Annotated in this window: 36 protein-coding genes and 4 pseudogenes; 16 read left to right on the top strand and 24 right to left on the bottom strand. The window is 65.2% G+C overall.

Translation table 11 applies throughout. The features are described from left to right. Positions 1 to 649: 649 nt before the first annotated feature. A complete protein-coding gene (ltrA, locus tag OOZ63_RS27040) occupies positions 650 to 1,891 on the top strand; it encodes a group II intron reverse transcriptase/maturase (RefSeq protein WP_266008781.1) in 1,242 nt (413 codons plus the stop codon). 97 nt (positions 1,892 to 1,988) lie between these two features. On the opposite strand, the gene OOZ63_RS27035 is transcribed toward ltrA, so the two are convergent. Continuing rightward, entirely contained in the window at positions 1,989 to 2,399 is a 411-nt protein-coding gene (locus OOZ63_RS27035) for a hypothetical protein (RefSeq protein WP_266008780.1), read from the bottom strand. A 431-nt stretch (positions 2,400 to 2,830) separates the two neighbouring features. Then, a complete protein-coding gene (locus OOZ63_RS27030) occupies positions 2,831 to 3,232 on the bottom strand; it encodes a hypothetical protein (RefSeq protein WP_266008779.1) in 402 nt (133 codons plus the stop codon). Positions 3,233 to 3,452: 220 nt separating this feature from the next. On the opposite strand from OOZ63_RS27030, the pseudogene OOZ63_RS27025 reads away from it, so the two are divergent. From OOZ63_RS27025 to OOZ63_RS27015, 3 genes and pseudogenes are all read left to right on the top strand, one after another. Then, positions 3,453 to 3,536, top strand: a pseudogene (locus tag OOZ63_RS27025) (integrase); the annotation flags it as partial. Positions 3,537 to 3,689: 153 nt separating this feature from the next. Then, positions 3,690 to 4,349, top strand: coding sequence for an FISUMP domain-containing protein (locus tag OOZ63_RS27020; protein WP_266008778.1), 660 nt, complete (start codon positions 3,690 to 3,692; stop codon positions 4,347 to 4,349). Then, positions 4,346 to 4,924, top strand: a complete 579-nt coding sequence (locus OOZ63_RS27015) for a hypothetical protein (protein WP_266008777.1) — start codon at positions 4,346 to 4,348, stop codon at positions 4,922 to 4,924. The genes OOZ63_RS27020 and OOZ63_RS27015 overlap by 4 nt, the downstream gene beginning before the upstream one ends. Positions 4,925 to 5,055: 131 nt before the next feature. Here the strand turns inward: OOZ63_RS27015 and OOZ63_RS27010 are convergent, their stop codons facing one another. The 6 genes and pseudogenes from OOZ63_RS27010 to OOZ63_RS26985 all read right to left on the bottom strand — a co-directional run bounded on the left by OOZ63_RS27010 (position 5,056) and on the right by OOZ63_RS26985 (position 14,414). Beyond that, on the bottom strand, positions 5,056 to 6,477 hold the full coding sequence (locus OOZ63_RS27010; protein ID WP_266008776.1) for an amidase: 1,422 nt from the start codon (positions 6,475 to 6,477) through the stop codon (positions 5,056 to 5,058). Next, a pseudogene (locus tag OOZ63_RS27005) lies at positions 6,477 to 7,286 on the bottom strand (alpha/beta fold hydrolase); the annotation flags it as partial. The gene OOZ63_RS27010 and the pseudogene OOZ63_RS27005, both read right to left, overlap by 1 nt. 132 nt (positions 7,287 to 7,418) lie before the next feature. Continuing rightward, positions 7,419 to 8,879, bottom strand: a pseudogene (locus OOZ63_RS27000) (M81 family metallopeptidase); the annotation flags it as partial. Between the two features lie 11 nt (positions 8,880 to 8,890). Further along, the gene (locus OOZ63_RS26995) at positions 8,891 to 10,582 is read right to left on the bottom strand and encodes a serine hydrolase domain-containing protein (RefSeq protein WP_266008775.1); all 1,692 of its coding nucleotides are present in this window, start codon (positions 10,580 to 10,582) and stop codon (positions 8,891 to 8,893) included. Between the two features lie 11 nt (positions 10,583 to 10,593). Next, complete coding sequence (locus OOZ63_RS26990) at positions 10,594 to 11,988, bottom strand: MFS transporter (RefSeq protein ID WP_266008774.1); 1,395 nt, start codon at positions 11,986 to 11,988, stop codon at positions 10,594 to 10,596. Between the two features lie 2 nt (positions 11,989 to 11,990). Further along, positions 11,991 to 14,414, bottom strand: a complete 2,424-nt coding sequence (locus OOZ63_RS26985) for a TonB-dependent receptor domain-containing protein (RefSeq protein ID WP_266008773.1) — start codon at positions 14,412 to 14,414, stop codon at positions 11,991 to 11,993. Positions 14,415 to 14,663: 249 nt separating this feature from the next. Between OOZ63_RS26985 and OOZ63_RS26980 the strand changes: the two genes are divergently transcribed. The 4 genes and pseudogenes from OOZ63_RS26980 (at position 14,664) to OOZ63_RS26965 (ending at position 21,060) form a co-directional block, all read left to right on the top strand. Next, positions 14,664 to 16,343, top strand: coding sequence for a serine hydrolase domain-containing protein (locus OOZ63_RS26980; RefSeq protein WP_266008772.1), 1,680 nt, complete (start codon positions 14,664 to 14,666; stop codon positions 16,341 to 16,343). Further along, positions 16,340 to 17,842: a M81 family metallopeptidase gene (locus OOZ63_RS26975; protein WP_266008771.1), complete on the top strand. Its 1,503-nt coding sequence runs from the start codon at positions 16,340 to 16,342 to the stop codon at positions 17,840 to 17,842. Before OOZ63_RS26980 ends, OOZ63_RS26975 begins: the two co-directional genes overlap by 4 nt. Next, positions 17,839 to 18,984: an FAD-dependent oxidoreductase gene (locus OOZ63_RS26970; RefSeq protein ID WP_323055798.1), complete on the top strand. Its 1,146-nt coding sequence runs from the start codon at positions 17,839 to 17,841 to the stop codon at positions 18,982 to 18,984. The genes OOZ63_RS26975 and OOZ63_RS26970 overlap by 4 nt, the downstream gene beginning before the upstream one ends. Before the next feature lie 902 nt (positions 18,985 to 19,886). Continuing rightward, a pseudogene (locus OOZ63_RS26965) lies at positions 19,887 to 21,060 on the top strand (IS3 family transposase). Between the two features lie 650 nt (positions 21,061 to 21,710). Here the strand turns inward: OOZ63_RS26965 and OOZ63_RS26960 are convergent. The 4 genes from OOZ63_RS26960 to OOZ63_RS26945 all read right to left on the bottom strand — a co-directional run bounded on the left by OOZ63_RS26960 (position 21,711) and on the right by OOZ63_RS26945 (position 27,376). Further along, complete coding sequence (locus OOZ63_RS26960) at positions 21,711 to 23,282, bottom strand: hypothetical protein (RefSeq protein ID WP_266008770.1); 1,572 nt, start codon at positions 23,280 to 23,282, stop codon at positions 21,711 to 21,713. Positions 23,283 to 23,654: 372 nt separating this feature from the next. After that, positions 23,655 to 24,641 carry an N-acetyl-D-Glu racemase DgcA gene (gene dgcA, locus OOZ63_RS26955; RefSeq protein WP_266008769.1) on the bottom strand — a complete coding sequence of 329 codons (987 nt, stop codon included), beginning with the start codon at positions 24,639 to 24,641 and terminating at the stop codon, positions 23,655 to 23,657. After that, positions 24,631 to 25,659, bottom strand: coding sequence for a DUF1611 domain-containing protein (locus tag OOZ63_RS26950; protein WP_266008768.1), 1,029 nt, complete (start codon positions 25,657 to 25,659; stop codon positions 24,631 to 24,633). Before OOZ63_RS26950 ends, dgcA begins: the two co-directional genes overlap by 11 nt. 43 nt (positions 25,660 to 25,702) lie before the next feature. After that, entirely contained in the window at positions 25,703 to 27,376 is a 1,674-nt protein-coding gene (locus OOZ63_RS26945; RefSeq protein WP_266008767.1) for a serine hydrolase domain-containing protein, read from the bottom strand. A 207-nt stretch (positions 27,377 to 27,583) separates the two neighbouring features. On the opposite strand from OOZ63_RS26945, the gene OOZ63_RS26940 reads away from it, so the two are divergent. The 5 genes from OOZ63_RS26940 to OOZ63_RS26920 all read left to right on the top strand — a co-directional run bounded on the left by OOZ63_RS26940 (position 27,584) and on the right by OOZ63_RS26920 (position 32,261). Then, complete coding sequence (locus tag OOZ63_RS26940) at positions 27,584 to 28,156, top strand: RNA polymerase sigma factor (RefSeq protein WP_266008766.1); 573 nt, start codon at positions 27,584 to 27,586, stop codon at positions 28,154 to 28,156. Then, the gene (locus OOZ63_RS26935) at positions 28,153 to 29,139 is read left to right on the top strand and encodes a FecR family protein (RefSeq protein WP_266008765.1); all 987 of its coding nucleotides are present in this window, start codon (positions 28,153 to 28,155) and stop codon (positions 29,137 to 29,139) included. The genes OOZ63_RS26940 and OOZ63_RS26935 overlap by 4 nt, the downstream gene beginning before the upstream one ends. A gap of 497 nt (positions 29,140 to 29,636) precedes the next feature. After that, positions 29,637 to 30,575 carry a type IV toxin-antitoxin system AbiEi family antitoxin domain-containing protein gene (locus OOZ63_RS26930; RefSeq protein ID WP_266008764.1) on the top strand — a complete coding sequence of 313 codons (939 nt, stop codon included), beginning with the start codon at positions 29,637 to 29,639 and terminating at the stop codon, positions 30,573 to 30,575. Beyond that, the gene (locus OOZ63_RS26925) at positions 30,562 to 31,416 is read left to right on the top strand and encodes a nucleotidyl transferase AbiEii/AbiGii toxin family protein (RefSeq protein ID WP_266008763.1); all 855 of its coding nucleotides are present in this window, start codon (positions 30,562 to 30,564) and stop codon (positions 31,414 to 31,416) included. Before OOZ63_RS26930 ends, OOZ63_RS26925 begins: the two co-directional genes overlap by 14 nt. 137 nt (positions 31,417 to 31,553) lie before the next feature. Then, a complete protein-coding gene (locus tag OOZ63_RS26920) occupies positions 31,554 to 32,261 on the top strand; it encodes a FecR family protein (RefSeq protein ID WP_323055799.1) in 708 nt (235 codons plus the stop codon). A 97-nt stretch (positions 32,262 to 32,358) separates the two neighbouring features. Here the strand turns inward: OOZ63_RS26920 and OOZ63_RS26915 are convergent, their stop codons facing one another. Beyond that, positions 32,359 to 33,321 carry a sodium-dependent bicarbonate transport family permease gene (locus OOZ63_RS26915; RefSeq protein ID WP_266008762.1) on the bottom strand — a complete coding sequence of 321 codons (963 nt, stop codon included), beginning with the start codon at positions 33,319 to 33,321 and terminating at the stop codon, positions 32,359 to 32,361. Positions 33,322 to 33,450: 129 nt separating this feature from the next. Between OOZ63_RS26915 and OOZ63_RS26910 the strand changes: the two genes are divergently transcribed. Next, positions 33,451 to 34,344, top strand: a complete 894-nt coding sequence (locus OOZ63_RS26910) for a LysR family transcriptional regulator (RefSeq protein ID WP_266008783.1) — start codon at positions 33,451 to 33,453, stop codon at positions 34,342 to 34,344. Between the two features lie 13 nt (positions 34,345 to 34,357). On the opposite strand, the gene OOZ63_RS26905 is transcribed toward OOZ63_RS26910, so the two are convergent. The 5 genes from OOZ63_RS26905 to OOZ63_RS26885 form a co-directional block, all read right to left on the bottom strand. After that, positions 34,358 to 34,939 (bottom strand): GNAT family N-acetyltransferase, encoded by a 582-nt coding sequence (locus OOZ63_RS26905; RefSeq protein WP_266008761.1) that lies wholly within the window; start codon positions 34,937 to 34,939, stop codon positions 34,358 to 34,360. 7 nt (positions 34,940 to 34,946) lie between these two features. Beyond that, positions 34,947 to 36,308, bottom strand: coding sequence for an MFS transporter (locus OOZ63_RS26900; RefSeq protein WP_266008760.1), 1,362 nt, complete (start codon positions 36,306 to 36,308; stop codon positions 34,947 to 34,949). Positions 36,309 to 36,580: 272 nt separating this feature from the next. Continuing rightward, positions 36,581 to 37,423: a GNAT family N-acetyltransferase gene (locus OOZ63_RS26895; protein WP_266008759.1), complete on the bottom strand. Its 843-nt coding sequence runs from the start codon at positions 37,421 to 37,423 to the stop codon at positions 36,581 to 36,583. Between the two features lie 53 nt (positions 37,424 to 37,476). After that, complete coding sequence (locus OOZ63_RS26890) at positions 37,477 to 39,102, bottom strand: gamma-glutamyltransferase family protein (protein WP_266008758.1); 1,626 nt, start codon at positions 39,100 to 39,102, stop codon at positions 37,477 to 37,479. A gap of 5 nt (positions 39,103 to 39,107) precedes the next feature. Next, positions 39,108 to 40,076 carry a Bug family tripartite tricarboxylate transporter substrate binding protein gene (locus OOZ63_RS26885; protein ID WP_266008757.1) on the bottom strand — a complete coding sequence of 323 codons (969 nt, stop codon included), beginning with the start codon at positions 40,074 to 40,076 and terminating at the stop codon, positions 39,108 to 39,110. Positions 40,077 to 40,174: 98 nt separating this feature from the next. On the opposite strand from OOZ63_RS26885, the gene OOZ63_RS26880 reads away from it, so the two are divergent. Continuing rightward, the gene (locus OOZ63_RS26880; RefSeq protein ID WP_266008756.1) at positions 40,175 to 41,083 is read left to right on the top strand and encodes a LysR family transcriptional regulator; all 909 of its coding nucleotides are present in this window, start codon (positions 40,175 to 40,177) and stop codon (positions 41,081 to 41,083) included. A gap of 62 nt (positions 41,084 to 41,145) precedes the next feature. Continuing rightward, on the top strand, positions 41,146 to 41,793 hold the full coding sequence (gene ureG / locus OOZ63_RS26875) for an urease accessory protein UreG (RefSeq protein ID WP_266008755.1): 648 nt from the start codon (positions 41,146 to 41,148) through the stop codon (positions 41,791 to 41,793). A 15-nt stretch (positions 41,794 to 41,808) separates the two neighbouring features. On the opposite strand, the gene OOZ63_RS26870 is transcribed toward ureG, so the two are convergent. The 6 genes from OOZ63_RS26870 to OOZ63_RS26845 all read right to left on the bottom strand — a co-directional run bounded on the left by OOZ63_RS26870 (position 41,809) and on the right by OOZ63_RS26845 (position 46,447). After that, on the bottom strand, positions 41,809 to 42,294 hold the full coding sequence (locus tag OOZ63_RS26870; RefSeq protein ID WP_266008754.1) for a DUF6265 family protein: 486 nt from the start codon (positions 42,292 to 42,294) through the stop codon (positions 41,809 to 41,811). Positions 42,295 to 42,357: 63 nt separating this feature from the next. Then, positions 42,358 to 43,170 carry a helix-turn-helix transcriptional regulator gene (locus OOZ63_RS26865; protein ID WP_266008753.1) on the bottom strand — a complete coding sequence of 271 codons (813 nt, stop codon included), beginning with the start codon at positions 43,168 to 43,170 and terminating at the stop codon, positions 42,358 to 42,360. A gap of 641 nt (positions 43,171 to 43,811) precedes the next feature. Continuing rightward, positions 43,812 to 44,126: a type II toxin-antitoxin system RelE/ParE family toxin gene (locus tag OOZ63_RS26860; RefSeq protein ID WP_266008752.1), complete on the bottom strand. Its 315-nt coding sequence runs from the start codon at positions 44,124 to 44,126 to the stop codon at positions 43,812 to 43,814. Then, complete coding sequence (locus OOZ63_RS26855; RefSeq protein WP_266008751.1) at positions 44,123 to 44,395, bottom strand: YlcI/YnfO family protein; 273 nt, start codon at positions 44,393 to 44,395, stop codon at positions 44,123 to 44,125. The genes OOZ63_RS26860 and OOZ63_RS26855 overlap by 4 nt, the downstream gene beginning before the upstream one ends. Positions 44,396 to 44,744: 349 nt before the next feature. Further along, positions 44,745 to 45,290: a hypothetical protein gene (locus OOZ63_RS26850; protein WP_266008750.1), complete on the bottom strand. Its 546-nt coding sequence runs from the start codon at positions 45,288 to 45,290 to the stop codon at positions 44,745 to 44,747. 152 nt (positions 45,291 to 45,442) lie between these two features. Continuing rightward, entirely contained in the window at positions 45,443 to 46,447 is a 1,005-nt protein-coding gene (locus tag OOZ63_RS26845; RefSeq protein ID WP_266008782.1) for an integron integrase, read from the bottom strand. Positions 46,448 to 47,178 lie beyond the last annotated feature (731 nt).

Here is a 47,178-nt window from a genome sequence, read left to right as displayed (position 1 = left end):
ACCCTCCCGGTGTCCGCGATCAGTTTGGAATGCCGTCCGCCATCAGCGTGGAACGGTGTCCGCCATCACGGCGGAATGCTGTCCGCCATCAGAGCGGAACGGTGTCCGCGATCGCCTGGAATACGCAGTCTGAAGGAAGCCGGAGTGCAAGAGGTGCGAGGCGACGGACAGAAACCGCATAGACAAGGCTGAGGACGGCGAGGCGAGCTGGCACCTGACGGCAAAGCCCAACGGTACGCGGTCCACAGTAAATGCGGCGCTTGTGCACCGACAGTTCGCGTTCTTACCTGGGGAGATCTGCGCCGCCAGCGGTGCGTCGTGATGAGTGGATGACCCGGACGGTTCACCGGGATACCAAGAACCTGGCGCCACGGCGAGCTGCCCGCTGTGAGCGATGAATCGGCAGCGACCCTCATCCGAAAGTACAGCGCGGCGCGCGGCAACGCGCGTCGTGACGATGCAGAAGTCAGCAGACGCCGTAGTAGGCGGCCAGGTGTCGGGCCGCTGAAGGGCTGAACAACGAGACACAAGGAGCAGACGTGCCACCCTCGACCCTAGCAATGACCTCGCTCCGAGGGAGCTGCGGCGGCGGGCGGGCGCGCACCGAGCCTTGAAACAAGACGAAGCCAAGCAAGACCTGCTCACCGCCGTGCTGGACAGCGACAACCTGTCTCGCGCGTGGAAGCGGGTGAAGGCCAACAAGGGTGCGCCGGGCATTGACGGCGTGACCATCGCGGACTTCCCTGCCTACGCGCGCGAACACTGGCCGCGCGTGCGGGAGCAGATCCATGAGGGGCGATACCGCCCACAGCCGGTGCGCAGGGTGGAAATACCCAAGCCCGACGGTGGCAAGCGGATGCTGGGCATTCCGGTCATTCTGGACCGGGTGCTGCAGCAAGCCATCGCCCAGGTGCTCACGCCGATGTTCGATCCGACGTTCTCGGAGTCGAGCTTTGGATTCCGACCGGGCCGCAACGCACACATGGCGATTCGTCGGGTGCAGGCGTACGTGAAGGACGGCTACCGCATCGCGGTGGATCTGGACCTCGCCAAATTCTTCGACACCGTCAATCACGACCTGTTGATGAGCTTGCTGGGGCGGACCATTGGCGACAAGCGGCTGCTGTCCCTGATCGGACGCTACCTGCGCGCCGGGGTGCTGGTCGGTGAGCACGTCGAGCCCAGCGAGGTTGGCACGCCGCAAGGCGGTCCACTCTCGCCGCTACTGGCCAACATTCTGCTGCACCAGCTCGACCAAGAGCTGCAACGCAGAGGCCACCGCTTTGCCCGTTACGCCGACGACCTGGTCATCCTGGTCCGAAGCGAACGCGCGGGAGAGCGGGTGATGCGCAGCATCACGCGATACCTGGAGACGATCCTCAAGCTGAAGGTCAACCTGGCCAAGAGCCGGGTGGCGCCGATGCGCGACTGCAGCTTCCTGAGCTTCACCATCCGCGGCAACAAGGTGCGCTGGGCCGACAAGGCGCTGGCGAGCTTCAAGCACCGGGTGCGTGAACTGACCGGGCGAAGTTGGGGCGTCTCGATGGACTACCGGCTGCAACAGCTGGGGCGATATGCCCGGGGTTGGATGGGGTACTTCGGCATCAGCCAGTACTACCGCCCAGTGCCGGAGTTGGATGAGTGGCTGCGACGACGCGTCCGCATGTGCTACTGGAAACAGTGGCGCTGGGCCCGCACGAAGATTCGCCACTTGCTGGCCTTGGGCGTGAGCCTGAAGTCGGCCATCCAACACGGTGTCAGCAGCCTCGGCTGTTGGCACATGGCCCGAACCCCGGTGACACAGCAAGCCATGTCCAACGCGTGGCTGGCAGCGCAAGGCCTGGTCAGCCTGAAGGCACTGTGGATCAAAGCGCAGGGCTACTCGACATAGCGGCTTCGTCGAGCGCGCCAACTGGTTGAACCGCCCACTGCGGATCCGCACGGTGGGTGGTGTGGGGGCTGGGGGCTAGAAACCCCTGGCTACCCGATTATAGGGCACCACTGCGCACCTCCAACTTTTTCTTCGCGGCATCGCTGACGAACGGCTCTTCGTCCGAAGCAAGCACCGCGAGAACAGTCGCGTCGCACTTCGCATTGCAAGCCAAGGCATGTCGGACTGAAGAATCAGAATCTCGCATGAGCGCGCGCTGCAACTCGTGGCTTAGCTTGCGCTTTCCAGCGACCGTGAACCTGACCGCGGTTGAGGGGTCGTTGGCGAGTCGATCCAACACCTCCAATGGCACCGTCTTGTTGTGAGCCACCCACTCGCGCAGATCGGGGTATTGCTTGATGACGGCGAGCCAAACATCAACCGGAGCATCGTCTGACCCCGCGCGCTCTTGCTCTGCTGGGATTTGACTGGTGCGTAGACGGACGAATTCCTCGGCAGAACGAATCATTCGACTGACCTATAACGTCGAAGCTGAGCCGCGAGCGGCGGCTTGCCGACGCGAGTCGGCTCGAGCGACAGGTTAGGTGTGTGCCGTGGCATAACCTAGCCCTCCTTGGCACTGAGCGCAAGAATGCGCTCGATCTCAGAAGACGAAATCTCAGAAATTGCCTCGCTGAGCATCGCTGGCGTGTACTCGGTGCTGAAATAGAACGAGTTCATTTGGCCGTTTCCTGGCCCAGCGAACGAGACACATATGCACTCAAAGTCGTGTTCAACAAAGAAGTCATCCAAATAGTCGAAGAGCTCGCGATCACCAACCGAAACGATGGTGTGCTCATCGGTCGCTGTGACTGAGATCTTCGCAGAGCAGTTCATGGCTTTGCAGACACCTAACGTGCGCGCTCAGCGGGCGGCGAAGCCGTCCGCTGCAGCAAAGGGTTATGCCTCAGGATCATATTCACCCTCCTCGATTTTTGGATCTTCGCTTGCGAACAGGCTCAGGCAGCCATTTCCAGTTGCTACCAGCCATTCGCAACGACGCAATTTGTGGCCTTGCCTCAGGTCTTCTTCTGCGCTCCAGCCGCCCGAAGTAACGGCCAGCACGTGGTGGCCTCTCACAAAACCCGGAGCGGCCCAGTACGCGGCCAAGTCAGATTCATCGAGAAGGCGAAAGCCATGAACTCGCTGAAACGTAATCCGGAGACCGAGGAACCGATTTCCGTCCAATGGCGTTCGGGCGACCACGACAGAGAGTCCACTACCGTCGTAGCGCACTGAGGCGATGTCCGACTCATTAGAGACAGACAATGCGGGGCCGATGGCTGTTACTTCAAGAGGCATAACTACTAGTTTAGGCAGCACGCCCTGCCGGATAACTCCGGCGGGTGCCGCATAACTACTGGCACGGCGACACCTGCAAGGCCTTGTGGGGGCGGCGATATTTGGCTATTGACTGTTGTTTCATACAGAAATAAATTAATGCACAAAGCGGCAGCGGGTGCCCGCACTGTGCCAGCCCGGTCTGTGCCGCGCAAGCAGGGGCTAGCGCCGGCCACTTCAGGTGCCCCGGCTGCTGGATCAGGTGCGTGAGCGGGTTCGGTACTTGCACTACAGCCGGCGCACCGAGCAGGCCTGTGTGCATTGGTGAAAATCCTTCACGGATGCTGGATCGTATCTACAACCAAGTGGTGTCCAAGTGGCGCGCAGCACGATTGCGGTCCCGCCGAGGCATCACCTTTCGCTGCAGCGGACCGCTTCGCCGCCCGCTGAGCTTTCACTTTGGGCTGACGCAAAAACCATGAAGCGCACAGCAATCCTGCCCATCCTCTGCTCTTTCCTCGGAGGGTGCGCCCAGATCAGCGATCCGAAGATTCTGGAAGTCCAGAAGGAACAGTTTATTGACACTCGCGATGGACGCGTCTATCGCACAACAAACATTGGCGGGCTTGTATGGATTGCAGAGAACCTCGCATACATGCCACATGTCAGTCCGGGCTCAGAAAAGGGCGGCATCTGGGTTTACGGGTACGAGGGAACTGATCCAGCCGAAGCGAGAGAGACAGCGGAGTACCGAGCGTCCGGCAATCTTTACGACTGGAATACGGCACTAATCTCCTGCCCGCAAGGATGGCATGTACCGACCGATGAGGAATGGAAGTTAGCCGAGATCGCCCTCGGGATGACGCCACACGAAGCAAGCGGCCAGTCTTGGCGCGGCTCCACTCAGGGAACTCGTATGAAGAAGCACGGCGACTCGGGATTCAATGCCCTGCTTGCGGGCTGGAGGTCGGGCCCCGGCAAGTTTGCGTTCCGAGACGAGCATGCGAACTTCTGGACGGCAACCTCTGTGGACCATCGAGCATACGAACGACTGTTCAACATCAGGCGGCCAACCGTAGGTCGAGATCTGGGAGATAAGACTGCCGGATTCAGCGTACGCTGTGTTCAGACCAAGTGAAAGGCGCCGCCCCTAACCCCAAGCCGCCCGTCTCCAAGGCCGCTGCTGCGCTTCTTCTCTTCGCGCTGGCATTCGTGCTTGCAGGGTTCGTGCTTGAGTTGGGTATTGGCTCGAACTTCGTCTTCTTATTCAGCGCAGAGTATCAAGCTGCCGGCAAGTGGGCCTTTGCACTACTCCTGCCGATCATCGGAGTCGGATTTCGCAACAGGCATATGGCCCGTCAGCTGCGGCAGAACTACCCCACGTGGTGGGTTCGTCGGTTATTGGTCTATCCGTTGTCCGTTGCGCTCGTCGCGGGCATGGTCGTACTTGCTCCGCTCGGCTGGATTGCAGCGTTTGCATGGGCCACAGGCTCGCCTACAGGACCTACCACCGGCCGCCTTGTATCGGTCGATGAGTACCGCACTTCATCGAAGGGCTGTGGCCAACGCGGACAGCTTTCCGTGCGCGGCCACACTGCCCAAGTGTGTCTTGAGGGGCTCGCGGTGCTCCCAATGAAAGCCGGCACGCCGATCATGGTAGAGGGCGAACTCTCGTCTATGGGCTTGCTGGTCACAGAGCTTCATCCTCCTTGAGCAACACGACGACGCCTACCGCGCTGCTGCTCAGCTTGCGCCGATCCATGTGGGTAGCAGACCGCGGCGCGCAGTGGTTCAGCACCGACGCGAGTAAACCCAAAATACCCGGCATCCACCAGCGTCTGACCCTAACGCGACCAGACCTGCGGATGACGCAGCTGCCAGGCAAACACCTCCTCCAGCGCACCGGCCAGACCCAGCAGCAGCTCATCCTGGCCGGGCATGGCCATCAGTTGCACGCCGACCGGCAGGCCCGACGCGGTCTGATGAACCGGCAGACTGATGGCCGGCGCGCCGCTGAGATTGGCCCACGGTGTGAAAGCGCTCCAGCGCAGCATGGCCTCGCTCGATGCGCGGCCGTCATCCAGGCGCAGCGCGCCGCTGGGCAGGGCCGGCGCGCTGCTGGTAGGCGTCAGCAGCACATCGACGCCGGACTGCCATTTCAGCCAAGCGCTGGCCGCAGCAGCCAGGCGCATCATCGACTGGGCATAGCGCTTGCCGGTGGTCGCCTCGGCGTTCTCGATGTACCAGCGCGTGTAAGGCATCAGCGCCGCGCGGCGTTCCTCGCTCACCTGGGTCTGCACATGCAGGCTCAGGCTCACGCCGATCACATCGCACAGCGGCTCCACCAAGGCCCAGATGCGCAGCGCCGGCGGCAGCACCATCGTTACGATCTCGTGCCCCAGCGCCTGCAGTGCCTGGGCGGCCTCGGCGCAGGCCTGCAGACACTCGCCATGGACTGTCGTCTCGTCGCTGCCGGGGTCCGTCAGCAAGCCGATGCGCAGGCCGCCTCGCGGCGGCGTGCGGGCGGCCACCCGGTGGGCGTCAGTTGCCCAGGGCGGCTGACGCCACAGCTCGCCGGGGCCGATAGCGCCGACGGCATCGAGGAACAAGGCCGCATCGCCGACCGTGCGGGCCAGCGGCCCTTCGGTGCCGAGCTGGTACCAGCTCGGCAGCACCGATGGGATGCGGCCGCGGCTGGGCTTGATGCCGACAAGGCCGCAGTTCGAGGCCGGCGTGCGGGTCGAGCCCAGGCCGTCGCTGGCATGAGCCAGCGGCGCCAGCCCGGCGGCCACCGCTGCGGCCGCCCCGCCACTCGATCCGCTGGCCGACAGCCCCTGGCCATAGGGACTCAGCGCCGGTGAGGCCAGCTGCGTCTCGGTATAGCAGCAGGGGCCGAACTCGGGGGCATGGGTCTTGCCGATCACGATGATGCCGGCCTGGCGCAGCCGGCCGACAACGCCGCCGTCCTGCTCGGGCACCCAGCCGGCGATCGCCGCGCTACCGAGCGAGGTCGGCAGGCCGGCTGTCGGATGCAGGTCTTTGAGCGGCAGCGGCAGGCCGTGCAGCAGGCCCGAGGGGGCTTGCGAATCGGCCCGCCGCGCCGCGTCCATCGCCTGCTCGGCGAAGACACTCACGAAGGCGCCGAGTGCCGGGCCGTGGCGCTCGATGCGCGCCAGGTAGTGCGCGACCAGCTCGGTGGATGAAATCTCGCGACGCTGCAGCGCCGTGCACTGCGCCTGGGCGCTCAGTTCATGCAGCGCGGCCATCAGGACTCCAGCCGGCGCAGCGGGGTCGTCGCGATCTGCGCCATCAGCGCGTCGATCTCCTCGGCGACCTGGGCGACAAAGGGCGGCAGCACCGCGATGCTCATGTGCTCGGAGCCGACCAGCTCGCGAACGCGGCCGCGCGTGGACAAGTCCGCATGCGCCTGCTGATAAGCCGGCCAGCGCTGATAGACCGCGTCCAGCCCTTCGACGCCGGTCGGCGACGGGGGCTTGGGCGCCCACAACACCACCAGCGGGCGCTCGCCCAGATCCGGCGCGGCCGCGGCCTGGCGCCCCACCTGCTGCAAACCGAGCACCTCATAGAGCATCGCGTCCACCGCCTCGGGCGTGAAAGTGGACTTCACCTGCTGCGCGACCTCGGGCATGTCGGCACACACCGCATCGATCATCGCGAACTCCGGCGGCGGCGCTCCGCCGGCGCGCAGCTTGACGCGTTTGGCACGCTCGGCGGCCATCTGCTCGGTGGGCGCCTCGTTGTAGAGCACGAACTGCTCCGGGTGGCTGGCATCCAGCATCATCAGACCGGCCACCTGCTCGGGGTAGAGGCCGGTGTACACGCGCATCAAGAGGCCGCCCAGCGAGTGGCCGATGAAGACCAGCGGACCGCGCACGCCGGCCACTTGCAGCAGCGAATGCAGGCGGTGCGCATTGCGCTGGGCGTCCAGCGGCTGCGCATCGGGCTGGCTCCAGCCCAGGCCCGGTCGGTCATAGCTGCAGACCGGGTACTTTCGGGCCAAGGTCCGCTGCAGCCGCGCGTAGACCGGCGAGACGGTACCTGCGCCCGATTCGATCACGATGGTGGGCTGCTGCGGGTCGGTCGGCGCGGGGCCGCTCAGATGCAGATGCAAGCGCAGACCGTCGACCTCGTAGAGCCGGCCAGGCGGCTGCGCCGCCGGCGCGACCCAGTGCGGATCGGCCACCCGCGGCCAGTAGTCCAGGCTGCGCACGCGGTAGGGCAGGCTGGAAAAGTCGGTATTCACCGTGCCGGGCGAGCTGACATAGAAGACCGCCTTGGCCAGCGGTGCGAACCGGGCATGGAAGTGCTGGGCCGACTTGACGACGATCAGCTTCTTGTTGCCCAGCGTGATGCCCAGGCCGGTGAAAAGATGGGGGTCGAGCACCTGGCTGCGCTTGCTGATCAGCGCGATGTCGATGCCGCCGGCCAGGCGCACCCAGACGCTGCGGCCCAGGGCCATGCGGTCGCCACCGTCGCTGCTGCCGTTGAGTCCAGGCTGGTAGAAATCCTCGACCACCGCCATCACCGTCGCGCTCAGGTCGAGCGGAGCGCCCGAAGCCGGACCGCCCTTGCCCCCCAGGCGCAGATCGACTCGCGCACCCACGCCGGCATCGCTGCAGATCTGCACTGCGCCCAGATCCCAGAAGCCGCCGATCGCGACATCGCCGATACCCTGCGCCAGCACTTCGCGCAGGATGAAGGTGCTATCGCTCATCGCCCCGCCGCCGGCGTTGTCGGCCACATCGGCCAGCACCACGGGGCCGCCCTGCACCGCCAGCGCCTGCGTCAGCGCGTCGCTGATGGTCAGGTTCGGTGTGCGGGTCTGCTCGCGCAGCGACCAGAACTCGCGGCCCAGCTCCTCGGCCAGGGCGGCCGCCAGCGTCGGATCGTTGTCGGTGGTCACCCAGAGCTTGGCGCCGCCCTCGGCCACATCGGCCCAGGGGAAGCCGTGTCCCAGCGAGACCGAGAGCACACCGGGCTGCTGCTCGACGGCCTGCATGCGCCGGACGAAGCCGGACATGGGCTCGCGCGTCGTGTGCCACAGACCCACCATCTTGCAATCGAACACGGCCGTGCTCGGTTTGACACGGCCCTGCGCCGCCTTGAGCACGATATCGAGAACCTCCCGCAGACGCGGCAGCGCATCGGTGTGCGGGTACTCCTTGTAGGCCACGATGACGTCGGCCGAGCGCTGCATCAGCGCGGTGTAATGGCAGTGAAGGTCCAGCTCCACGCCGATGGGCACGGTCGGCCCGACAATGGCCCGAGCCCGCTCGATCAGATCGCCCTCGCAGTCGTCATAGCCGTCGGCAACCATCGCGCCGTGCAGCACCAGTATCACGCCGTCCAGCGGCTGGGCCGCATGGGCCACCTGCAGATCGGCCAAGATCTCGTCGCGCAGGCGCTCGTAGACCTCGCGTACCGTGCGGCCCAACGGCATCGCGAAGGCGGTTGTGCTCTCGACCAGCTCATGGCCGTCCTCGGCCAGCCAGCGACGCAGCATCAGCGGGTAGAGACCGAAGCCCTGCGGGTCGCGGGTGCTGGCATCGCCGCGATAGATGCCGTACTGCTGGAAGCAGCCCCAGCCGGTCGGCGCGGCGGCAAAGGTATTGGTCTCGGTGGCGAGAAAGGCGGTGAAGAACTTCATCGATGATTTCCTTAGTCCACACGCACGAAGCGCAGGTGGCGCGTGCGCACACTGTCCAGGCGCAGGCCCAAGACCTGGCCGGACTGGCCGTCGCGGCGATCGAGATTGAGGACGACGCTGCGCGTCAGCGCGGCCAGCATCGGGTCGATCGGAATCAGGGTCACGACATCGGGCGAGGCGGGCTGGACGCGGGCCTGCATCTGGCCGTGGCGGCCCTGGATGGTCAGCATCAGCGTCTGGCCTTCAAGCGCTATCACCGCGTCCGCATCGAGGTCCGCGCTGCGATAGCGGCCGATCAGCTGCGGCGCGATCGCAGCCGCCGCCGGGGCCTCATCGGACAGTCGCTGGAAGTGCTGCATCTGACCACCTTCACGCACCGCCAGCGTCTGGGGCGCCTGTGCGGGGTCGACACCGGCGAGCTCAACCTCGAAGGCGCTGGTGGCCATGTCGAGCATGCCCAGCCACACGGCGTCGCCGCGCCGGCGCAGCGGCAGCGCATGAAAACCGTGCAGTGACAGACCCAGAAACTGCGCCACCTCGCCGAACTGCATCAGACGGCCGCTTTGCGGCTCGTAGTAGCGCTTGCCGATCAAGCCGGGGAAGTCGCTGGCGGCGGCGCGCGGCTCCGAGGCCTCGACCGTCTCGGGCAGGTGTTCGGCCAGCAGCAGGTCGATCAGCTTGAGGGCGATTGCGGCGGGCGCTGCAGCGCAGCCATTGGTCATGATCACGATGTCCAGGGCGTGCGCGGGCACGGTAATCATCTGCGAGCCGCCGCCGGTGACGGCACCGTTGTGGTGGATCACCTCGACGCCGCGGTAAGGCTGGCGGCACAGGCCGAAGCCATAGGGCAGCACCTCGCCCGAGCTCAGCGTGTTCAGTGTCAGCATCTGCTGCCAGCTCTGCGCACTGCCGACGATCTTGTGCTCGCTGCGCAGATGGCTCAGCCAGATCAGCATGTCGCCCAGCGATGAGACCAGGGAGCCGCTGCCCTCAAACTCGGTCGGGTAGAGCGCGCGCCGCCACGGCGCCCGAGCGGGCGCCGGGGTGCCCGGCGGCTGGACGTACAGCCCCGCCAGGCCCTCGCGCACATCGAGCACGCTGGGCACCGATTCGCTGTCCAGCATGCCCAGCGGCTCAAAGATGCGACTGCGCAGGAACTCCGCAAAGCTCAGGCCGCTGACCCGCGCAATCGTCAGCGCCAAGAGGTGGTAGCCGCCATTGCTGTAGATCATTCGTGTGCCGGGCTCGAAGTTCAGCTCGGATTGCCTGGCCATCATCGCCAGGCTGCTGCCGGCAGGCTGCACGTTCAGCCCGTTCGCCATCGACCACAGCTCGTCATGGCCGCGCCAGCCGGCGGTGTGCGCCATCAGCTGGCGCAGTGTGGGCCCTTGGGCGCTCAGCCGGGGCAGCTCGGGCAGATAGGTCTGCACAGGCTCGTCGATCTGCAGCTTGCCGTCCTCGGCCAGCAGCAAGATGGCCAGCGCGGTGAAGTGCTTGCTGGTCGAAGCCAGACGCATGCGGGTATGCGGCGTGTTCGCCACGCCTTGCTCGAGGCTGGCCAGCCCCAAGCCGCGGCGGTACAGCGGGCGGCCATGCTGGTTGATGCCGACAATCATGCCGGGCGCGTCGCTGCGGCACAGCGGCTGGAGCAGGGCCTCGATCGCTGCGATCGCGGCGACTGGATCGGTAGTGAGGGTAGACATGGGGGAAAGGCTCAGGCGGCGGGGTTGACGGTCTTGATCAGGCGCACGAATGCGGGCTCGGTCGCGCGCAACAGGGCAGCACCCAGCAGGCAGCCGGTCATCGTGGCGGCGACGATGGCCATCGCCAGGCCATTGGGGATGTGCTTGACGGCATCCGAGACCATGCCGATGGCCAGCGGCCCCAGCACCGCAAACGGCAGTCCGCCTATCGACAGCAGGCCGATCACGCGGGCGCGCAGATGGGCCGGTGCGACCTCCTGGAGCACGTTCGGCAGCACCACCGCGCCGCAGATCAGCGGCACCAGCAGCATGGTCAGCAGCACGAACACATCGTTGGCCGAGCGCACGAACAGCAGCGCGATCGAGATCAGCCCGGCGGCGCAGTAGCCCAGCATCATCACGCGCACCGGTGCGGCCAGGCCGACGCGACGCCGCGCCACCCGCATCGCATTGACGCCCAGCACGCCGCCCAGCAAGGTGCCGACCATCACCGCCACGCCGATGCCCTGCCCCAGCTGCGCCGGCTGCACGCCGAACTGGCGCGCCGCGACGATGGGGATCCAGCTGCCGATCGAGCTCAGGCCCACCGAAGCCAGGCCGGCCGCGGTCACCAAGCAGGCCAGCGTGCGCCAATGGGTGCGCAGATAGTCCCCAAAGCCGATGCCGGCGGCCTCGCCGGCGCCCTCGATGCCGGGCGGCGGCGGCTCGTAACCGACCGCGGCGGCGCCGCGCGCGCTGCGTATCGTCAGCACCAGCAGCATCACCGGCGCACCGACGATTGCCATCGCAAAAAAGGTCAGGCGCCAGGTCTCATAGGCCTGCAGCGCGACGGGCAGCAGGTGGTGCGATTTTTCGATCGCCTGCACGATGCTGCCGCCCAGTATCGCGCCGAGCGCGCCGCCAAAAAGCGCCGCGATGCCGAAGATCGCGTTGGCCAGCACGCGCTGGGCGCGCGGGAACAGATCGGGGATCAGGCTGTTGGTCAGAGGCCCGAGCCCGGCCTCGCCAACGCCCAGGCCGATGGACGCGATGAACAGCATGCCGTAATCCATCGCGGTGCCGCGCAGGCCGGTCGCCGCGCTCCAGACCAGCACGCAGGCGGCCAGCACGATGCGGCGGTCGAAGCGGTCGCCGAGCCAGCCCAGCGGCAAGGTTGCCAGACCGGAGAACAGGACCAGGCCGGCGCCCTTGAGCATGCCGATCTGGGTGTCCGACAGCGACAGGCTCACGCGCATCGGCTCGGTCAAGAGGGTCACCAGCATGCCGTCGATCGAGCCGAGAATCGTCGCGATCAGCAGCACGGCCAGCGTGTACCAGGAGGCCGCGCCGGCGCGCCGCGCCACCGGCGCAGGGACGTGCGAGGAGGAAGCCGCCGCAGCCGCGGCGGTCTGAGTGAAGAGTGCCATGGTCAGAAGGGGACGTTGACGGCCACGCCGATGGTGCGCGGCTCGGTCACGACGGCCTTGGCCGCGGTCAGCGAGGTGAAGGCGAGCGCGGCGATGCCCCGGCTGTTGTTCAGGTTACGCACATAGGCCGAGAGCTTGTAGCGCTCGAAGTCGATGCCCGTCTGCAGGCCGAGCACGGTGTAGGACGGCATCATGTAGGCCGGCAAGACCGGGCTGCCGGGGAAGCCGGCGTTGCGCTTGCCAACATGGCGGGCGTTCACGCCGAAGTAGGCCGCACGGCCGCCCAGCTCGAAGTTGTGCGTGGCCGACAGCGAGGCGGTGATGCGCGCGGTGCTCGGAATGTCGTCGCCGGCATGGCCGCCGAGGCCTGTGGCATCGGTGCGCAGCTTGGCATCGATCAGGGAGAGCGCGCCGCCAAAGCGCCAGGCGGCGCTGGGCAGCCAGCTCAGGCTCAGCTCGGTGCCGCTGATGCGCGCCTTGCCGGCATTGGTGAAGTAGCTGAAGCCGCCGTCGGTGATCGGCTGCAGGATGTCGCTCCATTCGATGTCGTAGATCGCGGCCTCGACCGTCAGCCTGCGGTCAAGCAGCGAGGCCTTGTAGCCGACCTCGTAGCTCCACAGCGAGTCGGACTCGAACATCGGCTTGACCGCCGGCGAGGTCGTGGGCAGCAAAGCATTGGGCCCGCCGGGTCGGTAGCCGCTGGCAATGCGGGCGTACAGCGAGCTGTCCGGGCTGAGCTTGTAGCCGGCGGCGGCCAGCCAGGTGGTGGCGTTCTCTTTGGATTCGCCGCCATTGGACGAGGGACGGCCGGCCAGAAGGCCCGAGACGGTGCTGTTGTACATCTGCTCCATGCGGGCCACCCGCACACCTGCGGTCAGCGCCAGAGCGGGGGTGGCATGCCAGGTCACATCGCCATAGGCGGCGAGGTCGCGGTACTTGGCAGGCTTGTCCGTCGTGTACAGATTGAGGCTGCTGGGGCCGCTCGCGTTCGAGTAGCGATAGCCACCTTCGACCTTGGAGCGCTCGCGATTGATGTAGAGGCCGGCCAGCCATTCGATGTCACGCGAGGCTCGCGAGGTCAGCCGGAATTCCTGGCTGACGCGGTGCTGTTCGCCGTGGCTGTCCGCCCAGACCGCGTTGGCACCCGGGTCCGCCGTTCTCACCAGCGGCAGCAGCGAGGGGCCATCGGCCTTGCCGCGCAGCGTCACATCCTGCACGGAAGTGATGGCGTTCAGCCGCGCCCAGCCCATGTCGTATTCGACGTCCAGCCCGAGCAGGTGGGTGCGGCTGCCGCTGGGCTCGCTGGCGTTGAGCAAGCGCCGGCGTTCGCCGGACGGAAATTGCCCGGTGGCCGGACTGAAATCTTCGTAGTCGTTGCCGCTGCGCTCTTCCTCCTGGGTGGTGGCCGTCAGGCGCATCGAGAGATTGCGACTCGGCGTCAGCAGGGTCGAGATGCGCGCGCCCGTTGCGACGCTGCGGTTCACGTTCTTCTCGGCGGCCAGCCCGATGGCGTCGTCATAGCCGCCGAAGCGCGTGCGGTAGGCCGCGACGCGCACCGCCGCGACGTCCATCTTGATCGGCACATTGACCACGCCGTTGACGGTATGGCCCATGCCGCCGTACCGGGTAGAGGAGGCTGCGAGCCGCACGCTGCCGGAGAACTCGCCGGTGTCCGGCTCGTTGGTCACGTACTTGATCAGGCCGCCCATCGAGCCGGCGCCATACAGCGTGCCCTGCGGGCCGCGCAGGATTTCGATGTGCTTCAGGTCGAGCAGGCCCATGTCCAGCGGCGTCGTGGCGCCCATGCCATAGGGTGCGCTGGAGCCGGTCGCAACGTCGTCGATGTACACGCCCACCGACGAAGCCCCCACCGAAGCGGTGGCCAGCCCGCGGATGCTCAACGCGCCGGAGAAAGCGCCGCCGCGCGACAGCGTGACGCCGGGCTGGTCAGCCACATAGTCGCGCAGCTCGCGCGCGCCGCCGCGCTCCAGCGCCTCGGTCTGCAGCACATCGACCTTCAGCGGCACCTCGCGTACCGGCTCGCGGCGGCGCGAGGCGCTGACCATGACCGTGTCCAGCGTCGACACATCGGCGCGCGGCTTGGGCTCGTCGGGAGGCGCGCTGTAGAGCACGATCGCGCCGCTGGCGTCGCGGCGCACCTTCAGTCGCGTGCCTTCGAGCAGACGCGTCAGCGCCTCCTCGGGCGAGAGCGCGCCCTTCAGACCCTTGGTCGACAAGCCCTTGATGTCGTCGACCTTGTAGAGCAGCTGCACGCCGGCCTGCGCGATATAGGTATCGAGGGCAGCCTTCAGATCACCGGCGGCGACGTCGAACTCGCGACTCTGCCCATGGGCCGAGGCGGCGATGGCCAGAGTACACACCAGGGCCAGACGACGGAGAGTCCGGCCGCGCACGCTTTTCTTCATTGGAATTCCTTGGTTGGAAACGATGAACTGCTAACCAACGAAGACGGGCCGCTTGTCATATTCCGGTAGTAATTTCGTGAGTCCCAGCGTAAACACCTAGGCCGCAGAAGACAGCATGCCGGAAAGCGCGGCCTCGCTCGTCTGTACAGAAGGCAGCTCGAACGGACTTTTTTTTCTTCCTGCGCTCCCGGCGGATCGAGTGTGCAAGTCGTCCACGCCCGTCCTACCCCACTCCACTGCGATCACGCCATGACCTCTACCGCCCCCTCCTCCCCGACCGGCCTGACGGCCGTCGACGCCCTGCTGCAGCCCTTCAATCGCAGCGATGCACCGGGCCTGATCGTGGGCATTGCGCGCGCGGGCAAGACCCTGTATCGGCGCGGCGTCGGCTTGGCCAGCATCGAGCAGGGCGTGGCGATGTCGCCGCACACGCGTGTGCGCATTGCATCCACCAGCAAGCAATTCACCTGCCTGGGCGTGCTGCTGCTGGCCGAGGACGGCCTGCTCGATATCGACGACCTGGTCTACCGGCACCTGCCCGAGCTGCCGGTGCTGCACCCGGCCGGGCCGACGCTGCGCCAGTTGATGCATCACACGGGCGGCTGGCGCACGGACCTCGCCGCTGTCGCCCAGGGTCTGGCCATCTTGCCCAAGGCGGACTGGTCCCGGCCGCTGCACGATCCCAACCGCGAGCTCAATTTCGAGCCGGGCACGCGCATGATCTATTCGAACACCGGCTATCAGTTGCTGGCTCGCGTGATCGAGCGTCTGAGCGGCCAGCGCTTCGAAGACTTCATGCGCGAGCGCATCTTCACGCCGCTGGGCATGCATGACACCGAGTCGCTGACCAGCGACCTCGAGATCCGCACCGGCATGGCCATGCAGTACCAAGCCCAGCCGGCGGCCGCCGGCGGCGGACTGCAGCGCGGGATCTACCCGGGCGAGCTGCGCGGCAGCGGCTCCCTGATCTCGACCGTCGACGACATGTTGAGCTGGCTGGCCCATCTGCGCGGCCCGGTAAAGACGGTCGGCAGTGCGGCCAGCTGGGCCCAGATGATTGAGCTGCCGCAGCTGTCGACCGGCATGCGCCTGCCCTATGCGCTGGGCCTGATGCGCCACGACTATCGCGGCGTCGAGGTGATCCATCATGCGGGCGCGGTGCTCGGCGCCACCTCACAGATGATCACGGTGCCATCGCATGAGCTGGACATCATGATCATGGTCAATGGTGCCCCCATCTCACCGGTGGCGCTGGGGTTTCAGATCATCGACGCGCTGCTCGGTGAGGCCCTGGGCGCTGCGCCCGATCCTGTGCCGGCCGCAGCCCATGCAGCGCTGCTGGGACAGCGTTATCACGCCGCGGCCACCGGTGCGGTGTTCGGCTTCGAGGACGCCGGCGGCAAGCTCGCGCTCAACTGGCTGGGCAGCCGCGCCATGCCACTGCGCCAAGTCGGCAGCGAGGCCTTGCTGCCCTGCGAGGACAGCGCACTGAACCCGCTGGCCTTCGCGCTCGAGGAACTCACCGGCCAGACGGCGCCCGACGCGCTCACGCTCAGCGACGGCGGCCATCTGCTGCGCTGCAAGCGCCTGCCCGATGTGGCGCCCACCAGCGCCGCGCTGGCGCCGGCGCTGGCTGGCCGCTACCGCGTGCCGGACCTGCAGACCGACGCCCATATCGAGATCGAAGGCGAAGGCGAGGCCTTGCAGATCATCGTGCGTCTGCAAGGGGCCTATGGCCGCAGCGCCTACCGCCTGCTGCCGCTGTCGGCTGACGTGTTGCTGGCGATGCCGGCCGATGCGCTGTTCGCCGGTATGGGCGGCGCCGGCATCATCAATATCGACCGCGAAGCCGGCCGCGTCAGCGGCCTGCGCCTGGATGCGCCGCGGCTGCGGCGCCTGCGCTTTATCCGCGAAGAGACCAGCGCATGAGCACACAGAAGATATTCGGCGCCTTTTTGGCCACCGAGACCAATACCTATGCGGCGGCGCCGACCGGCTGGGGCAGCTTCGAGGAATACGGCATTTTTCATGGCGATGCGAGCCGGCGCGACCCGCAAGGCATTGGTGCTCCGATGGCCGATCTGCGCCGGCTGCTGGCCGACCAGGGGTATCAGCTGGTCGAGAGCCTCAGCGCCTTCGCCCAGCCGCTGGGCCGCACGGTGCGAGCGGTCTACGAGGGCCTGCGCGACGAGATCCTCAGCGATCTCAGGGCGGCGCTGCCGGTCGATGGCGTCATTCTGGTCCTGCACGGCGCGATGGTGGCCGACGGCTATGAGGACTGCGAGGGCGATCTGATCGCGCGGGTGCGCGCCCTCGTCGGGCCTGAGGTGCCCATCGGTGTCGAGCTGGATCTGCACTGCCACACCACCGCGCTGATGCAGCGCTCGGCCGACGCCCTCATTGCCTACAAGGAATATCCGCACATCGATGCGCTGCCGCGGCTTGAGGAGCTGCTGCGCATCGTGCTGGACACGGCTGCCGGCAAGGTCAGGCCCACCACCGCGATGTTCGACTGCAAGATGGTGGGCTTGTGGCACACGACACGCGAACCGATGGCCGACTTTGTGAGCCGCATGCAGGCAGTCGAGCGCCGGCCGGGTGTGCTCTCGGTCTCGCTGGGCCATGGCTTCCCCTGGGGCGATGTGCCCGAGTCGGGCGCGCGGCTGTGGGTCATCACCGACAACGATCCAGGCATGGCCGCCAAGCTGGCCGAGCAGCTCGGGCGCGAGTTCTGGGCGCTGCGCGAGCAGACCGTGACGCCGATGCTGGAGGTGGACGCGGCGCTGGACCGTGCAGCACAGGCTGAGGACGGTCCGGTCGTGTTGGCCGACATCGCCGACAACGCCGGTGGCGGCGCGATGAGCGATAGCACGTTCATCCTGCAGGCCCTGCTGGCGCGCGGCACACAGGACGTGGCGATCGGCGCCTTCTGGGATCTGGGTGCGATCCAGCTCTGCCGCGACGCAGGCGTCGGCGCCCGCCTCGCGCTGCGCATCGGCGGCAAATGCGGCCCGGCCTCGGGTGAGCCGGTGGATTTGGAGATTGTCGTCAAGGCCGTGCTGGATCAGCACGTGCAGATCGGCCTGAACTCGAACGACGAGATTGCGCCGCTGGGCCCCAGCGTCTGGGTGCAGGCGCCGAACGGGCTCGATATCGTGCTGGTCAGCGTGCGCAGCCAGACCTTCTCGCCCATGGTCTTCACCGGCCTGGGCATCGACCTCGCGGGCAAACGGCTGATCGTGGTCAAGTCCACCCAGCACTTCCATGCCCAGTTCGCACCGCTGGCCCGGGATATCCTCTATGTGACGACGCCCGGCGCGATCAGCATGGACTTCGCCGCCCTGCCCTACCGGGTGCGCGACCTTGACTACTGGCCCCGCGTGGCCGACCCGCACGATTTCACCGCCGCCGACCCATCATTCGCATGAGCAACAAGCCCGACATCATTTCAGCCGATTGCCTGGTCATCGGCGGCGGCATCGCCGGCGCCTCGGTGGCGCGCTGGCTGGCGCCGCACGCGCGCACCGTCGTGCTGGAGCGCGAGAGCCAGCCCGGCTATCACGCCACCGGCCGCTCGGCCGCGCTCTTTATGGAGAGCTATGGCAACGCCCAGGTGCGCGCGCTGACCCGTGCCAGCCGCAGTTTCTTCGAGCAGCCGCCGCCCGGCTACTCCGAGCATCCGCTGCTGACGCCGCGCGGCGCACTCTTCGTCGCCACCGAGGCGCAGCGCGAGGCCTACGAGCGCCACTGGGAGGTGCTGCGCTCCATCACCCCGAATGCGCACCAGCTCTCGGCGGACGCGGCCTGCGCGATGGTGCCGGTACTCAGGCGAGAGCAGCTGTTCGGTGCGATCCATGAGCCCGAGGCGGTGGACATGGACGTACATGCGCTGCACCAGGGTTTTTTGCGCGAGCTGCGTCGCGCCGGCGGCAACCTGGTCTGCAATGCCGAGGTCTCGGCAATCGAGCGCCAGGGCGCCGACTGGCGCGTGCATGCCGGCACAGCCGTCTACCAGGCCCCGGTGCTGGTAAACGCGGCCGGCGCCTGGGCCGATGTGATCGCCGGCTTAGCCGGCGTGCGGCCCATAGGCCTGGAACCGCGACGCCGCTCTGCCTTTATGTTCGCGCCGCCGGCCGGGATGGACACTCACGCCTGGCCGCTGGTGTTCGGCGCCGACGAAGACTGGTACTTCAAGCCCGACGCCGGAGCGCTGCTCGGCTCGCCAGCCAATGCCGACCCGGTGGCGCCACAAGATGTGCAGCCCGAAGAGTTCGATATTGCGCTGGCCATCCACCGCATCGAGGAGGCCACCACGCTGACCATACGCCGGCCCAGCCACACCTGGGCCGGCCTGCGCTCCTTCGTCGCCGACGGCGGCCTGGTCGGCGGCTTCGATGCTCAGGCGCCGGGCTTCTTCTGGCTCGCCGGACAAGGCGGCTACGGCATCCAGACCTGCGCCGCAATGGGCGAGGCCTGCGCGGCCCTAGCGCAGGGATTGGCGCTGCCGCAGCGGCTGGCAAACTTTGGGCTCACCGAGGCGATGCTGTCGCCGGGGCGATTGCTGCGGTAAGTGCGGCAGAGGCCACACAAATGCGACTGGGGTCCAAAGTTCGCACTGCGAGCTTGCCTCAGCGAGGACCGACAGGCGCCAGGACACGGCTGTGCGCAATTGCTACGTGCTCGGGCCAGAGGCCCGATCCTTCGCTAGGCACAAACAGTTCTCAGGACTGCTTGTGTCCGGGCTCAGTCCCCCGGGCCGCAAGCGCCCCTCCTCCTTTACTTGCGCAATTGCGCACACCCGCATCCCGGCTTCTCCACCATTGGGTTTTTGCAAGCGGAAACCAATGCAGCGCCAAGCAGGAGGACGGGCAGGGCTGATGCGAAGGTAAAGGAGGAGGCAGCGAAGCGGCCGGGGGATTGAGCCCGGACACCGGAAGTCCGGTGGACTTGCGGTGCCTGGCGAAAGCCAGGGCCGCTGGGCCCAGGCAGGCAGCAGCAGGTCGGCCCGTCCTCCTGCGCTCCGCACATCAGTACTTCAACGGCTCTTGCCGGGCTCGTGCGTCAGTTCGGCGAGAGCTTCAAAGCCAACCGTCGCGCTCCGGAAGTCGCGAAGGATGAGGCGCGCCGCGTCGGGTTCGCCCTCCAGGAATAGCGTAGCCGATTCACGCAAAGCGCCCTCGCAAACGCCGGATCGCGCTCAACAACCGTCTGTTTGAAATCACGGGTCAGGGGCATACCTTCTTTCCCTTCCTGTTTGCGGCGAGAGCCGCATATCCCGATCCTTGTAGTCGGCCGAAGGGCGACTATCAACAGCATCTCAGGCTTCCATCGCAATACCGTTCAGTCAAAAAAAGTTGCCAAAAACGACCGGCTCCATAACAGCTCACTACGTGCCAACGTGTGCCTCTGTCGTGGTCCAATTAAATCGGACAGCTCGATAAGGGCTTGTAGCCCCCTGAGACCAAGACGAGCATGACAGAGAAGAAGCAACGCCGCGAACGCCGGAATATGGAACCCGCGTTCAAGCTGCAAGTAGTGAAGATGATCCGAGAGCAGGGCCTGACGGTTTCGCAGGTTTGCAAGGATCTGGATTTGACCGACAGCGCCGTGCGGGGTTGGTTGAAGCAGTTCAGCGAAGAGGCCGCCGGGCGCCCCGGCATAGGCAAGCCGCTGACCCCGGAGCAGCAACGGATTCGGCAACTGGAAGCCGAGAACCAGCAACTCAAATCGGACAACGCACTGTTAAAAAAAGCCTCGGCCTTCTTCGCCCGGGAGATGAAGTGATTCATCATTTGACTGAGACATTGGTCAACGCGAAAAGGCCTCGGTGAGCCAATGCTGCCGCGTGCTGGGCTTGAGCCGTTCAGGCTTCTACGCAGCCCGCCAGCGGCTACGCCAGCCCGAGCAAGTCGATCCTTTGAGCGTGCATGCCAAGGCGGCGTTTGAGGCGAGCGGACGCAGCTACGGCAGCCGTCGATTGAGTGCGGCATTGAGGGCCAAGGGCTTGAACGTAGGCCGCTACCGGGCGCGTCAGCTGATGCGTAGCAATGCGCTGCAAACGCGCTGGCGTCGCAAGTTCGTCCACACCACGGATAGCCGTCATGAGCTGCATGTGGCCGGCAATGTATTGGCGCGTCAGTTCAAGCCCGCGCGGCCCAACCAAGCCTGGGTGAGCGATATGACCTACATCCGCACACGCAGTGGTTGGCTGTACCTGGCGGTCGTGCTGGATCTGTTCTCGCGCAAGATCGTGGGCTGGGCGATGGCGCCCAGCATGCCGGCGGAGCTGGTGTGTGCGGCGCTGAGCATGGCCATCGCCAGTCGAATGCCGGCGCCTGGTCTGCTGGTGCACTCGGACCGCGGCAGTCAATATGCCAGTGAAGCCCACACGGCGCTGCTTAAGCGCCACGGTTTGGTCTGCAGCATGAGTCGCAAGGGAAATTGCTGGGATAACGCCGTGATGGAACGCTTCTTCCTCAACCTCAAGATGGAGCGAGTCTGGCAAGGCGACTACGCCAATCACGCCGAAGCGCAGCCCGACATCGCTGACTACATCACCAATTTCTACAACCCCGTGCGACTGCATTCGACGCTGGGCTATCGATCCCCCAGCCAGTACGAGCAACAGCGCGCTGCCGCCCATTGACTATCGAAATTCCCTTACTGAACCGTCCGAAAGAACTTGACCACGACACTCCTTCTCAAGGATTGAGGCAGCGACCAAGTTTGCGCCGATTGCCCCATAGCCAAACGCAACTAGATCCTTAGCGTACAAAACAAAAATCTTTAAGCTAAGAAAGAGCGAAATCTCCGCCTTTGGAATTATCTGCTCGGACTTCTGAGCATGGTCACTAATTAGTCCCAGGTTTCCATAAAGGATTGCAGCCATCACTATCAGAGCTATTCCAAAGACAAGACACGAAGTTCGCGTTTTCCCGCCTCGCGTTACATAAAGATATGTAACACAAAAAAATGCAACCAGCATGTTCGCCAGCGAAGACCAGAAGAGATTTCCGCCAAGTCCCCGATTAGTGGCGACTGGCATTAGGAAGGGCGCAGCGACTCCATAAACAATCGCAAGAATTGAGAGAAACGTCAAAAAACTGAGACGGGACGGCTTGGGCATACGCGAGATTTCTCCCAATTAGCTATGGATTACTTTTAGCGGAGTGATTAGGCGCCCGCTGGGAAACAAGGGTCCGGCGGGCAGGTTGAATTCGAAGGATTCCGATTCAAAAATTCGCCTTGCGCGTGACGCGACTATCAATCGCTGCGGGAGGTTTCTACAGACCTTCCTTAGACATCAGCCAGTGCCAAAGCCAAGCGCGCGTGGGAAGCTTCCCAAGCAACGTCAATCAATGATCCGCGATCTTTGACCGCTCGGGCCTCTGCTGACATATGTCCTTCAAGCCAATAGCCAGCCCCACCCGGAACAGCATTTAGTTCAACAGCGTGGGCAAGCAGTTCCGGCAAATTTGCTTCGCCTGCTCGAACTGCCGCAATGATCTGCTCAAAGCCGTCGATGGAAACAAAGAATACGTGCGTCAGGGGCAGCAGTGTCTTCGCAACGTCAGTAGGGTAGGCGATGGCTCCAGCGGAACATATCGCGTCAAGAACCTCGCCGCGCCCCACAAATAGGTCTCGACTCGTCACGACCAAAAGATAGTTCGTTTGCGTCTGAGCGACCTGGTCAAAAATCAGGTCCCCTGAGTCCAACATCTCTGCAACTTTTGCGCCCTGCACCACCGCCTTACACAGATCCCTCAATTTATGTCTAACAATCTCGGGCATCGTTGCTGTGATGACCTCATCGGGATATAGGCCCATCTTGGCCTCAATGAGAACATTGCACTGATCGAATGGTATTACGGCCTCCACCGAAGAGCTTTGCGAACCTCGTGAATTTTTTATATCCGCCTCGGTATATAAATATTGATGAGCATCTCTTGCCAGTTCGACAACATATTTTTCAAACACCTTGCTGAATGGCTCGGAGTATTCTTTGCCCGCATCAGAAAGGCGCAAATGAACAGCGTCCTCCAGCGCCCGCGAAAGAACAGTAGGATGCCAAACAAAGTAGACATCGGGAGAATGCCGATACAATGGAAATCGTTTGAAAAATGGGAACTCAAACAGTTCAGATCTGCGCCGATGAGCAAGCCCCTTGCCTAGACCCATATCTTCAGCACCAAGCAATTCTTCCCGGAGCCCTTGGAGATCACGCGAAAACATTCCCAGCATTCGGTCGATGGCCACCGTACCGTATTCCTTCTCCAGTGGCTTAAAAAAAGATCTATTAAAGCCCGGCTTATTCTCTCCAAACCGCGCGCTGTAAATCACGATGGCCAGATCTACGAATTGCTCCGGCGTAAGTTGCCATTGCGCATGAAAGAGCTTTCGCAGTCCATGGTCGGCTGGGAGTCGCGACAGCAATGCTGGGATTCTGACAAATGCTCGCGTAGCTTTTCGCTGAAATAGAACCTGTACAAAAACCCTTGGCCGAATTAGTGGATGGGCAGTTCCTCCCAGCTTCTGCTTCAGTAAATCACCTTCGAAGTTCCACAATTCATCTATCAAAGCCGCCAATCGCTCCTTGGTCATCGGGGCGCCTACGTCGGCAAACACCATTCGGTCGAGTAACGCCCACTTCACGATGAGCATTGGCAACCAAGGGAAACATCGTAGCGACTCGACAACATCGTCGGGAGGGAGGGACGTCATGCGCAACGCTTCCTCCACCAACGAGCGCAAGCTGAATTTACGGAGTTGGTTTCTAAACGCCTTGAAGCGCACATCGAAGGGCAACCGCTCGGCAGCAGTTTTGGTGACGCTGCCAGCGTCGGGGCGTTGGAACCTAAGGGATGTCATGGTCAGGAGCGTACATTGCTCCGAACCTGCATCAGCCGCTCTCGTGACACCGAGCGAAACGGATGCCAAAAACGTTGGGCGCTAAGGTGAGGTCGGCACCAGTGCCAGCGGCGGCCCTGGTGAGAGGCGTCAGGCTTCACCAGAGCCGCAGTAGGTAGGTCTTGAATCTGAAGGGGGTTAGATTCAAGAATCGCCCCCCGACTATGGCAATTTGTTGCGTTCACGGCGATACCGTTTGTTGCCGCGACCAGGTCTTGTACAGGTCTTGTACATCACCTTAAAGCCGTGCCCTGCGGCTTCGTCATCTGACGCTACATCGCTGTCCAGGGCTAGCGCCCCGCCCACTCGCGCCCTGCTTCGACCCCCTGCCGCTCAGCCCCAGAGCGCCGGCTCGGCAGCGCCGAGCAAAGCACCTTCGTAGTGCATGGCCTGGTTGCGGTCGGACCGCATCAACATCGGGCCGTCGAGGTCCACATAGCTGCAGTCCTGCGCGATCAGATGAGCCGGGGCCATGGCCAGCGAGGTGCCGCCCATATTGCCCACCATCAGCCCGAAACCCAGCGCCTTGGCCTCGCGGGCCAGGGCCAGCGCTTCGGTCAGGCCGCCGGATTTGTCGAGCTTGATATTGACATACTGGTAGCGGCCCACCAGCGCCGGCAGCGAGCTGCGGTCCACGCAGGACTCATCGGCGGCCAGCGGGATGGCGGATACCAGCCCGTCGAGCTGCGCATCCGTGCCGCGCTCAACCGGCTGCTCGATCAGCTCGACGCCCTGTGCCTGCAGCTCGGGCAGGATGCGTTCGAGCAGCTCGCGGCTCCAGGCCTGGTTGGCATCGATGACCAGGCGGGCGGACGGATGCTCTTCGCGGGCGAAGCGCACCATATCGACATGGCGGCTTGCATCGGCCTTCAGCTTGAGCAGAGGCAGGGGCCGGGCCGCGCGGATCTTGCGACGCACATCGGCCTCGCTGCCCAGGCCTATCGTGTAGGCCGTCAGCACCGGTGCGACGCGCTCCAGGCCCGCCAGCTGCCAGGCGCGGCGGCCGGCCTGCTTGGCGCGCAGGTCCCAGAGCGCGCAGTCCAGGGCGTTGCGTGCGCCGCCGGCCGGCAGCAGCTGCATCAGCGCCTCGGTCGACAAGTCCTGATGCAACCGGGGCCGCAGCGCCTCGATCTGCGCGGCCATCGAGAGCGTCGTCTCGCCCTTGTAGGGCACGCCGGTGGCCTCGCCGTAGCCGGTGCGGCCCTCGCGATCGGACAGGCGCACGACCAGCACCTGGATCTCGGTCATCACGCCGCGCGAAATCTCGAACGGCTCCTGCAGGGCCCAGCTCTCGCTGGTGAGCGTGCAATCAAGCAACATGGGAATACTCCTTGGTTGGGTGGATGGCTTGGGCCAGGCGCTCGACACCGCCGCGCATCGGATCGACCACGGGCAGGCCCAGCTCGGCCTCGACGCGGTCGCGGTAGGCCAGCCAGTCCGCATCGCTGAGCGCGGACGAGTTGATGCTGATGCCGACGCAGCGCACCGCCGCATTGGTCAGGCGTGCGGCCTGCAGGTAGGCCTCGATGGCCTGAACCAGCGATGGGGTCGGGAAGTCGGGCAGGCTGGCGATGTGCTGCCGGCCGGCGTGGTGACACAGCACCAACGCGTCGGGCTGAGATCCATGCAGCAGGCCCAAGGTGACGCCCGCATAGGCCGGGTGAAACAGCGAGCCCTGGCCCTCGATGACGTCCCAATGCTCGGGCTCGTTGTCCGGCGAGAGCTGCTCGGCCACGCCGGCGACGAAGTCGGACACCACCGCGTCGATGGCCACGCCGCTGCCCGAGATCATCACCCCGGTCTGGCCGGTCGCCCGAAAGCTGGCCGGCACGCCGCGCGCCTGCAGAGCACGAGCCAGCGCCAGCGCGGTGTACTTCTTGCCGAGCGCGCAGTCGGTGCCCACCGTCAGCACCCGCTGTCCGCTGCGCTTGCGGCCGGTGCCAGTCACACGCGGCCAGGCGCCGTGGCGCACGTCCTGCAGTTGCACGCCGGCGGCCTGAGCGGCGGCAGCCAGCTCGGGGATGTCGCTCAGCCGCGTGTGCAGGCCGCTGACGATATCGAGACCCGCGCGCACCGCCTCCAGCAGGCTGGGCAGCCAGTGCGCCGGCAGCTTACCGCCGACCGGCGCGATGCCGATCAGCAGCGAGCCTGCGCCGGCGGCGGCGGCCGCAGCGATGCTCATCGCCGGCTTGCCGGTGCTGACAGTAGCCTCGGGAAAGGCCAGCTCGCCGAGCACATCCTCGGGGCACCAGTCGGCCACCCCGAAGGCGGTCTTGGCATCGACGGCCGAGCTCACGTCGCCGAGGAAGATCAGATAGGGTTTGCGCAGTACAAGCATGTCGGAAAAATCCGTAGGGGAAAGAGGAAGAGAAGACGGGGAATCAGTCGCCGCAGCGTTCAAACAGCAGCTGGCGGGTACGCGGCGTGTCCAGACGGAAGCTGGCCGGACCACTCAGTGGCCCGACAGCGGGCGTGAGGCGCAGCACCGCATTGCCGCCATGGGCCAGCGGCATGTCGAGCGCCTGGCAGCCGAACACCTCGGCCGAGAGGGCCCGCAGCTCGAAGCGGTTGCCGCCATAGGCGCCACGGATCTGCAGCAACAGGCGCTCGCCGTCGACGGCGATGCGGGCCTCGGCGTCGAGCTCGGCCGAGCGGTAGCGCCCCAGCAGCGGCGCGCCGGCCTCGGCCGGCGGTGTCTCGGGCAACAGCTCGCAGCGCTCCCGGCGGCCATCCGCAATCAGATCGAGGTGCGGCGGTGCCACCGCAGCGGCCAGCGGCGCGGTCGACAACAGGTACTGCCCGATGCCGCCTTCCTCGAAAGGCTTGCTCAGCTGCGCGCCCTCGTCGCGCAAGGGCATGGCCGGCCCCTCCAGCAGGCTCAGGCCCAGCGCGGCGCCGGCTCTGGCGAAGCCAAAGACCAGACCCGTGTCGCGGCCCCGGTAGCGCCGGCCCAGCACAGACGCAAAGCGCTCGGCGGACGCCGGCGCCGCTGAGCGGCCGAGCACTTCGTCACCCAGCATCGCATCAACGATGCGCAGCGCCAGCTCGCGCGGGCTGCACGGCGCACCATTGCCGATGATGATGATGTCCAGCGCCTGGCTCGGCACGGTCAGCATCTGGCTGGCACCGCCGATCACGGCACCCGGATGATGGATCACTTCAATGCCGCGGTAGTCGTGCCGCATCAGGCCCAAGCCGTAGGGTGTGTGGTGGCCGTTGGCCAGCCGCGTTGGCGCCAGCATTTGCTGCCAGCTGTTCGTGCTTCCCACGCGCTTGTGCGGCGCGCGCAGATGGGCCAGCCAGCGCAGCATGTCGTCGATGCTGGAGACCATCGCGCCCTCGCCGCGCAACTCCTCGGTCGGGAAGATGCCGCGCCGCCAGCCGCCGCCTTGCGCTCCCGGCCGTGGCAGGTGCAAGGTGGCCGTGCCGGGATGCAGCTCGAAGTCGCTGGGCACCGAGGCCGTGTCATGCATGCCCAGCGGCGTGAAGATGCGCTCTTGCAGGAACTGCTCGAAGGGCTGGCCGCAGACTTCCTCAATCACTCTTGAGAGCAGCTGGTAGCCGCTATTGCAATAGATCACCTGGCTGCCGGGGGCGAAGTTGGCCTCGCGCTGGCGCCGCTGCACAGCCCAGGCCACGCCGGCCGGCTTGATCGCCATGCCCTCGGCGATGAAGCCCAGGTCCAAGTAGCAACGGTAGCCGCTGGTATGGTTCATCAGCTGGTGCAGGCTCGGCTCGATCCCCTGGGCAGAAATCGAGGGTAGCTCGGGCAGATAGGCGCGCACCGGCGCGTCAATGTCAATCCGGCCCTCCTCGGCCAGCAGCAGCGCGGCCAGGCAGGTGAACTGCTTGCTGGTCGAGCCGATGCGCATGCGGGTCCGGGGGGTGTTGGCCACGCCATGCTCGACGCTGGCCAGGCCGATGCCGCGCCGGTACAGGCTGCGGCCATGCTGGGCCACGCCGACGACCAAGCCCGGCGCATCGCTGCGAACCAGGGGGTCGAACAAAGCGTCGAGGGCGACGACGCGGGGATCGGGTTGCGGGGACGGGGGCATATCGGATCGGCTCAAGGGCTGTGCTGCAAAACCAAGACGAGGCAGCGACCGATATCCGCGAAAACCCTGGGTATCTACCAAGGTCGAACGGGCTTTCAAGATTTCTTTGCATCCCGAGTACCGGATTTCTGCGGGTGCTTCGTCATCAGAAGCAGGCGGACACCGCACGACGGATCGTGGCAAGCTCTGCCGACATGAGGAGCCGTGTTGAACACTGATGAGTTGAACGCCTGGTTCGTGGACCAAGTGCTGCCGCTGGAAGCCATGCTGGAGCGCTTTTTGCGGCGCAACTGGCGCGATATGGATGAGATTCCCGACCTGCGTCAGGAGGTCTATGCACGCGTCTACGACGGCTGTGCACGGGGTAGGCCCGACTCGGCCCAGGCTTTTGTGCTGACCACCGCGCGCAATCTGCTGATCGACCGCGCCCGGCGCGCACAGATCGTCTCGATCGAGACCTACGCCGACATGGACGCGCTGGCACCGACGCTGGACGAGCTGAGCCCGGAGCGACACCTGGCCGCGCGCAGCGAGCTCAAGCTGTTGCAGGTCGCGCTGAACCTGCTGCCGGCGCGCTGCCGCGAAGTGATCGAGCTGCGCAAGATCGAGGGTCTGTCACAACGCGAGGTGGCCTCACGCATGGGCATCACCGAAGACACGGTGGAGCGCCAAGTCTCCAAGGGCGTACGCGCCCTGGCGCTGGCGCTGCAGGCAACGGGGCTGGGCAGCGCTGCACGCAGCGTCGCCGCGCCGTTGAGAAAGGGACGGAAAACACAATGAAGAACAAAGAACTCAATGACATCGAGGCCCGCGCGGCCGACTGGATCGCCGAGCGCGACCGCCAGGATGGCCGCCTGCCGCTCGAGCGCCAGGCCGAGCTGGACGCCTGGCTGCGCGCGGCGACCGCCCACCGCGTTGCCTTTTTGCGCCTGGACCAGGCCTGGCAGCGCGCCGACCGCTTGCGCGCGCTCAAGGGCGCAGCCCCGGCCTTCACCCCGGCGCCGGCACCGCGTCCCAGCGGCTGGGCCTGGGTTGCCCGCTCCCCGGTGCGGCATGCTGCCGCCGGCCTGAGCCTGGCGACGCTGGCCCTGGTGCTGGGTCTGAACTTCGCCAAGCCGGCGCAGACGCAGAACTACGCCACCGAGCGCGGCCAGCGCGAGTCGGTCATGCTGACCGACGGCTCAAAGCTGACCCTGAACACCGCCACGCAGCTGCGCACCGAGGTGACACCCCAGGCGCGCCAGGTCTGGCTGGAACACGGCGAGGCTTTTTTCGACATCGCCCATGATGCCAAGCGCCCCTTTGTCGTCCATGCGGGCAAGCAGACGGTGACGGTGCTGGGCACCAAGTTCTCGCTCTACCGCGACGGCGACAAGCTCCGCGTGGCTGTGCTCGAGGGTCGCGTCCAGGTACAGGCCGATCAGAACCGCCCTGCAGTACTGACCCGTGCTGACACCGCGCTGGCCGACGCCGGCAATTTGCTGCTGACCAAGCTGTCACCCCAGCAACTCACGGCCAGCCTCGGTTGGCTCCAGGGCAAGCTGGTCTTCAACGAAGTCAGCCTGGCCGAGGCCGCGCGTCAGTTCAACCGCTACGGCCGCAAGCAACTCGTCATCAAGGACGACGCCGCCTCGCGCATCCTCATTGGCGGGGTGTTCGATGCCGCCAATGTCGAAGCGTTCGCGCGCCTGCTGCACGCCGGCTTCGGTCTGCAGGTGCAGGTCCACAACGAAGAGATCCAGATTTCCAGCCCGGCCTCGTGAGCAGGGCTTCGCCGCGCCAGTCTTGCAATCTGCCCCTGATGCCCGACTCGTAGCGCATGCATAGCAAGACGTTGATCAGATGCGGCGACACAACGGACATGCAGAAGTTGCGTAACGTTTCGGCCCTGCAGGCCAACAGGGAACCCAGTCACGAATTCAAGGGTCCGACGGGGCATTGAGGACTGCTCGACCAAGTGCAGTGCTCTCTGTTGCCCGGAGAATTTTTTGAGAAGTCATCGAGATATTTCCAGTCCACGTCCTGGCCCATTCTCCACATCTCAACGTGCCCTGTCTGATGCCCACCAAAGATGCGTCTAAGCTACGTCCTGAGGACGTAGCTTAGCATTCTTATGAAAACATGGATTCAGCATGTCGTTTAGAGCCCTGCAAAAGGGAAAAGAGCGATTGACAGGCCAATCTCAAGGTGCTACGATTCGTCCTAAGGACGAATCGTAGCACCTGTATACAGTAGCGCGCATGCTTAATGCAGTCCCGCCATGACCCGAGAAAAAAAACCACGCATCACGATTCCCGCCGCCCTGGGGCAAGCCCTCAGCGAACGTGGCAAACCAACGGTTTCGCTCTACGAACTCGCTCTGGCAGCTTGGGATTTGTGCAAGCACACCGAGCTTCACGGCGTGCCTCTGCGGCCACACAAGTCTCAGTTGGATAGAGGGTCATTCCGACGCTTTCAACAACTGATGTCACTCAACGGCGTCCTGCGCCCTATCCCGGGCATCTCCGGGGCATCCGTCTACTTGCTTATCGGCGCAAGCGTGCGTGATGCCAAGGTACTGGCCTGCGCAGCCGATCCCTTCTGCTACATCTCCCACCTGAGCGCGATGGAATTTCATGGGCTGACGGACCGCATGCCTGAGCAGTTGTATGTCTCCGCCCCCGCTCTAGGCCCCTGGAAGCAATTCGCCACAGAGCAAATGCATAAGGACCTTGGGGAGGACTATCCAGATTACATCGCAGCAGGGCTGCCGCCGCTCCAACGCTCCAAGCCTGAGAAGCTGTTGGGCAGGCCCGTCCACCAATTCACAAGCCTTCACCTAGGCGCCTATCGCAGCATCAAGGATCAGCACATCCGAGTGGCTTCGCTCGGGCGCACGTACCTCGACATGCTACGCGACCCTCAGCTATGCGGCGGTATAAGCCATGTCTTGCAGGTCTACAAGGAACATGGGCAGCAGTCACTGCGCCTAATCCTTGACGAGCTCGATCAGCATGGCAAACCCATCGACAAGGTGCGTGCAGGATGGGTTCTTGAATCCGTCTGCAACCTCCGCGATTCCAGGATCGACGCTTGGACGGTCTTCGCCCAACGCGGCGGTTCCCGAAAGTTGGATGCCTCGGTCGAGTACAGCCCCGAGTTCTCAGAGCGTTGGGCTCTGTCCATCAACGTACCCATCTCTCAGAATGAGCAAGCTTGATCTTCAAGCCTGGGTGGACGCAGAGCCGGAATCGAGCCGCCGCGAGTTCCGACAGGCCGTGCACCTGATTCTTCGAGCCATTGCGCGCTCAGAGAAGCTCGCGCCCATCATGGTCATGAAAGGTGGGATCCTTCTGGGAATCCGCTATCAGAGCTCCCGATTTACCAAGGACGTGGACTTCTCAACGCAGCAAAAGCTCCAGGACGTCGACCTGCCGACCTTTGCTAGTCAGATGAAGCAGGCTCTCGAGCTCGTGAGCATCGACAACGACTATGGCCTGGCAATCGCACTGCAGTCGCACGCCCTGAATCCCAAGAGGGAGGACAGCCTCTTCGCGACTCTGCAAATGAAAATTGGCTACGCAAATCGGGCAATAGCCAATGAGGTCAAAAGACTCAATTCAAAACAGTCTGCCAAAGCCGTCCAGATCGACTACAGCTTCAATGAATGGGCGTCAGATGTCGAAGTGGGGGAGGTCGACGGAGGGACGTTGGCAATGTATGCATACCATGACCTCATCGCGGAGAAGCTTCGATCCGTACTACAGCAGCCGATCCGCAACCGTGCCCGATTCCAAGACATCTATGACCTGTGCCTGCTGCTTGACTGCATTCAATTCAACGACGAGGACAGGTCCCTGGTGCTGCGCAAGCTGATGGCAGCCTCCGAGGATCGCAAGGTGCCCATGGACCCAACAGCTATGCGAAGCGAGCAATTGCGCGAGCTATCTAAGCGCGAGTACCCGCAGATCGTGACGCTCATTGCTGCGGTGCCACCAGCATTCGACGTCGCGTACGGTCGTGTGCAAGCATTCTATGAGAGCCTGCCTTGGCGCGTGTAAGCCCTGTCCCCGAGCACTGCATCAGTCAAGGTCCACGACAGGCTACGCAATCGCCTCCACATAGGACAGCGCTGGCACTGACAAATCAGATGACTTGAGGTGAAAGATCAGCGGCCGGCGCCCTAGCCGCCGGTGACCTGCAGGGTGTCAACGGCCGCGAAGCCGGCCGACTGGAGCTGGGTCTGATCCACGCCAAGCCGGCGCAGACGCAGAACTACGCCACCGAGCGCGGCCAGCGCGAGTCGGTCACGCTGACCGACGGTTCAAAGCTGACCCTGAACATCGCCACGCAGCTGCGCACCGAGGTGACGCCCCAGGCGCGCCAGGTCTGGCTGGAACACGGCGAGGCTTTTTTCGACATCGCCCATGATGCCAAGCGCCCCTTTGTCGTCCATGCGGGCAAGCAGACGGTGACGGTGCTGGGCACCAAGTTCTCGCTCTACCGCGACGGCGACAAGCTCCGCGTGGCTGTGCTAGAGGGTCGCGTCCAGGTACAGGCCGATCAGAACCGCCCCGCAGTGCTGACCCGTGCTGACACCGCGCTGGCCGACGCCGGCAATTTGCTGCTGACCAAGCTGTCACCCCAGCAACTCGCGGCCAGCCTCGGTTGGCTCCAGGGCAAGCTGGTCTTCAACGAAGTGAGCCTGGCCGAGGCCGCGCGTCAGTTCAACCGCTACGGCCGCAAGCAACTCGTCATCAAGGACGACGCCGCCTCGCGCATCCTCATTGGCGGGGTGTTCGATGCCGCCAATGTCGAAGCGTTCGCGCGCCTGCTGCACGCCGGCTTCGGTCTGCAGGTGCAGGTCCACAACGAAGAGATCCAGATTTCCAGCCCGGCTTCGTGAGCCAGGCTTTGCCGAGCCAGTCTGGGCAGCAGCTAGATCGGCGCCCAGTCCCTGACGCCATCATCGGACAAGACGCCGCCCATCCGTTCTCGCAACTTCAGGCCAAGCGCTGGGCCAGCGACGCGTAGAGCGGAATTCCAACCAGTATGTTGAAGGGAAACGTCAGCCCGAGCGACATGCCGAAGTACAGCGAAGGATTGGCCTCGGGAATCGCTTCACGCACGACCGCCGGCACAGCGATATAGGACGCGCTCGCGGCCAGCACCATCAGCAAAGTCGCATTGCCCACAGACAGGCCCGCAGCTGCGGCAAGCGCAAAAGCCAGCGCAGCATGTACCAGAGGCCCGCCGATCGCGTAGGCCAGCAGCCAGGGCGACTGTCCTTTCAAGGTCCCGAAGTTGCGCGCCGCCAACAGCCCCATATCGAGCAGGAAGAACGCAAGCATGCCTTTGAACAGGTCGCCGGAGAAGGGCTGCATCGCCTGCTGACCGGCTTCACCGGTGAGCAAGCCCACCACCATCGCCCCGAGCAGCAGCAACTGCGCACCGTCGGTGAGCGACTCATGCAAGATCTTGCTGATGCCATGCGGCGCGGCGCTGTCTGCTGCGCCCGGGCGGCGGCGCGCCATATTCGCCAGCACCACGGCCATCACGATCGCCGGCGACTCCATCAGCGCCATCGCTGCCGCCATGTGTCCGCCATACGGGGTGCCTTGGGTCTCCAGATACTGCACAGCCGTGATGAAGGTGACCGCACTGACCGACCCGTAGGTCGCGGCAATCGCCGCGGCGTCAAAACGAGACAGCCGCCTCACCAGCAACGCGTATCCGATCGCCGGCACCAGCGCAGAGAGCGCGAGCGCGCAGGCCAGGCTCACCAGCACCTCGGCCGTCAGACCCGACTTCGCCAGCGCAAAGCCCCCCTTCAGCCCGAGCGCCATCAGCAGGTACAGCGACAGAAAGCGCGCGATCGGCGGCGGGATCTCAAGATTGGAGCGCAGCGTGCCGGCAACAATGCCGAAGACGAAGAACAAGATGGCGGGGTCGAGAAAGTTCTGCATGGCGGGGCGCTATGCTCGGCCCGACAAGCAATAAGAACAAGTCATATGTTCAGATTCAAACCATCGACAAATCCGATGATCGATTCAACTCAACCTCCGGGTCTGGAGCGCGTTCCTCGCGCCAGCTTGGTGCAGCTGCGCAGCTTTGAGGCCGTCGTGCGGCTGGGCGGCGTCGGCCGCGCTGCCCGCGCGCTGCACCTGGCGCAGCCGACAGTCTCCACACAGATCAAGGAGCTGGCGATCGCGCTTGAGCTCGTGCTCTTGGAGCCGCAGGGCCGCAAGCTCGTGCCGACCGCAATCGGCGAGCGCCTGGCCCTGGCGGTGCGCTCGATGGGTGCGGTCTGGCAAGGATTCGAAGAGGACGTCGCGGCGCTGCAGGGGCTCAGGCGTGGCCGCCTGCGCATCGCCGCCGTGACGACAACCGAGTACTTCCTGCCCGATCTGCTCGGCCCCTTCGCGCGCCAGTATCCGGGCATCGACATCGAACTCGCGGTCGAGAACCGTGATGCCGTGGTTGCACGCCTGGAGCGCGGTGACGACGAATTGGCTGCGATGATGTTGCCGCCGACCCATCTGCCGCTGGCCCGGTGGCCCTTTCTTGACAACCCGCTCGTGATCATCGCGCCTGTGGGGCACGCTCTGACGAAGCGACGCCGACTGAAGCTGTCCGAACTGACCGGCGAGCCGCTGCTGGTGCGCGAAGCCGGATCGGGCACCCGCGCCGCTGCCGAGCAGGCCTTTGCCGCGCAGAGCATCAACTGGCCGCCGCGCATGGCGCTGGGTAGCAACGAAGCGATCAAGCACGCGGTGCGCGCGGGACTCGGGCTTGCGGTGCTCTCACGCCATACGCTGTCGCACAATCCGGCCGACGACGGTCTCGCGGTACTGCCTGTGACCGGTTTTCCGTTGCGCCGCCAGTGGCATCTCGTTTGGCGTCAAGATCGAGCACTGTCGCTGCCAGCGCGGACCCTGCTCGACGATTTGAGGGCCCGTCTGCAAGTCAAAGCCAGGCCGCGAGCCTAAGCTGCGCCGCCCCTCAAGCGATCCTCGAATACACCCGCGTATCGCGCAGCTCCCCACTCGGGCACAAGGTGTCGCGCCGCAGCACGCCCTCGAGCTCGAAGCCGCAGCGCTCGGCCACCGCGCGGCTGCGCAGGTTGCGCTCATCCATGCGGATCTCGACCCGGCGAGCGCGCAGCTCGTCGAAGGCCATGCGGGCCAGCGCCTGCACGGCTTCCGAGACATAGCCCTGCCCCTGGGCGCTCGTGCGAATCCAGTAGCCGATCTCGAAGCGCCGCACCGCCCAGTCGAGGCGGTGCAGTCCGGTGCCGCCCAGCAAGCGGGCGGCCTGTTCGCTGCCCGGTTGGCGCAGGTAGAACTGGTAGGCGAGGTCGCTGCGCAGGATGAATCGGGCCAGTTGGTGGCGCAGCACCGTCTCGCTCTCCTCGATGCTGGGCGCGGTCTGCGCCCATGGCATCCAGGGCTTGAGCTCGTCCAGCGATTCGCAGACTGCCGCATTCAGCGCTTGGCCCAGGCCGGCGCGCGGCGCGGCGATCACCAAGCGCTCGGTCAGCAGGCGCTCGGGCACCTGGATCAGCACGGGGTCCGGTGTTGCCATCACGGTCTCACTTGTTGGGAATCAGATCCGGCGCCCGGCCGGGCATCGCCTCGGCACCCAGCCCGGCCTCGACATCATCGGCGCCATCCGGCTTGGGCAGCTCGCGCACCTCGCGTATGGTCGCGTGGCGCCAGGCCAGCAGCGCCAGCAACAACGCGCCGCAGCCGGCAAATGCCAGCGCTGAGCGCAAGCCGAAGTGCTCACCCAGCCAGCCGCCCAGCAGCGCACCAGGGCCTGCCGGAATGAGGATCAGCCAGCGCATCGTGCTGGTCATGCGACCCAGCATCGGCGCCGGCGTCACCGCCTGGCGCAAGGACAAGAAGTTGATGAAAATCAGCACCGCGCCGATACCGAAGGTGAACAGCATGAAGGCGAAGGCCGCCACGCCCCAGGCATTGGCGGGAGCGACCGACAGCAGCAGCCAGCCCAGGCCGCAGACCGCAAAGCCCAGCACCAGACAGGGCCCGGGACCCAGCCGACGGCTGATGCGGTGGCCCATCACGCTGGTCAGCACGGTGCCGGCACCCAGCGCCACGTAGGACAGGCCCACGGTCTGACCCGACAGCCCCAGGGTGCGGGTGGCGAACAAGATCTGCACGACGATGGCCGCGTTATGGCAAAGCTGCCAGCAGCCCACGGCCGTTGCCAGGCTGACCAGCAGGCGCTTGTTGCGCACGAACTGCACACCGGCCTTCAGGTCGCGCCAGAAATCGGCATTCTTGGCCTTGACCGGCTCTTCGTTGACCTTGATGCCACGCAGTATCAGCGCCGAGATCAGCACCAGCACGGCATCCACGGCCAGCGCCATCGGCGCGCCCAGCACCTTGATCAGCGCACCGGCAAAACCCGGGCCTGCAACCTCGGCGCCGGACGAGGCCAGCGCGTTCTTCGCGTGCGCCTCGACCAGGCGCGAGCGTGGCACCACCTGGGTCAGCACGATTTGCGCGGCGCTGCCGGCCGTCGTGTAGACCGTCCCCAGCACAAAGCCGACCACATAGAGCCAGGTCATCGACAGCCAGCCCATCCAGTGCGCCAGCGGCACGGTGGCCACGACGAAGGCCAGCAGGGTCTCACCCCAGACATAGACCGGCAGCTTGCGCACCCGGTCCAGCCAGACGCCCGAGGGCAGCGAGAACAGCACAAAAGGGGCGATCTCCATCGCCGTCAGCAGACCCATCTGGGTGGGGCTGGCGTTGAGCAGCACGGCCGCGGTCAGCGGCAGGGCCAGCATCGTGATCTGCCCGCCCAGCGAGCTGATCAAGATCGAGGTCCACAGCCGGCGGTAGACCAGGTCGCGCAGCAGATCGCCGGGCGGCAAGGTCAGGGCTTGTCTGAGCTGGTCAAACCAGGACGTGGGCCGGGTTTGCATAGGATTCTCCAATGAGGGCAGCACCTCGCCCTTGTGGGGCCAGGTCTGAGAAAAACGAGTGAATCAGGGAGCGCAGGGGGGGCGCGTCAGACCGACGCGCACGGCAAACCGCCAGCACGGACGCGCACGCCCGCGGCACGGTGTGTGCGGGGTCTGCTGCGGTCGAGGAGCTTGGTCATGGGTCTTGCCGGGTTGAGGCCCTCATCGTACAGGCCGGCTTGACGGCGGACAAGCCGCGCCGGTGCCACGACGAAGCCCAAGCTGGGGACAAATCACGCCAATCGCACATCATGGGCCGGACGACGCTGCGCGCCCCAGTAGCGGCCCTCGCGCCGAAAGCCGACGCTCTCGTAGATGCCGATCGCCACATCGTCCGGATCTGCGCACATCACCAGGCGCTGCAAACCCATGCCGGCCAGGCCGTGGCGGCTCACCCCTTGGATCAGCGCGCTGCACAGGCCGCGGCGACGCCAGGCCGGGTGCGTGCCGACATGCTGGAAGCGGCCCAGCGCGCCATGCCTGAACAGACCGCAGTCGGCCACCAGTTCATCGCCATGCCAGATGCCGAACCAGCCCCCCAGACCGGCCGCCTGCATCGCCGCGTAGCGGGCCATCTGGCGCTCGCGGTGCTGGCGGTAGTTGACCGGCTCAAAGCCGCTGTCGTTGGACTCGCACTGCAGCGTCACCGCCGCCCGCCGCTGGGCCGGGTCCGAAAGGTCGACCAAGGCAAACCGAAATGCGCCACCCAGCGTCTTGGTCGGCTCGCGCAGCTGCGGCTCGCTCAGGCTCAGCTGCGCGGTGCCAAAAACTTCGAAACCGGCCGCCAGCCAGCCCGGCAGCGCGGCCTGCGGCGAGCGGGTGTCGAAACCGATCGCGACATGGCCCGACTCGCGTGTGTGCTGCCCCACCTCTTGGTCAAAACGGTTCAGCCAATGGGCCAGGTCGGCGTCGTGCGGTGCCTCGGGCAGCACGATGCAGTTGCCCCAGTAAAACAGCGGGTTGGTCGGCGTGCGAACCACCAGGCAATCGGCGCGCTCGACCACCAGACCGTCAAATCGCGCGAAGATCAGATCGGTCTGCCAACCGAGGGAGAGGGACTGCAGCATCGTGCTCATCAGCGCACGTTAGCAGCCCTCGTCTCAACGCCCAAGTGTCGGAAATAACGGTGTCAGAAGCCCACCGCCGCGCCGTCCCGGCGCGGATCGCTGGCCGCCACATAGCCGTCCACAGCCGGATCGCCCTGGCGCCAGATAAACTGGCCGGCACCGAAGTCCTGGTAGCTGTCGTTGATATCAGCGATCTGGTGACCCAGTGCGCGCAGGCCGTTGACGGTGTCGGCATTCATCGCCGATTCGACATTCAGCGACAGCCCCTCGTTGTAGCGCCAGCGCGGCGCATCGCAGGCGGCCTGCGGGTTCTGGCCGTAGTCCAGCATGCGTACCAGCGTCTGCATATGGCCCTGCGGCTGCATGTTTCCGCCCATCACGCCGTAGCTCATCACCGGCTGGCCGTCCTTGGTCAGAAAAGCCGGAATGATGGTGTGGAAGGGGCGCTTGCCCGGCGCCACCTGATTGGCATGACCTTCTTCCAGCGTGAAGCCATGGCCGCGGTTTTGCAGCGACACGCCGTAGCCCGGCACGACCAGACCCGAGCCAAAGCCCATGTAGTTGCTCTGGATGAAGCTGACCATCATGCCGCTCTCGTCGGCCGTGGTCAGGTAGATGGTGCCGCCCTTGACAGGATTGCCGGCCTTGAAGTCCTGAGCCCGGCCCATATCGATGAGCTTGGCGCGCTCGGCCAGATAGGCCGGATCCAGCATCTGTGCGGCCGTCAGCTTCATATCGCCGGGTTCAGCCACGTAGTTGTAGACATCGGCAAAGGCCAGCTTCATCGCCTCGATTTGCAGATGCTGCGAGGCCACACTGTCGACCTTGTGTGCGGCCACGTCCAGATGCTTGAGGATGCCCAGCGCGATCAGCGCGGCGATACCTTGGCCGTTCGGCGGGATCTCATGCAAGGTGTGGCCGGCGTAGTCCTGCGCAATCGGCTCGACCCACTCGGGGCTGTAGCCGGCCAGATCGGCCACGCTCATCGCACCGCCGGTCTGCTTGGCGAAGGCCGCGATCGCCTCGGCCACCTCGCCCTGGTAGAAGGCCTGGCCCTTGGACTCGCCGATCAGGCGCAAAGTACGCGCCGCGTCCTTGAACTGGAACAGCTCACCGACCGCCGGCGCCCGACCCTTGGGCAAAAAGGCCTGGGCAAAGCCCGGCTGCGAGGTCAGCTCCTGGACCGCCGCGGCCAGCGTCCACTTCTGCTGCACGATCACCGGCACCGCATAGCCGCGCTCGGCGATCTCGACCGCTGGCGCCATCAGATCGGCAAAAGGCAGCTTGCCGAAGCGCTCGCTCAAAGCCACCCAACCGGCCACCGCGCCGGGCACGGTCACGGCATCCCAGCCGCGCTTGGGCAGGCTCTTGGCATCGGCGCCGTACTTGCGCCGAAAGTACTCAGGCGTCCAGGCCTGCGGCGCGCGGCCCGAGGCATTCAGGCCATGCAGCTTCTTGCCGTCCCAAAGGATGGCGAAGGCGTCCGAGCCCAGGCCGTTGCTGCAGGGCTCGACCAGGGTCATCACCGCCGCAGTGGCAATCGCCGCATCCACCGCATTGCCGCCCTGCCCCAAGATGCGCAGGCCGGCCTGGGCCGCCAGCGGATGCGAGGTCGAGACGATGTTGCGGGCAAACACCGGCATGCGCTGGCTGGCATAGCCGCCGTTCCAATCAAAGCTCTGAGTCATCACATTCACTCCACAGAAATCTTGCGTTCACGAATCAGGCGGCCCCAGCGCTCGCTGTCGGCCTTGACCATCGCGGCGAACTGCGCCGGGCTTGCATTGCTGACCGGCTCGGCTCCCAGCCGTGCCAGGCGCTCACGCACTTCGGGCGACTGCATGGCGATGTTCAGCTCGCTGTTGAGCTTGGCCACCACGGCTGTCGGCAAGCCCTTGGGGCCGTAGACGCCGAACCAGGTGATGGACTCAAAACCCGGCAGGCCCGACTCGGCCACCGTCGGCAGCTGCGGCGCCAGCGCCGAGCGGCTCTTGCCGGTGACGGCCAGCGCCTTCAAGCGCCCTTCCTTCACGTGCGGCATGCCGGAGACGATGGAGTCGAACAGCAGATGGACATTGCCCACCACCAGGTCCGGCACCGCAAGCCCGGTGCCGCGGTAGGGAATATGGGTGATGAAGACATTGGCCTGGGTCTTGAAGGCCTCGCTGGTCAGGTGAACGATGGTGCCGTTGCCGCTGGACGCGTAGTTGTACTGGCCCGGCTTGCTCTTGACCAGCGCGATCAGCTCGCGCACATCCTTGACCGGCAGCGAGTTGGGCACCAGCACCACATTGGCCGCATTGGCCACATGGGCCACAGGTGTGAAGTCCTCGTCGACCTTGTAGGGCAGCCTGGGGTTCAGATGCGGGCCGATGGCATGGGTGGAGCTGGTGGTCAGCACCAAGGTGTAGCCATCGGGCGCGGCCTTGGCGCCCTCGGAAGAACCCAGGCTGCCGCCGGCACCGGCCTTGTTGTCGACCAGCACGGTCTGGCCCAGCTGGCTGCCGAGTTTCTGCGAAATCGCGCGCGCCAGCAGGTCGGTGGCGCCGCCGGCCGGAAAGGGCACGATCAGGCGTATAGACCGGTTGGGATAGGTCTGGGCCAGTGCGTTCAGACCGACCAAACCGAGACCCAGGACCAGGGCCAGGTGGCGAAACTTCATCGTCGCAACTCCATCAACTAGGGGCTACCTGATTGTGAGCCGGCGCCGATGACAAGAAAAGCTAATAATTCTTGGCTTCATCACAAGGAATACTTGCCATGCCGAGCCTGCGCAGCCTGAAGAGCTTTGTCGCCGTGGCCCGTTGCGGCTCGTTCGCAGCAGCCGCCGCCGAGGTCTCGCTGACCCAGGCGGCCGTCAGCCTGCAGATGCGCAATCTGGAGCAGGAGCTCAAGCGCGCGCTGTTCGACCGCAGCGGCGGCCCCGGCGGCCAAAGCGGACGCCGGGCCCAGCTCAACGCGGCCGGCCAGGCCCTGCTGCCCTGGGCCGAGCGCATGCTGGCGCTGGACGCCCAGCTGCATGAGGAGCTGCGCAGCGCGGCGCGGCGCGCCGACCCGATGGCGGGCGCCTACCGCATCGGCGCGGTGGTCTCGGCGGTGGCGCCGCTGGCCCATGCGGTGGTGGCGCTGAAACAGCAGCATGCGGCGCTGGAGCTCAAGCTGGTCAGCGGCAAGTCCGGTGAGCTGGCCGAGATGGTGGAGAACGGCCAGCTCGACGCTGCTGTGCTGGTGCGAGGAGCTGGCAAGACCCCCGCCGGGCTGGGCTGGAGCGTCTTGTACGAAGAGCCGCTGGTGCTGCTGGCCCACGCCGACGGCAAACGGCGCAGCGCCGCCCAGCTGCTGGCCGAACAACCCTTTCTGCGCTTTGACCGCAGCGAGCGCACCGGCATGCTGCTAGACAAGGCGCTGCGCACGATACAGGCCCCGGTGCAAGAGTTTTTGGAGCTCAACTCGATCGAGGCCCTGGCCGAGCTGGTGCGTCAGCGGGTCGGCGTCAGCCTCTTGCCGCTGCTGCGCCGGGCCAGCTGGGCGCAAGACCCGACACTGCGGGTGATTGCCTTGCCCGAGCTGCCTCTGGTGCGCGGCATCGGCCTGCTCTACCGGCGCGAGGCCCGGGGTGCGCTGACCGAGGCCATCGTGCAGCAGTTCGCCCAGCAGCAGCCGCATTGAGCTCGGAGCCCGCAGCTTGGCACAATGCTTGCTCAACAGTTTCATCACATTGAGCCCGCATCATGAGCACAGCCCTGCACTCCATCCCCGGCCGCAGCAAAAAGCTGCCACCGCTGCGCGTCGGCGTCGGCGGCCCGGTCGGCTCCGGCAAGACCACCCTGGTCGAGGTGCTGTGCAAGCGCTTGCGCGAGCGCTATGACCTGGTGGTGGTCACCAACGACATCTACACCAAGGAAGACCAGCGCCTGCTGACCGTGGCCGGCGCGCTGGAGCCCGACCGCATCATGGGCGTCGAGACCGGCGGCTGCCCACACACCGCGATCCGCGAGGACGCCTCGATCAATCTCGAGGCGGTGGACCGCATGCTCAAGCTCTACCCGGATGCCGACATCGTCTTCATCGAGTCCGGCGGCGACAACCTCGCCGCGACCTTCAGCCCGGAGCTGTCGGACCTGACGATTTATGTGATCGATGTCGCCGCCGGCGAGAAAATCCCGCGCAAGGGCGGCCCCGGCATCACCAAAAGCGATCTGTTCGTGATCAACAAGACCGATCTGGCGCCCTATGTCGGCGCCAACCTGGACGTGATGAAAGCCGACACGCAACGCATGCGCGGCGCGCGCCCCTTCGTGATGAGCAATCTCAAGACCGGCGCCGGACTGGACGAGGTGATCGCCTTCATTGAGACCAAGGGCTTGCTGAAGGCCTGAAGCGCGGGGCCGGGTTCAGCCCGGCGCGGCCTCGCAGCGGGTCCGGCGCATGCTGAAGTCGATGCGCTTGCTGCGGCCCTGGGACTGACCCTCAATGCGTGCTTTGAGCAGCCCCTGCTCCAGCGCATAGACCACCCGCTGCGGGAAGTCATGCGCCGGGTTCTCGAACTGCGCCTCGGTCTCGCTGAGCGAGACCAGCGCGAAGGCCACGGGCTTTTGCTCGCCCACGGTCGCGACGAACTCGATGCCCCCCGCCGCGCTGCGGCGGATCTGCATGAACTCATGGCTGCTGGTGCGGCCGCGCTTGACGGTGCGGCTAAGCCCCAGCAAGGTGTCGCCAGCCAAGGGCAACCAGTGCTCGACCGAACCCGGCTCGCTGCCCTCGGGCACCCAACAGCCGGCCAGCCAGGCCAGCTTTTGCAGCTCATGCGCGGGCTCAGCCAGGGTCGGGGCCGCTATAACGCTCAACAGCGCAGCGAGCAGCAAAGGCGTTTTCAACATGGCGGCATCCTTGCGGTCCATCGATGCTCGCACTCTAGACCGTCGGCGCAGCGCCGGCTTGCATCAATGCGACATGCCCGCCGCACCCGTCATCGCGGCCGCCAGGTGGGCACGCTGTGCAATGAACTGGCTGGCCGTGCAGCCCAGGTAGCGGCGGAATTCGCGCGCCATCTGCGGATGGTCGCTGTAGCCGGCACTCTGGGCCGCCGCGCTGAAGGAGCTCGCGCCGGCGTCCAGGGCGTCAAAGATGCGCCGGAACCGAACGATGCCCAGATGCTGGCGCGGCGTCAGCCCCACGGCGTGGGCGAAGCGCCGCTCCAGCTGACGCAAAGACAGCCCGAGCTGGCCGGCCAGCACGGCTAGCGGCGGCGCAGGCTCGGTCTCGATGGCGATCAAGGCGCGCTCGACCACCGCATCAAGTCCTAGCGGCGCGGCCAGGCAGCGATGGCCGATATAGCTGGCCAGCCGGGCCACCCGACTCTCCATGGCTTGAGCGGGCGCCAGCGCCTGCAGCAGTGGCGCGGCCCCCTGCGGGTCCAGCGCCAACAGACTCAGACGCCGGTTGGTGGCCTGGCGGGCGTCGCCATGCAACAGCATCGCCGCTGCGGCCGGCGCCAGCCGCGCACTCAGTACCGAGGAACGTCCTTGCCCCCGCAGCATCAAGGGCTCGGTCAACTGCCCCGCCAACAGCGCAGGCGGCTGCACCCGGGCCTGCGCACCATGCAACTCAAGATAGGGCTCGCCCAGGTGGATGATCAGCTCGCAACGCCCATCGGGCGCGATCCGCTCGATCGCCGTGGACGCCGATTCGAAGCTCCAGAACCGCTCGACCACCGCCGACAGCCCCGCTCCCGTCGCATACTCGAAATAGGACAAGATTGGCTCCCAAACTCTGACCGCTGGCAAGCGAGCCGATTCTCGCCGGGGCCGCTGCATGCCCTCCGTTTGATTGGAGCTCCCCCCATGAGCGCAGCAACGATCACGCCCCGTCGCCACTGGACATTGTGGAAGCTATAGCCGCGCCCTGGAGCGATCTGCAAACCCTGTTGGGCGCTCGCGGCGCCTGTGGCGGCTGCTGGTGCAGGGCTTGGCGCTGCAAGCGCCGGGACTGCAAGGCCGGCAAGGTCGAGCTCAATCGCGAACGCCGAAGAGCGCTCTGCCGCAGCGGACTGACTCCAACAAATAGAGTAAGGCCGAACAACATAAAGCTCGTCGGACTTTTTGTGTTTTGGGAGCCTTAGGCCTGGGTACTTCTCATTGCGCGAGGCTAAGTGCTCTGGCCTAGCCGATTTCAAGTACCGACACATTTACGTCCGGCTGAATTGCACTGGCAGTGCAATGAGTGATCCTGTCAGCGTATGGATCGGATAGATCAGGAGCAGCACGTTGTGCTTGGTGTCGAGAGCTTTGCCAAGGCATTCGCGCCTGTTGCCGTTACGCGGTTTCCAGTGGACTTGACCATCTCGGCCGACAGCCGGTACAGGTAGGTCCGCACACCGCGCTGCTGCCCGAATAGGTCAATGGAAGTCTTCCTCGCGTTGATGGCGTGCGCCGATCACTAGCACCAACTGGGGCGAGCGGATGTCGAAGCGAAGGATGTAGCCGGTGGTGCCGAACGGGATGATGAGTTCGCGAAGCGTTGATCGGGCCCCAACCTTGCGGTAGCTGTACGGCGTCGTCGACAGGTGGCTCAGAGCGGCTTGTCGGATGACTCTGACCGCCTCGTCGGCTACATCGAGGTCTTCGCGCGTCTCGGCCCGGTTGAGCAGCAAGTCGTAAAGCCGCATTAGATCGTCTTCAGCGCCCTGCGTGAAATCGACGGCGTAGCTCATCCGCCCAGCTGCTTGCGGCGCTTAGCCAGCTTGGATTCGAGCTTGGCTATGACCTGGGCGGCAGGGATGGACACTCCTGTGCGCTCATAGTCGGCCAGGGATGCGTCGCAACGCGAAGCGAAGTCAGTTTGGACGCGCCGGTACTCAACGGCGTTGCGCACAGCGACCTCGACGAAGTCGGTCAGTGTTTCGCCAGGGCGAAGCACCGCCTCGAGGCTGGCACGTAGCTCCGTTTCAACACGGACTTGGGGGATGAAAGCGTCTTTCATTGCCACATCGTAGTGCAAACGCACTACGATCCCAACCCCTGCTCGCACTGGGCCTGGTTGCCCGGTTCGAAACGCTCCGAAGCTGCCGTTGGTGACCTTCGGATCGTGGCCGGGTGCGGGTGCCCGCTCGGCCAACGTCATCGCCTGAGATCAGTCGCTCAAAGATTGCGTCCTGAACGGCCGCTTCAGGGCGAGCAATTCCGAAAGCTGGCGGGCTCGGCCCGGCCAAGTGCAGCCGATGGTCAGCGCCCGCCCGGCGACAGCTTCGCCCTAAGCGGCCGTTCACAGAAGCCGTGGACCATCTCGAAGAGCCAACACCCCATCGGAGCTGGGGAGTGATCCCCACCTTTCAGCGCCCCAGCAGCTTCCGCGCCTCGATCACTACCAACCCGCGCCAGCCTGCCTGGTCCGGGTCGACCTGAAACCGTTCGCGCACGATGCGCTTGGCCTCCGGCTCAACGGAGGCGATTTCCGCGGCCGAGGGCGGTCGGCGCAATTCGGCAGCACGCCGGGCCTGCTGAGCGCGCTCGGCCTCGGCGCGTCGCATGCTCTCCTCGTGCTCACGCAGCAAGCGTTGCTGTTCGAGTGCCTCAACACGCTCCGTCTCAAACTGTGCCAGAAGCCGCTCCGTGTTCTGCGCCAGCAGCGCCCGCTCTTCGGCGGTCAGCAAGCGAGCCTCGGCGCGGCCGTAACGAGGGTGGCCGGCGCGGACGATGTCAGCGAACAGCCGGGCAAAGCAGTCCGAGCCGAAGACGCTCGCATGACCATACTGCCGCACGACATGGATGCGCTTGTAGACGCTGTGGCCACAACCCGGCGCTTGGCAGACCACGCGGTCGGCCTGGTCGACCTCGACGATGGCGAGGAGCTCGGGACTGTCGAACAGATCGTCCATGTGTACATTCATGTGTCGCCGCCAATCCAAATCTTGGCAACCATGCTGACTGCCTACCGAGCTGCGTGGTGGGCACCGATTAACAGGGGCGGCCGATATTGATGCCCCCAGTTTCCGCAAACTGTAGTGCGCCGCACCCAGAAAGCGCAAGGCTACGTGGGATCGAGCCGGTCCAGCGGACTGCGCACCGCCCCGCCGCCGAGCTTGAGCACATGGGTGTAGATCATCGTGGTCGCCACGTCCGCATGACCCAGCAGATCCTGGACCGTGCGGATGTCATAGCCGTCCTGCAGCAAGTGGGTTGCAAAGGCATGACGCAAGGTATGCGGGGTCGCAGGCTTGGCAATGCCGGCGGCCATGACCGCGCGCTTGAACGCCCGCTGGAAAGTCTGGTCATACAAATGATGGCGACGCACCACGCCACTGCGCGGATCGGTGGAATGGGTCGCCTGCGGAAAGACCCAGAACCACACCCATGAGGTGCTCGCTTGCGGGTACTTGCGCTCCAGCGCATAGGGCAATTCAACGCCACCCCTTTGTTGAGCGGCGTCCTCCGCCCACAACAGCTTGGCCTGCGCCAACTGATCGCGCAGCGGCTGCACCAGGGTTTGCGGCAGCATCAAAACCCGGTCTTTGCCACCCTTGCCCTCGCGGACGATCAAGGCCTGGTGCGAGAAGTCAACATCCTTCACCCGCAACTGCAGGGCCTCGTTGATCCTCATGCCCGTGCCGTACAGCAGCCGGGCCAGCAGCGCATGCACACCCTGCATCCCCGTCAACACGACCGTCACCTCATCCCGGCTGAGCACCACCGGCAGGCGGCGGCGCACGCGGGGGCGTTCCAGCTCTGCCACCCAGGGCAGGCCCAGCTGCAGCACCTTGGTGTACAGAAACACCAGGGCCGACAGCGCCTGCTTGTGCGTCGAGCTGGCCAACTGGCGCTCGTCAGCCAGCCAGGTCAGAAACGCCTGCACCTCTGGCGCCCCCATGTCTCGAGGATGACGCAGCCCGTGGAAGCGGATGAAGGATTTGCACCAATGCACATAGGCCTGCTCGGTGCGCCGGCTGTAGTGCAAGTACCGAACCCGCTCACGCACCTGATCCAGCAGCCGGGGCGCCTGAAGTGGTGGCAACACGGTCGCCAGGGCGGGGCGCATGGCGCCGCGTGGCAGCGTCGAATCGAAGGGAATCTGCGGCATCGCCAAGCTACCTCGCAGTGGTGGGCGTTAGCCCTGCTTGTGCGGCGCTGACCGGGCTGGCACAGTGCCGACACCCGCTGCCGCTTTGTGCATGAATTTAGTACTGTATGAAAAAACAGTCAACAACCAAATATCGCCGCCCCCTCAAGGACTTGCACGTGTTGCCGTGCCCGTGGTTATGCGGCACCCGCCGGAGTTATCCGGCAGGGCGTGCTGCCTAAACTAGTAGTTAAAGTGCAGACAAATGCAGCCCTCTCCTCAGAATCTGGCCCAAGAGGCCACGCGTGCGACGGAAATGCTGCAAGGCAAGGTCGTGGTGCGAATCGCTCGCCATCGTGAGACCGAGGTCTTAGTCGAGTTCACCGACGGCACGCGCCTCTTCGTTGATCGGTCCGAGTCTGCAATTGAACTTTCCATCACAGGCGGAGCGTCGGAATGAGTCACGTCGACAAGCCAATTGAGCGATTGTTTGGTTGCCGCCGAATGAGCACGAATCGGCCGTTCGGTCAGCGCTTTAACCGGTCGCTCCATCGGACGGCTTCGCCGCCCGCTGAGCTCGCACGTTAAAGTGCAGACAAATGCAGCCCTCTCCTCAGAATCTGGCCCAAGAGGCCACGCGTGCGACGGAAATGCTGCAAGGCAAGGTCGTGGTGCGAATCGCTCGCCATCGTGAGACCGAGGTCTTAGTC

This window comes from Paucibacter sp. PLA-PC-4 (genome assembly GCF_026241155.1).
GTDB lineage: Bacteria > Pseudomonadota > Gammaproteobacteria > Burkholderiales > Burkholderiaceae_C > Roseateles_E.
The sequence above is the reverse complement of the archived record's forward strand: the minus strand, read 5'-3'. Positions and strand labels throughout refer to the sequence as shown.

Bases quoted from the DNA above. Each gene is read 5' to 3' on its own strand.
- OOZ63_RS27035 (WP_266008780.1), bottom strand. From the start codon at position 2,399: ATGATTCGTTCTGCCGAGGAATTCGTCCGTCTACGCACCAGTCAAATC.
- OOZ63_RS27030 (WP_266008779.1), bottom strand. From the start codon at position 3,232: ATGCCTCTTGAAGTAACAGCCATCGGCCCCGCATTGTCTGTCTCTAAT.
- OOZ63_RS27020 (WP_266008778.1), top strand. From the start codon at position 3,690: ATGAAGCGCACAGCAATCCTGCCCATCCTCTGCTCTTTCCTCGGAGGG.
- OOZ63_RS27010 (WP_266008776.1), bottom strand. From the start codon at position 6,477: ATGGCCGCGCTGCATGAACTGAGCGCCCAGGCGCAGTGCACGGCGCTG.
- OOZ63_RS26995 (WP_266008775.1), bottom strand. From the start codon at position 10,582: ATGTCTACCCTCACTACCGATCCAGTCGCCGCGATCGCAGCGATCGAG.
- OOZ63_RS26990 (WP_266008774.1), bottom strand. From the start codon at position 11,988: ATGGCACTCTTCACTCAGACCGCCGCGGCTGCGGCGGCTTCCTCCTCG.
- OOZ63_RS26985 (WP_266008773.1), bottom strand. From the start codon at position 14,414: ATGAAGAAAAGCGTGCGCGGCCGGACTCTCCGTCGTCTGGCCCTGGTG.
- OOZ63_RS26980 (WP_266008772.1), top strand. From the start codon at position 14,664: ATGACCTCTACCGCCCCCTCCTCCCCGACCGGCCTGACGGCCGTCGAC.
- OOZ63_RS26975 (WP_266008771.1), top strand. From the start codon at position 16,340: ATGAGCACACAGAAGATATTCGGCGCCTTTTTGGCCACCGAGACCAAT.
- OOZ63_RS26970 (WP_323055798.1), top strand. From the start codon at position 17,839: ATGAGCAACAAGCCCGACATCATTTCAGCCGATTGCCTGGTCATCGGC.
- OOZ63_RS26960 (WP_266008770.1), bottom strand. From the start codon at position 23,282: ATGACATCCCTTAGGTTCCAACGCCCCGACGCTGGCAGCGTCACCAAA.
- dgcA (WP_266008769.1), bottom strand. From the start codon at position 24,641: ATGTTGCTTGATTGCACGCTCACCAGCGAGAGCTGGGCCCTGCAGGAG.
- OOZ63_RS26950 (WP_266008768.1), bottom strand. From the start codon at position 25,659: ATGCTTGTACTGCGCAAACCCTATCTGATCTTCCTCGGCGACGTGAGC.
- OOZ63_RS26945 (WP_266008767.1), bottom strand. From the start codon at position 27,376: ATGCCCCCGTCCCCGCAACCCGATCCCCGCGTCGTCGCCCTCGACGCT.
- OOZ63_RS26935 (WP_266008765.1), top strand. From the start codon at position 28,153: ATGAAGAACAAAGAACTCAATGACATCGAGGCCCGCGCGGCCGACTGG.
- OOZ63_RS26930 (WP_266008764.1), top strand. From the start codon at position 29,637: ATGACCCGAGAAAAAAAACCACGCATCACGATTCCCGCCGCCCTGGGG.
- OOZ63_RS26925 (WP_266008763.1), top strand. From the start codon at position 30,562: ATGAGCAAGCTTGATCTTCAAGCCTGGGTGGACGCAGAGCCGGAATCG.
- OOZ63_RS26915 (WP_266008762.1), bottom strand. From the start codon at position 33,321: ATGCAGAACTTTCTCGACCCCGCCATCTTGTTCTTCGTCTTCGGCATT.
- OOZ63_RS26905 (WP_266008761.1), bottom strand. From the start codon at position 34,939: ATGGCAACACCGGACCCCGTGCTGATCCAGGTGCCCGAGCGCCTGCTG.
- OOZ63_RS26900 (WP_266008760.1), bottom strand. From the start codon at position 36,308: ATGCAAACCCGGCCCACGTCCTGGTTTGACCAGCTCAGACAAGCCCTG.
- OOZ63_RS26895 (WP_266008759.1), bottom strand. From the start codon at position 37,423: ATGAGCACGATGCTGCAGTCCCTCTCCCTCGGTTGGCAGACCGATCTG.
- OOZ63_RS26890 (WP_266008758.1), bottom strand. From the start codon at position 39,102: ATGACTCAGAGCTTTGATTGGAACGGCGGCTATGCCAGCCAGCGCATG.
- OOZ63_RS26885 (WP_266008757.1), bottom strand. From the start codon at position 40,076: ATGAAGTTTCGCCACCTGGCCCTGGTCCTGGGTCTCGGTTTGGTCGGT.
- OOZ63_RS26880 (WP_266008756.1), top strand. From the start codon at position 40,175: ATGCCGAGCCTGCGCAGCCTGAAGAGCTTTGTCGCCGTGGCCCGTTGC.
- ureG (WP_266008755.1), top strand. From the start codon at position 41,146: ATGAGCACAGCCCTGCACTCCATCCCCGGCCGCAGCAAAAAGCTGCCA.
- OOZ63_RS26870 (WP_266008754.1), bottom strand. From the start codon at position 42,294: ATGTTGAAAACGCCTTTGCTGCTCGCTGCGCTGTTGAGCGTTATAGCG.
- OOZ63_RS26860 (WP_266008752.1), bottom strand. From the start codon at position 44,126: ATGAGCTACGCCGTCGATTTCACGCAGGGCGCTGAAGACGATCTAATG.
- OOZ63_RS26855 (WP_266008751.1), bottom strand. From the start codon at position 44,395: ATGAAAGACGCTTTCATCCCCCAAGTCCGTGTTGAAACGGAGCTACGT.
- OOZ63_RS26850 (WP_266008750.1), bottom strand. From the start codon at position 45,290: ATGGACGATCTGTTCGACAGTCCCGAGCTCCTCGCCATCGTCGAGGTC.
- OOZ63_RS26845 (WP_266008782.1), bottom strand. From the start codon at position 46,447: ATGCGCCCCGCCCTGGCGACCGTGTTGCCACCACTTCAGGCGCCCCGG.